51 protein-coding genes and 2 pseudogenes (1 of these 53 running past the window's edge) are annotated in these 57,671 nt (G+C 60.3%); 29 read left to right on the top strand and 24 right to left on the bottom strand.

Annotation, left to right across the window (positions count from 1 at the left end; genetic code table 11):
* The 4 genes from FJ964_RS23190 to cphA form a co-directional block, all read right to left on the bottom strand.
* Window positions 1-292 carry the beginning of a GMC family oxidoreductase gene (locus FJ964_RS23190; RefSeq protein WP_140552554.1) on the bottom strand. 1,343 nt of this gene lie to the left of the window's left edge, so only the first 292 of its 1,635 coding nucleotides appear in the window; it begins with the start codon at window positions 290-292; its stop codon lies beyond the left edge, outside the window.
* A 799-nt stretch (window positions 293-1,091) separates the two neighbouring features.
* The gene (locus FJ964_RS23185) at window positions 1,092-1,937 is read right to left on the bottom strand and encodes a cyanophycinase (protein WP_224660029.1); all 846 of its coding nucleotides are present in this window, start codon (window positions 1,935-1,937) and stop codon (window positions 1,092-1,094) included.
* Window positions 1,927-2,796, bottom strand: coding sequence for an isoaspartyl peptidase/L-asparaginase family protein (locus FJ964_RS23180; protein ID WP_140552553.1), 870 nt, complete (start codon window positions 2,794-2,796; stop codon window positions 1,927-1,929). Before FJ964_RS23180 ends, FJ964_RS23185 begins: the two co-directional genes overlap by 11 nt.
* Entirely contained in the window at window positions 2,796-5,570 is a 2,775-nt protein-coding gene (gene cphA, locus FJ964_RS23175) for a cyanophycin synthetase (protein WP_224713246.1), read from the bottom strand. The genes FJ964_RS23180 and cphA overlap by 1 nt, the downstream gene beginning before the upstream one ends.
* A gap of 315 nt (window positions 5,571-5,885) precedes the next feature.
* On the opposite strand from cphA, the gene FJ964_RS23170 reads away from it, so the two are divergent.
* The 6 genes from FJ964_RS23170 (at window position 5,886) to FJ964_RS23145 (ending at window position 11,328) form a co-directional block, all read left to right on the top strand.
* Entirely contained in the window at window positions 5,886-6,857 is a 972-nt protein-coding gene (locus FJ964_RS23170) for a manganese catalase family protein (RefSeq protein ID WP_140552552.1), read from the top strand.
* A gap of 273 nt (window positions 6,858-7,130) precedes the next feature.
* Window positions 7,131-7,598, top strand: coding sequence for a hypothetical protein (locus FJ964_RS31805; protein ID WP_263493255.1), 468 nt, complete (start codon window positions 7,131-7,133; stop codon window positions 7,596-7,598).
* A gap of 89 nt (window positions 7,599-7,687) precedes the next feature.
* Window positions 7,688-7,963 carry a hypothetical protein gene (locus tag FJ964_RS31800; protein ID WP_348642867.1) on the top strand — a complete coding sequence of 92 codons (276 nt, stop codon included), beginning with the start codon at window positions 7,688-7,690 and terminating at the stop codon, window positions 7,961-7,963.
* Window positions 7,857-8,231 carry a hypothetical protein gene (locus FJ964_RS31445; protein ID WP_246676213.1) on the top strand — a complete coding sequence of 125 codons (375 nt, stop codon included), beginning with the start codon at window positions 7,857-7,859 and terminating at the stop codon, window positions 8,229-8,231. Before FJ964_RS31800 ends, FJ964_RS31445 begins: the two co-directional genes overlap by 107 nt.
* 674 nt (window positions 8,232-8,905) lie before the next feature.
* Window positions 8,906-9,655 carry a Crp/Fnr family transcriptional regulator gene (locus FJ964_RS23155; RefSeq protein ID WP_140552550.1) on the top strand — a complete coding sequence of 250 codons (750 nt, stop codon included), beginning with the start codon at window positions 8,906-8,908 and terminating at the stop codon, window positions 9,653-9,655.
* Between the two features lie 1,217 nt (window positions 9,656-10,872).
* Window positions 10,873-11,328: a MucR family transcriptional regulator gene (locus FJ964_RS23145; protein ID WP_140552548.1), complete on the top strand. Its 456-nt coding sequence runs from the start codon at window positions 10,873-10,875 to the stop codon at window positions 11,326-11,328.
* 37 nt (window positions 11,329-11,365) lie between these two features.
* Here FJ964_RS23145 and FJ964_RS31075 read toward each other — a convergent pair whose 3' ends face one another.
* Both FJ964_RS31075 and FJ964_RS23135 read right to left on the bottom strand, forming a co-directional pair.
* Window positions 11,366-11,629, bottom strand: a complete 264-nt coding sequence (locus tag FJ964_RS31075) for a hypothetical protein (protein WP_181172589.1) — start codon at window positions 11,627-11,629, stop codon at window positions 11,366-11,368.
* Window positions 11,619-11,939, bottom strand: a complete 321-nt coding sequence (locus tag FJ964_RS23135) for a hypothetical protein (protein WP_140552547.1) — start codon at window positions 11,937-11,939, stop codon at window positions 11,619-11,621. Before FJ964_RS23135 ends, FJ964_RS31075 begins: the two co-directional genes overlap by 11 nt.
* A gap of 536 nt (window positions 11,940-12,475) precedes the next feature.
* On the opposite strand from FJ964_RS23135, the gene FJ964_RS23125 reads away from it, so the two are divergent.
* Genes FJ964_RS23125 through FJ964_RS23110 form a run of 4 tightly spaced genes read left to right on the top strand, consistent with a single transcriptional unit; the run spans window position 12,476 to window position 16,252 of the window.
* Complete coding sequence (locus FJ964_RS23125) at window positions 12,476-12,967, top strand: hypothetical protein (RefSeq protein ID WP_181172588.1); 492 nt, start codon at window positions 12,476-12,478, stop codon at window positions 12,965-12,967.
* The gene (locus tag FJ964_RS23120) at window positions 12,964-14,487 is read left to right on the top strand and encodes an FAD-dependent oxidoreductase (RefSeq protein ID WP_140552546.1); all 1,524 of its coding nucleotides are present in this window, start codon (window positions 12,964-12,966) and stop codon (window positions 14,485-14,487) included. Before FJ964_RS23125 ends, FJ964_RS23120 begins: the two co-directional genes overlap by 4 nt.
* Window positions 14,484-15,770, top strand: a complete 1,287-nt coding sequence (locus FJ964_RS23115) for an SDR family oxidoreductase (RefSeq protein ID WP_140552545.1) — start codon at window positions 14,484-14,486, stop codon at window positions 15,768-15,770. The genes FJ964_RS23120 and FJ964_RS23115 overlap by 4 nt, the downstream gene beginning before the upstream one ends.
* The gene (locus tag FJ964_RS23110; protein WP_140552544.1) at window positions 15,770-16,252 is read left to right on the top strand and encodes a DUF2269 domain-containing protein; all 483 of its coding nucleotides are present in this window, start codon (window positions 15,770-15,772) and stop codon (window positions 16,250-16,252) included. Before FJ964_RS23115 ends, FJ964_RS23110 begins: the two co-directional genes overlap by 1 nt.
* A 324-nt stretch (window positions 16,253-16,576) precedes the next feature.
* On the opposite strand, the pseudogene FJ964_RS31795 reads toward FJ964_RS23110, so the two are convergent.
* Both FJ964_RS31795 and FJ964_RS23100 read right to left on the bottom strand, forming a co-directional pair.
* Window positions 16,577-16,642: pseudogene (locus FJ964_RS31795) on the bottom strand (hypothetical protein); the annotation flags it as partial.
* A 97-nt stretch (window positions 16,643-16,739) separates the two neighbouring features.
* Window positions 16,740-16,958: a hypothetical protein gene (locus FJ964_RS23100; protein ID WP_140552543.1), complete on the bottom strand. Its 219-nt coding sequence runs from the start codon at window positions 16,956-16,958 to the stop codon at window positions 16,740-16,742.
* Window positions 16,959-17,118: 160 nt separating this feature from the next.
* Here FJ964_RS23100 and ligD point away from each other — a divergent pair, with 160 nt between their 5' ends.
* Window positions 17,119-18,897, top strand: coding sequence for a DNA ligase D (gene ligD / locus FJ964_RS23095; RefSeq protein WP_140552542.1), 1,779 nt, complete (start codon window positions 17,119-17,121; stop codon window positions 18,895-18,897).
* A gap of 680 nt (window positions 18,898-19,577) precedes the next feature.
* Here ligD and FJ964_RS23085 read toward each other — a convergent pair.
* The 3 genes from FJ964_RS23085 to FJ964_RS23070 form a co-directional block, all read right to left on the bottom strand.
* A complete protein-coding gene (locus FJ964_RS23085; RefSeq protein WP_224713245.1) occupies window positions 19,578-19,751 on the bottom strand; it encodes a hypothetical protein in 174 nt (57 codons plus the stop codon).
* 836 nt (window positions 19,752-20,587) lie between these two features.
* Complete coding sequence (gene groL, locus FJ964_RS23075; protein WP_140552539.1) at window positions 20,588-22,222, bottom strand: chaperonin GroEL; 1,635 nt, start codon at window positions 22,220-22,222, stop codon at window positions 20,588-20,590.
* A gap of 59 nt (window positions 22,223-22,281) precedes the next feature.
* Window positions 22,282-22,596 (bottom strand): co-chaperone GroES, encoded by a 315-nt coding sequence (locus FJ964_RS23070; RefSeq protein ID WP_140552538.1) that lies wholly within the window; start codon window positions 22,594-22,596, stop codon window positions 22,282-22,284.
* 491 nt (window positions 22,597-23,087) lie between these two features.
* Here FJ964_RS23070 and FJ964_RS23065 point away from each other — a divergent pair, with 491 nt between their 5' ends.
* From FJ964_RS23065 to FJ964_RS23050, 5 genes are read left to right on the top strand one after another with little or no spacing between them, the layout of a single operon-like run.
* Window positions 23,088-23,366 (top strand): hypothetical protein, encoded by a 279-nt coding sequence (locus tag FJ964_RS23065; RefSeq protein ID WP_140552537.1) that lies wholly within the window; start codon window positions 23,088-23,090, stop codon window positions 23,364-23,366.
* On the top strand, window positions 23,348-23,665 hold the full coding sequence (locus FJ964_RS23060; protein ID WP_140552536.1) for a hypothetical protein: 318 nt from the start codon (window positions 23,348-23,350) through the stop codon (window positions 23,663-23,665). Before FJ964_RS23065 ends, FJ964_RS23060 begins: the two co-directional genes overlap by 19 nt.
* Window positions 23,640-23,783 carry a hypothetical protein gene (locus FJ964_RS31070; RefSeq protein ID WP_181172587.1) on the top strand — a complete coding sequence of 48 codons (144 nt, stop codon included), beginning with the start codon at window positions 23,640-23,642 and terminating at the stop codon, window positions 23,781-23,783. Before FJ964_RS23060 ends, FJ964_RS31070 begins: the two co-directional genes overlap by 26 nt.
* A gap of 25 nt (window positions 23,784-23,808) precedes the next feature.
* Window positions 23,809-24,060, top strand: coding sequence for a hypothetical protein (locus FJ964_RS23055; protein WP_140552631.1), 252 nt, complete (start codon window positions 23,809-23,811; stop codon window positions 24,058-24,060).
* Window positions 24,047-24,367 (top strand): hypothetical protein, encoded by a 321-nt coding sequence (locus FJ964_RS23050; protein WP_140552535.1) that lies wholly within the window; start codon window positions 24,047-24,049, stop codon window positions 24,365-24,367. The genes FJ964_RS23055 and FJ964_RS23050 overlap by 14 nt, the downstream gene beginning before the upstream one ends.
* Before the next feature lie 430 nt (window positions 24,368-24,797).
* Here the strand turns inward: FJ964_RS23050 and FJ964_RS23045 are convergent, their stop codons facing one another.
* From FJ964_RS23045 to FJ964_RS23010, 8 genes are all read right to left on the bottom strand, one after another.
* Window positions 24,798-25,958, bottom strand: a complete 1,161-nt coding sequence (locus FJ964_RS23045) for a Gfo/Idh/MocA family oxidoreductase (RefSeq protein WP_140552534.1) — start codon at window positions 25,956-25,958, stop codon at window positions 24,798-24,800.
* Between the two features lie 67 nt (window positions 25,959-26,025).
* Window positions 26,026-27,102, bottom strand: a complete 1,077-nt coding sequence (locus tag FJ964_RS23040; RefSeq protein ID WP_140552533.1) for an ABC transporter ATP-binding protein — start codon at window positions 27,100-27,102, stop codon at window positions 26,026-26,028.
* A 6-nt stretch (window positions 27,103-27,108) separates the two neighbouring features.
* Complete coding sequence (locus tag FJ964_RS23035; protein ID WP_140552532.1) at window positions 27,109-27,963, bottom strand: carbohydrate ABC transporter permease; 855 nt, start codon at window positions 27,961-27,963, stop codon at window positions 27,109-27,111.
* Window positions 27,960-28,853, bottom strand: coding sequence for a sugar ABC transporter permease (locus tag FJ964_RS23030; protein ID WP_181172586.1), 894 nt, complete (start codon window positions 28,851-28,853; stop codon window positions 27,960-27,962). The genes FJ964_RS23035 and FJ964_RS23030 overlap by 4 nt, the downstream gene beginning before the upstream one ends.
* A 54-nt stretch (window positions 28,854-28,907) precedes the next feature.
* Window positions 28,908-30,428 carry an extracellular solute-binding protein gene (locus tag FJ964_RS23025; RefSeq protein ID WP_140552530.1) on the bottom strand — a complete coding sequence of 507 codons (1,521 nt, stop codon included), beginning with the start codon at window positions 30,426-30,428 and terminating at the stop codon, window positions 28,908-28,910.
* A gap of 30 nt (window positions 30,429-30,458) precedes the next feature.
* Complete coding sequence (locus FJ964_RS23020; protein WP_140552529.1) at window positions 30,459-31,583, bottom strand: Gfo/Idh/MocA family oxidoreductase; 1,125 nt, start codon at window positions 31,581-31,583, stop codon at window positions 30,459-30,461.
* 59 nt (window positions 31,584-31,642) lie between these two features.
* Window positions 31,643-32,338: an RraA family protein gene (locus tag FJ964_RS23015; RefSeq protein WP_140552528.1), complete on the bottom strand. Its 696-nt coding sequence runs from the start codon at window positions 32,336-32,338 to the stop codon at window positions 31,643-31,645.
* A gap of 59 nt (window positions 32,339-32,397) precedes the next feature.
* A complete protein-coding gene (locus FJ964_RS23010; protein WP_140552527.1) occupies window positions 32,398-33,588 on the bottom strand; it encodes a Xaa-Pro peptidase family protein in 1,191 nt (396 codons plus the stop codon).
* 416 nt (window positions 33,589-34,004) lie between these two features.
* Here FJ964_RS23010 and FJ964_RS23005 point away from each other — a divergent pair, with 416 nt between their 5' ends.
* Both FJ964_RS23005 and FJ964_RS23000 read left to right on the top strand, forming a co-directional pair.
* Window positions 34,005-34,730, top strand: a complete 726-nt coding sequence (locus FJ964_RS23005) for a GntR family transcriptional regulator (protein ID WP_181172585.1) — start codon at window positions 34,005-34,007, stop codon at window positions 34,728-34,730.
* A gap of 300 nt (window positions 34,731-35,030) precedes the next feature.
* Window positions 35,031-35,663 carry a tyrosine-type recombinase/integrase gene (locus FJ964_RS23000; RefSeq protein ID WP_140552525.1) on the top strand — a complete coding sequence of 211 codons (633 nt, stop codon included), beginning with the start codon at window positions 35,031-35,033 and terminating at the stop codon, window positions 35,661-35,663.
* 303 nt (window positions 35,664-35,966) lie between these two features.
* On the opposite strand, the gene FJ964_RS22995 is transcribed toward FJ964_RS23000, so the two are convergent.
* The gene (locus FJ964_RS22995) at window positions 35,967-36,632 is read right to left on the bottom strand and encodes a hypothetical protein (protein WP_140552524.1); all 666 of its coding nucleotides are present in this window, start codon (window positions 36,630-36,632) and stop codon (window positions 35,967-35,969) included.
* A 110-nt stretch (window positions 36,633-36,742) separates the two neighbouring features.
* On the opposite strand from FJ964_RS22995, the pseudogene FJ964_RS31435 reads away from it, so the two are divergent.
* Window positions 36,743-36,943: pseudogene (locus FJ964_RS31435) on the top strand (IS30 family transposase); the annotation flags it as partial.
* 347 nt (window positions 36,944-37,290) lie between these two features.
* Here the strand turns inward: FJ964_RS31435 and FJ964_RS31430 are convergent.
* The gene (locus tag FJ964_RS31430; RefSeq protein WP_140552523.1) at window positions 37,291-38,448 is read right to left on the bottom strand and encodes a hypothetical protein; all 1,158 of its coding nucleotides are present in this window, start codon (window positions 38,446-38,448) and stop codon (window positions 37,291-37,293) included.
* A gap of 231 nt (window positions 38,449-38,679) precedes the next feature.
* Here FJ964_RS31430 and FJ964_RS22980 point away from each other — a divergent pair, with 231 nt between their 5' ends.
* Together FJ964_RS22980 and FJ964_RS22975 are read left to right on the top strand one after the other, a co-directional pair.
* Window positions 38,680-39,276, top strand: coding sequence for an epoxyqueuosine reductase QueH (locus tag FJ964_RS22980; protein WP_140552522.1), 597 nt, complete (start codon window positions 38,680-38,682; stop codon window positions 39,274-39,276).
* Between the two features lie 194 nt (window positions 39,277-39,470).
* A complete protein-coding gene (locus tag FJ964_RS22975; RefSeq protein WP_140552521.1) occupies window positions 39,471-41,591 on the top strand; it encodes a hypothetical protein in 2,121 nt (706 codons plus the stop codon).
* Between the two features lie 636 nt (window positions 41,592-42,227).
* On the opposite strand, the gene FJ964_RS22965 is transcribed toward FJ964_RS22975, so the two are convergent.
* Both FJ964_RS22965 and FJ964_RS22960 read right to left on the bottom strand, forming a co-directional pair.
* On the bottom strand, window positions 42,228-42,473 hold the full coding sequence (locus FJ964_RS22965) for a hypothetical protein (protein WP_140552520.1): 246 nt from the start codon (window positions 42,471-42,473) through the stop codon (window positions 42,228-42,230).
* 82 nt (window positions 42,474-42,555) lie between these two features.
* The gene (locus FJ964_RS22960) at window positions 42,556-43,257 is read right to left on the bottom strand and encodes a Crp/Fnr family transcriptional regulator (protein WP_140552519.1); all 702 of its coding nucleotides are present in this window, start codon (window positions 43,255-43,257) and stop codon (window positions 42,556-42,558) included.
* A gap of 626 nt (window positions 43,258-43,883) precedes the next feature.
* Between FJ964_RS22960 and FJ964_RS31425 the strand changes: the two genes are divergently transcribed.
* The 7 genes from FJ964_RS31425 (at window position 43,884) to FJ964_RS22925 (ending at window position 52,965) form a co-directional block, all read left to right on the top strand.
* Complete coding sequence (locus tag FJ964_RS31425) at window positions 43,884-44,069, top strand: hypothetical protein (protein ID WP_224713244.1); 186 nt, start codon at window positions 43,884-43,886, stop codon at window positions 44,067-44,069.
* Window positions 44,070-44,465: 396 nt separating this feature from the next.
* Window positions 44,466-46,118 (top strand): ShlB/FhaC/HecB family hemolysin secretion/activation protein, encoded by a 1,653-nt coding sequence (locus tag FJ964_RS22950; protein ID WP_181172584.1) that lies wholly within the window; start codon window positions 44,466-44,468, stop codon window positions 46,116-46,118.
* 67 nt (window positions 46,119-46,185) lie between these two features.
* The gene (gene dacB, locus FJ964_RS22945) at window positions 46,186-47,787 is read left to right on the top strand and encodes a D-alanyl-D-alanine carboxypeptidase/D-alanyl-D-alanine-endopeptidase (protein WP_181172583.1); all 1,602 of its coding nucleotides are present in this window, start codon (window positions 46,186-46,188) and stop codon (window positions 47,785-47,787) included.
* A 160-nt stretch (window positions 47,788-47,947) separates the two neighbouring features.
* On the top strand, window positions 47,948-49,555 hold the full coding sequence (locus FJ964_RS22940) for a D-alanyl-D-alanine carboxypeptidase (RefSeq protein ID WP_140552516.1): 1,608 nt from the start codon (window positions 47,948-47,950) through the stop codon (window positions 49,553-49,555).
* Window positions 49,556-49,610: 55 nt separating this feature from the next.
* Window positions 49,611-51,182, top strand: a complete 1,572-nt coding sequence (locus FJ964_RS22935; RefSeq protein ID WP_318023192.1) for a serine hydrolase — start codon at window positions 49,611-49,613, stop codon at window positions 51,180-51,182.
* 143 nt (window positions 51,183-51,325) lie between these two features.
* Complete coding sequence (locus tag FJ964_RS22930) at window positions 51,326-52,267, top strand: hypothetical protein (protein WP_140552515.1); 942 nt, start codon at window positions 51,326-51,328, stop codon at window positions 52,265-52,267.
* Window positions 52,268-52,530: 263 nt separating this feature from the next.
* Window positions 52,531-52,965, top strand: a complete 435-nt coding sequence (locus FJ964_RS22925; protein WP_140552514.1) for a GNAT family N-acetyltransferase — start codon at window positions 52,531-52,533, stop codon at window positions 52,963-52,965.
* Window positions 52,966-53,044: 79 nt separating this feature from the next.
* On the opposite strand, the gene FJ964_RS22920 is transcribed toward FJ964_RS22925, so the two are convergent.
* On the bottom strand, window positions 53,045-53,998 hold the full coding sequence (locus FJ964_RS22920) for a hypothetical protein (RefSeq protein WP_224629773.1): 954 nt from the start codon (window positions 53,996-53,998) through the stop codon (window positions 53,045-53,047).
* A 356-nt stretch (window positions 53,999-54,354) separates the two neighbouring features.
* Here FJ964_RS22920 and FJ964_RS31065 point away from each other — a divergent pair.
* Window positions 54,355-57,671, top strand: a 3,317-nt coding sequence (locus tag FJ964_RS31065) for an autotransporter-associated beta strand repeat-containing protein (protein ID WP_181172582.1), incomplete at its 3' end; no start/stop codon positions are given.

Here is a 57,671-nt window from a genome sequence, read left to right as displayed (position 1 = left end):
GGAAGTCGATGCTATCGAACGGCACGCAGCGGCCACCCCATGCTCGGCTCGATCCTCCCAGCGCTCGTATCCGGAAATTCTGGAGCGACGCGTGGACGAGGGGATCCGCGACAATGCCGTGGTAGAGCTCCTGAGACCTCTTGGTCTGCCACCTGCCGCCCGCTTCCAGAACGCAGACGCGTAGCTTTGCATTTTCCAGAGCCGCGGCAATGGCCAGGCCGACAGTGCCACCTCCGACAATGCAGATATCGTAGGCAAGTCCGTCGCCCGCTGTGGTGAATTGAGCGATCAACCTTCACTCCGTCGCGAGCAAGGAATTTGTTTGATCGCCGAAGGCACGCTCCCACCCTTCGCGCCCGGCTTGGGCGAAGCAGTTAGCGCGCGAGGAGCAGTTGGCAACCACCCACTTGATCGCACTTGAAGCGCCGGCCCAAAAGAGGCGGCTTTGATGCCGAGGTTCTTGACGACTTCAAGGGTCCCGAACCGGAAGAGTTCTTGTTGCGGCATATCACCCTCACAGGGGCATGGTTATGGTGAACGCGTTCAGATGTGGTACTCCGGTCTGCCGCGAGATATCCCGCCCATGGTTCGCCGGCGGACACGCTGGTGCTCCCGCTGAAGCGTCGCCGTGGACGAAGACGCTGCCGGCGAATAGCCCGCCGCCGGTGCGGAGGATGACAGCCTTGACGCTGTTCGGCCGCCTGGACCCGAAACTATCCGCGCAATGAGCCTATTAGTTGCGGCAGAAGCACCTGCTGGAATGTTTCCGGGCACATGACGATGGCCTCTGTTAATGCCGCAACAGCCGTTTCGTTCACAGCCAGTGTCGCCACGGCCGCTACTTCGGTTCGAACGGCAGACGGCTCGGGAGTACTGCAAGCGCCGGCTCCTCTGGGCTGGCGGGTACGTGGTGGAGCCTCGATGACGGCGAAGCACAATGTTCCCGCGGTGCGCCTTGTCGGCTGCAATTGTGGAGTGGCGTTCAGCAACGCTCGCACAGCGCAATTTTGTTTGTGGGGGTATCGATCTGCGTCGGACTCCCTCTTGGGGGAAGCTCATTAGACGAATGGTAAGGAGCTCGGCGTCGGACTTCACCGGTTTTCGTCCCGCTGTTCCGGGCTCTCCCTTGGACGGCGTGTCTTGAGGTCGAACGCATCGCCCGAACTCAGCACGTGAATCTTGAGGTCATAGATTGAAAGAGCAGCATCAGGTTGACCTTCAGCAATGTTCGAGTGAGTAACGCCCGTCGCGTCAACCAGGTAGACAGCGCCGCTGCCGATGACCTTGAATGTATCGCCCTGCACGACGATTGCCGTATCTTCATCGATGCCTATGCCGAGGACCCGCGGATTCAGCGACACCGCTCCAATGAGCCTGCCAATCCGGCCCCGTTCTGCAAAATGCTGATCGATAATTACGTTCGGCAGGAGGCCCAACCCGGGAGCCATTCGGATATGGCCTATGCGAAAGGACGCCGCGTTTGGTCCTTTCACCATCATCGTGTCGCTCATCATGGATGCACCTGCGGAGGTGCCGGCGATAATGCCCCCGCCTTCGAAAATTTCATGCACCCGATCATCGATGGGCGTGTCACCGATCTGACTGGTAATCCGGAGTTGGTCGCCACCTGAAAAAAAAACGGCGCTCACGTTCTCCAGCGCCTTTATTTTCTCGTCGTGCGCTGCCTCAATGCGGTCGTTGACGTAAAGTTCGATAACATCGTCGATGCCGAGTTCCCCAAAGGAGCGCTGATATTTTTCCAAATAGCCTTCCGGCTCATGCGACGCGATGGTCGCAAGGACTAGGCGCCCGTCCGGGATAAGATTCGCGACCTCCTTCAGGATGACGCGATCGCCGTCGTGGTCCTCATGGCCACCGATTATTACCAGGGTTCCGGTTTTCGCTTTTGACAGGGACCTCTTCTTGTTAGTGCTCAATTTCTTTGTCCTCCTTGCGCAGGAAGACATGAGCATGCTTGTCGTCACTGGTCATGAACGCAACTGCGAACTCGCGGCTGTTGTGAGCCCAGCCAGATAGTCCGGCGGCAGTAAGCACTATGCCGCCCGCTTCGCCACCGATTGTTTCGAGCTCCTTGATTGAAGCCTTGAGAGCTTGCTCAGGTCCGTCGGCAAGTGCATGCATAACCCGCGCCGCGAGGGTTTTTCGCGCGATATGCTCGCCATCCCCGGAGAACGCCACTGCTCCCAAATGATTGTCGGCATAGTAGCCGCAGCCGGGCAGGGGAGAGTCGCCGACGCGGCCCGGATGACTGCCGTCCAGTCCACCGGTCGACGTGCCGACTGCCAAGTTACCGTGCTGATCGAAGGCTATGCAGCCGACCGTATCGTGCTTGTCAGTTCGCGATAGTTCGCGCTGCTCTGGGCTTACCAGATCCGCCGGATCGCAAAGCTCCATCTGTTTTCGCTCGGCAAAGCGCCTGGCGCCATCCGACGCCAGAAGGATCGGCTCTTCAAACAGCATAGCCTTCGCGACACTGATAGGATGCCGCACGCCGTTGATGACAGTAACAGCACCGACGTTGACATTCTTCCCCTCCATCAGTGAGGCGCACATCTCGATCTCGCCGTCTCCGTTCAAAGCGCTACCGTAACCTGCGTTGAACGTCGGATCCGATTCCAGGACGCGGACCGCTGCTTCGACCGCATCGACCGCCGTTCCGCCACTTGCCAGGATTGTGCGGCCTGCCTCCAGGGCGTTGATGCATCCCCTCCGATTTGCCTCTTCCTCTTCGGGGTTTATTTCCTTGGCGCCGCCGTGCACGATGAGCGACCACATCAGCTGGCCCTCAGATGGTGCACATCGTGCTTGTCACGACCTCTCCTGATAACCGCCGCGGGTTCGAAACCTGTAACTTGTCGCCAGACAGCTTCGACGTCATCGACGGTCAGCACAACCAGATCACGCTCCCGGGCAAGCTCAAGGCAAAAGCGAACAGCCTCCCTCTCGGGATACGAGACGTGCATTCGGGCGGGAGCGCAGCCGGCCTGCAAGGCACCTTCCCGCAGCAGCCCAGCTATCGAGCCTGGGGCTCGGCCGCGCAATTCGTTCTCGTCTTCCTTGAAGACGATGACGTCAAATACCTTCGATGCCACAGCTCCCATATTGCGAATGTCGCAATCCCGGCGGTCACCGGGTATGGCGACCAGCCCAATCGTGCGCTGATGGCCGCGCCGCATATGAGAGACCAGCTTTCCGAGCGCTGTCAGCCCCTCAGGATTGTGGGCGTAGTCGACTATGGTGCGAAAACCATTCCCGTCAAAGACGTTGAGGCGGCCAGGGGAATGCTGGAACGACGTGGTGAACTCAGCCAGTGCACCGCGGATCGTGGTTAGTGGGACGCCATGGCAGTACGCCATCGCAATGGCCGCCAAGCTGTTGGCGACGTTGAACTCAGCCGCGCCTTCGAATGTTGCAGGGATTTCATCGACGCACATAAGGAAGAGGGATTGACCATCTTCATGAATGAAGATGTCCCACCCATCCCCGCTGCGCTCGCGCGTCAACGCACGTCCGCCTTCAGCCACGTGGTCCCTCAACGTATCGGGCCACTCAGTCCTGTCCGCCAGCGAAAAATAGCAAACGCTGCCCCCTGCTTCGCGCGACATTGCTGACGTATGGACATCATCCGCGTTGAGGATGCTCCACCCGCCCCGGCGCACCGACTCCACGACAACTGACTTCACCTGCGCCAAATCTTCGATCGTATCGATGCCTTTGAGGCCAAGATGATCACCATGGACGTTGAGAACCGCGCCGACATCGCACTCATCGAAAGCCAGCCCTTCGCGGAGGATCCCGCCGCGGGCACACTCCAGCACCGCAATGTCAATGCCCGGCTCGCGCAGCACGATCCTGGCGCTCTTCGGACCCGAGCAGTCCCCCGTCATGATCCGTTCGCCGTTCAGATAGATGCCAGTGGTCGACGTAAGCCCCACATTCGAGCCATTCGCCTGCAGGACATGCGCGAGCATGCGAGCGGTAGTCGACTTACCGTTGGTTCCTGTTATCGCGAAAATTGGAATTCGCCCGTTCTTACCGCCAGGAAACAGAAGATCAAGCACCGGCCGCGCAACATTGCGAGCACGTCCCTGGGATGGTTCCAGATGCATGCGAAAGCCGGGGCCGGCATTGACTTCGATAATTCCGCCGCCGGTTTCGCTCACCCGTCGCGAGATGTCGCTGCAGACAAAATCAACGCCAGCGATATCAAGTCCGATGATCTGCGCCGCTCGCCTTGCGATCAATGCGTTTTCCGGATGGATCTCGTCTGTCCGGTCTATCGCCGTTCCGCCGGTGGAAAGATTGGCAGTAGGCCGCAAGAAGACCCTTTCGCCCCGAGCAGGAACGCTCGACAGCGCAAGCTGCGATTTCGAGAGAAAGTGCTCGACGCATTCATCAATTTCAATCCGGGTGAGCACCGAGGAGTGGCCTTCTCCTCTCCTGGGATCACGGTTCGTCTCTTCCACAAGCTCAGAAATAGAGTCCCGTCCGTTACCGATGACATGCGCCGGAATCCTTTCGGCGACCGCAACCACTCTTCCTTCGACAACCAGGATCCTGTGGTCCGAGCCGACAAAGTGCTGTTCAATGATCACGGTGCGACTATGTTCGCGCGCCTGTTCGAAACCCCAGCGAACCTCTTCCTCGGTCGCGAGCGCAATATTGACGCCCCGTCCATGATTGCCGTCCAGCGGTTTGGTAACCACGGGGTAGCCGAGCCGGACCGCACCAGCGACAGCTTCAGGCTCTGACCGGACCAGCTCCCCCTTTGGCACTGGCAGCCCGGCCTGGCGCAACAGCAACTTGGTGAGATCTTTGTCGGAGGCAATCTCGGTGGCGATCTCGGAAGTGAAATCGCTGCAACTCGCGCGGATCCGCTTCTGGTGCCTGCCCTGGCCAAGGAGCACGAGGCTGCTCTCATCGATCCGGATTGCGGGGATGCCTCGTCTCTCGGCCTCTCTTACAAGGGAGGCGGTGGTTGGCCCGAGGGCACGCTCATCGGCAAGGACCCTCAGCAGTTGCAGTCTGGCGGCGAGTTCAAAGGGTCCCTCCGCTTCGGCAACTTCGCGCAGATACTCGGCACCCTGCAGGTTAGCGGGCAACAGACTGTCCACCAGCTCAAGGGCAATGCGGCCGGCCAGCAGCGCGACGGCCTCGTCCTGATATGCGAACATCACGTTGTAGGTGCCCGGGCTGCCTTTGACCGACCGCGTCTTGCCACGCGTTACCTGATGACCAACGACGGTCTGTAGCTCCAGAGCAACGTGCTCCACAACGTGGCCGAGCCACGTGCCTTCTTCCATGCGTCGTAGGAAGCCCCCGGCGGCGCCATAGCTGCACCCATGAGCTGCGAGCCCAGGTAACAGGCGACCAAGATTTTCGGTAAATCCAGGCAGTTTGTCTGTCGGGAAGCCTTCCAGCGCTCCTAGATCAATCTGAATTTGCACCATCGGAGTCAAGCTGTAGAGGTGCGGCCCGCGGAATACACGGACGTCAAGCACGCGTATCGTGCGCTGCATAGCGTCCTGCGACAGTTCGTTAGCTAACATCGATGTCTCCAATCAACCAACCCCGCAACCAGCGTAGGATCGGTAAGTTCCGGCTTATTGGATGAATTTATTTTTGCAGAAGATCGAAACAAAAGTTCGAAATAACATTTGTTTATCTTGGGAGTTCCCAGGGAATCGGCATCAAAGTTCAGTGAGAGCCAGCAGGCTCTTGCGGGCCAGCCACGGCGGGAACGGCTAGACACACCCGAAGCAGCGTTTTTGAGCGATGCCGTTTCGAAAACGCCAAAATCAAAGCGAGGAGGAACATTCCTCCAACCAGAATGTTCAGGCAGATAAATCTCGGAGGATTCATTGATGTTCATGCACAACAAGCGACTGCAATATACGGTACGTGTCTCTGAACCGAACCCTCGCCTGGCGTGTATGATCATGGAGCAGTTCGGTGGCGCCGATGGCGAGCTTGCAGCAGCCATGCGCTATTTCACTCAGGGGCTGGGCGAAGACGACCTTGGCCGTAAAGACATGCTGCTGGACATCGCCACCGAAGAACTCAGCCACCTCGAAGTGGTCGGCTCGATCATCGCCATGCTCAATAAAGGTCTTAAGGCGCAACTTGCCGAAGGCCAGATGAAAGAAGCTGATCTTTATCTGATGATCGGGAGCAGCGGAACATCGGTCAAGGAGTCGATCCTGTTTGGCGGCGCGCCGGCACTGTGCGACTCGGCCGGGGTTCCTTGGACCGCCTCCTACGTAGATTCGCGCGGCGAGCCGACAGTCGATTTGCGATCGAATATAGCGGCCGAAGCGCGCGCCAAGATTGTCTACGAGCGGCTAATCAACGTTACCGACGATCCAGGTATCAAGGACGCGCTCGGCTTCCTCATGACACGCGAAGTCGCCCACCAGAAGTCGTTCGAAAAAGCGCTTTACGCCATCGAGAACAACTTCCCGTCGGGCAAGCTCCCTGGGGTCGAGAAATATGCCAGCATGTATGTGAACACCTCGCAAGGGGAGGGCGACGCTGACGGCCCGTGGAACTCTGGGGACGAATGGGACCGTATCGACAATCTCGAAGAGGTCATGCCAGCTGATGGCGGAGATGGAACTGCGACCGTCGAACTCAGGGCCAAGGACATGAAAGTTGTGGTCAAAATGGCCGAGCGGACACTCTCGGACCCGGCAGCCGATCCTATGACCGGCGCAGATCTTGGCGCGGGCCCCGGCGCCGGACGCACCAAGAATGGCGATATGGGTGGTGCGGCTAATATCCAAGAAGCACCCGCCATGGCAGAATCCGCGGCCAAGAAGCGCAGCAAGCGATCTTAGCCCAATGGGTAAATGGCACTTGCCGCAGAGCCACTGCTGCGATGAGCTGGCAAATACTCTGGTTGGCAAAAATGCGTGGGAGAGCTCGACCAGTTTCTGCGGACAGCTCGCCTTGAGTGGATGCGTCGGATTGAATCCGGACGCATGGCAGCTTTCAGCGCCGTAGCGGCCGAATGTGCGTAAAGTCCTCTCCCGAGAGCGCCGTTGCAGCCTACAGACCGGCAGGAACATTGCTTGTAATTCATAAATTAGAAATGTTGCAGGATACCCCCGATGCGGCACGAGGCATTCAATTTCTTGAAGATGATCGTCGCCACTCCATCTCCTAGCGGGTTCGAGCAACCCGTCGCGAAGCTGTACCGCGAATACGTCGAGCCATTCGCAGACAAGGTGACCACCGATGTGATGGGCAATGTCATTTCCGTGATTAATCCCGGCGCTTCTATGCGAATTATGTACGCTGGTCACATGGACGAGGTGGGCTTCATAGTCCACCATATCGACGAGAACGGCTTTTTATTCTTCAGCACTATCGGCGGGACCGACGTGGCCACCGAGATAGGGCAGCGGGTTCGGGTGCATGGAAAAGAACACGTGCTCGGAGTTGTCGGACGGAAGGCGATTCAAACCTTCCAGCTGTCTGATAGCACTCAAACACCTTCCTTGAAGGATTCGTGGGTCGACATCGGAGCGACCTCGCGCGAGGAAGCTGAACGGTTGTTCAGGTTGGCAACCCTGTAACCATAGAGTCCGCCTTCGCGGTCCTTCGCGGCAACTATGTTGTCGGCCGAGCCTTCGATAATAAGGTTGGCTTGCTGATCGGAGCCGAGGTGGTGCGTTCCCTGGCACAAAATGGCGGCCTCCACCCAGACGTGGGAATCTACGTCCTCGGCACAGTGCAGGAGGAGATCGGGTCGCGCGGCGCCCAGACCGCGGCGTTCAACATCGCTCCGCAAACAACGCTCGCGGTGGATATAGGTGTCGCCATGGATTATCCCCGTGCCAGACCGGAGGCAAGGCAGGCTCGATCTAGGCAAAGGCCCGGGAATTTCCCGAGGTGCCAATACGAATCCTGTTGTTCTCGGGATCTTAACGTCAGCCGCTAGAGATAGGCAGCTTCCGTTTCAGCAGCAGGCCACGGGTGGGAAGAGTCCCACTGATGCTCGTGTCGTGCAGGAAAGCCGAGGCGGTGTCGCGACAGGGGTCATCTCCGTGCCACTTCGCTATATGCACACGCCGTCGGAAGTGCTGTGTCTCGATGACATTCAAGCCACCATCGAATTGGTCTGCGAGTTTTGTCGCCGAATCCGGCCTGACACTGATTTCACGCCGCTAGCGACAGCGGAACAAGGCACCAAGCGGCTGGCAGTCTGACCCAAGAACCGAAGTTAACGATTCTCATAGATTCGACGCCCGAGCAATCCAGCCCCGTTCGAAACAGGCGCCCATAAAAACTCTGTAGATCCGCGTGTTGCGGCTGTTTCCGTGCGTCGTGATCAACTCGCGCCTGATACGTTTGCGGTCATGGTAACCAGCATTTCGACTTTGGCCGCGGCAGCCCCGGTCCTTGGCGTCGTTGGAGTGCGCCGCCAGGGCCGGGCCAGCGCCGGTCGCCACTGTACTTCGGGTAGGCTTCCTGTCTAGCAGACCCGATGGGTATTTCCCGACAAAAGACCCACTTCTGCCCCCCTTAATGCCCGTGTGCCAGGCTGAAAGGTTCAGGGCCGGGAGGCTCCAGGCGATCGAAGGTCGAAGCTCTGGAGCGGAGCGAACCTCCTCAGACTCCGCTCTGCAGACGAAGGCGCCGTGCACCGATGGCGATCTCCTGTTGGTCCGAGAGCCAAGCCAGGCCACCCTTCAAGTGCATCGCTGCACTGGTCGACCACCGAAGCCCTGGAATTGGCGAGTCCGTCAGCGGAGCAGTGCCACACTTATCACAGGTTAAGCCGGGGCCGGTATTTATGATATAACGTTGGGCATCATTCGCCGTTCCGCTGGCTGCGAGTGACTGAGAGACCATAGCGCTCCCGCCCAAACGGAGAGCCGACATGATCAATGAAAGCCCTTTAACTGCCAAGTTCCGTCGTGCCTTCACCCTCACGCCAGATGAGCGTCAAGCTCTCGACGCGATAAGAATAAGGATCGTTGCAATTGGCGCAAACCAGGACTTGGTTCGGGAAGGCGACCAGCCGTCCCGGTGCATAATGGTCCTGGCAGGCTTAGCCAGCACCTCGAAGATAATAGGAGACGGGAAGCGTCAGGTCACTGCCTATCATGTGCCTGGCGACATGCCCGATCTGTTGAGCCTGCACCTCGATCTGTTGGATAGCGACGTTCGAACGGTGAGCGCTTGCAGTGTTGGCTTCATAGATCATTCGGCTATCCGGCTCCTCTGCGAACGCTACCCTAGGCTGGCGGCAAATCTTTGGCGAACGACACTGGTTGATGCATCGATCTTTCGCGAATGGGTGGTCAATGTAGGGAAGCGCCAAGCGCTTGGCCGAGTGGCCCATCTTCTCTGTGAGATCATGCTGCGTATGGACGACGCCGGCCTCGCGTTCGATCAAAGCTGCGCTTTTGCTGTGACGCAAGCTGACCTTGGCGAGGCCACAGGGCTGTCAGCTGTCCACATCAACCGGACACTCAAGGCTCTTCGAGAAAAGCAGCTTAGTTCCCTCGTGAATGGCCAATTGACCATCCATGATTGGGAAGGACTGGCCATTCTTGCTGAGTTCCGTCACGATTACCTGCACTCAGCAAGGACCAAGCGAAGGGTGGAGCCCTTGTCGATGCACTGATTGCTGCAAGGGGGAATCTTCAGATTGCCGCGGTGAAGAGTTTTTCGGCGGCGCTTGGGGTCGATCTGCTTTGCTTGGCTCCTCGGCGCGCAGTGCACAAAATTTCCTTACGAATGACGTACCCGGCGCTTGCATGCATTCCGACGAGTCCGGTTGAAGGAAACATCGGTAACTGTCCTCAGTGCAAAACTGCCTGAGTCCGGATCGCAAGATCATTCCCAGCCGTAACATCCCATCTATGAATCTGGACCCTCGAACTCGGTGAGAGAGCACGTCGAGCTGCGCAGGTATTCAGTCAAACTTGCCGGGCCACTCGGGCGCCACTGGCATGAAGCAAGGCTGCGACCAAATTCTCGTCGGCTCACTTTTTGCCGGTGTCTAGGCGCACAAGCTCGTGCGCCTGGACTTTCCGATCGCACACCGGGCTGTCCCTTATGCTGACGTAAGGGTCCGGGAGAGTATGTCGAAATCCAACAGCGAAATACCCGGTCGGCTTCCTTTCATGGCCAAATCCGTCCTGTTGATCTGTGGCGCCCGGCCAGCCAAAACAGCCGTCGAGATCGCACTCTTCACGGCAAAACTCAAAGGTAAGTTTTGTTCTCGATCACCCGGCATATCGCAGGTGAGGTGTCTTCGGCACAACAATCAAACTTGATCAGGCGGCATCTCTCATTTCTGCGTCGTTGACGGGAAGCTCCTGGGACAACAGGTCACTCTGTCGAGCCCAATTCCGCTCAGCATCGAGCAGTTCATTCTCTCCAGTCAAGCCGTTCATAAACAGTCTGAGTACGTGTGCAGCTATGCGCTCTCCGTCCTGCGAAGCGACACGTATACCGCGCTCTTTGCAGAGCGTCCCACAAACGTGGGCAAGCACCATAATGTCGCTCGGCTCCAAAAACCGACCTGGATATAACATACCGTCCTCCCTGGAAAAGCTACCGTGAGCTTTTGACTACGCAAGGTCACCGGCAGCCACAATTAACTATGATAGTCGTGTACTCGACTCTGCAGAAAGTTCGAGCGGCGCCTCCAAACGCATCCGGGATAGCCACTACAGCCGAATACGGGGCTATTTAGGTAACGCGAGGTGCCCTCCGAGCTTAGAATTTAGACAAGGTTCTTCGCGTGAGAGACCCACCATGATCCGCGGGCCGTTGCACTTTGTGCACCTCCTTAATAAGAGACAGAGGCACATTCAGATGGGAAAGCCTTGGACCATGCAGATTGACGCTGAAGCTCAGCAGGTCCAGTTATTGCAGCTCACTGCTGACATAGTGGCGGCGTATGTTCAGAAGAACGCGATCCCGGCGGCCGTTCTCCCCGAATTGATCGCCAGTGTGAATTCTGCCTTGTCGCAATTGAGTCAGCCGGTGGAAGCGCCGCCGCCCGCGCTTGTTCCGGCAGTTAATCCAAAGAAGTCGGTTTTTGCCGATTACATCGTCAGCCTAGAGGACGGACGCAAGTTCAAGTCTATGAAGCGCCACCTTGGTTTGCTGGGAATAACACCCGACGAGTACAGAGCGAAATGGGGCCTCGCACGAGACCATCCGATGGTGGCGCCGAGCTACGCGGCTCAACGCTCGGAGCTCGCTAAGTCTTCCGGTCTTGGCCGCAAGGCAGTTGAGAAAACGCGAGCAAAGAAAGAGCCAACAAGGCAGAAGGCCAAGGCCTAGCGGCGGTCCGTATACACTCTTCTTGCGGCAACGGTGGTCATTCCATATCTGGCACGTCGCCGACGACAAAGAGGGTTGTGGGCTCCCCATATTCGCCACGCGAAGGATTGGCATCGCGCGACCACGCAATGACGCTAGCGTGTTTACCGGCCAGCCCCCTCGCGGTCCTGACGGCCCGGTCCTCGGTCTGCTGCTCGGCTGGCCCAAAGACGAGCTGAAGGTCGCCGCTCTCATCGCGGTCAAATGCTGTGACGACGATGAGTCTCGGGGCCTTCTGTTGCGGCAGCAAGCTATCTGACATGGAGGCTCTCCCTTCGCTGGGCCACCGGCTGGCGTGACGTGACCGGCTCGCTGGGAAGAAACTCAGACGTGCCTATGATCGGTATCATCGATGCCTCCCGCTCTGGCCGTGCTTGTTTAGCTCTCAGCTCAACGATTTCGTCATCTCGTCTGGCAATTCGGCTTTCCAGATTGGCGATGCGCTCTGCTAAGAAATAGCGCCCAACTGCAAATCCACCGCCTCCGAACAGCACGGCAAATGTGGCGAAGGCTGTCGGGTGGGCGATGACCAGCTCGGCGTTATCGCCAATGAAAGCGATAAAGTCGTGCATCGAGAGCCGCCTAAGTCATGCCAGCACAGGCGGCGTGGGATCGTAGCTGATCGCCACGAAGCCAGGGTATCTGTGGGCGAGAGCGAGGATTTGGGTCTCAAGCTCGCAGTTGTAGGCCATGAGCGCCTTCACGGTCTCAAGCGGGCTTTCGTAGCGAGCGACGGCGTGGCTGGAGTTCTTATCTGGGCTACAGTTGGGGCGAGGGATATTGGCCCTAGCAATGCGTCGGCATCGTAGCCCTTGTCGGCGAGCAGCATTGAGCCTGGGGATAAACCCTAAGGCAAGTCCGCTGCGGAGGCGATGTCGCTCGCCTGGCCTGAGCGGCCTGCCTTGGGCGTCGACAAGAGCGTGGATTTGGTTGTCAGTCCGGCTCGGAAACGTGTTGACGATCATTTCGTTGACCATCAGCCTTGAGACCCTGCTCGTCGCCTCGATGACGTGCAGCAACCTTGCAATGCGATCGAGATGCACCTCAAGGAACAATCAACCCGCAACCCCGTTGGGCACGATCGCGTCAGGAGAATGCTGTGCGACATATGATGTTGGGAGCTCTGGCCGGCCTTGCGGCGACGATGGCGATGACCAGCGCCATGAGGCGGTTTCATGGGGTGCTGAACGACACGAGTCGCTACCCATTGCCGCCCCGTGAAATTGTTGAGCGCCTGAACATCGGGGGCGATGAAAGGCAGGCGCGAACGAATACTCTGTTGGCCCACTTCGGCTTCGGCGCGATGAGCGGTGCAGCGTTCGCCCTTTTGCCACGCCGTCGCGGCAGCGGCACACTCTACGGCCTCGGTGTGTGGGCGGCCAGTTATCTGGGTTGGATTCCTGCAGCGCGAATTCTTGCCCCCGCATGGCGCCATCCTGCAGAGAGGAATCTGCTGATGATCGCCGTGCACATGGTGTGGGGTATCGTGCTCGCGAAATCGCTCAGCGACCTGGAGGCCGCGGAATCGGAGGCGTTCGGCAGGCCTGTGGACGCCAAACAGTCAGTCTTGGAAAGGCGAGAGAGAGGGTCTGACCGATGAAGTCGATCCCGTTTTGGCTAGATCGAGAGCCGGAGATTTCATTTGGTGCCTTGCAGGGCGATCACAACTTCGAAGTCGCGATCGTCGGCGCGGGTATCGTGGGACTGCAGGCTGCCTGTCTGCTGCGGGGCTCGGGTCTGAGGGTCGCGCTCCTCGAGGCACGTCAGATCGGCCAGCAGGCCACCGGCCGCTCCACCGCCAAGGTCACATCCCAGCATGGGCTCAAATTCGCTTCCCTCATTCGCAATTTCGGCCGCGAAGGCGCGAAGCTTTACGCGGACGCGAATGAAAAGGCGAAGGATGAGATCGCTGCGCTGTGCTCACTTATGGTGGATAAGGCCAAGCTGGAAGCCAAACCTGCCTTCATCTATGCTGAAGACGAACAACAGGCCGACACGTTACGCCGTGAGGCCGACGCCGCCGCATCGCTCGAATTGCCCGCCGAATTCCTGTCCGATCCGGAGCTGCCCGTTACGGCGACCGCGGCGCTCCGCTTTTCCGGCCAGTACCAGTTCGATCCGTATCTTTATCTTTGCGGGCTGGCCCGTCTGGTGAGCGAGAGCACCATCTCCGTTTTCGAAAACAGCCGCGTTCTTGAGATAGCAGGCGAGGGGCCTTATCAGTTGACTCTGGCTGGCGGCATCGTGACCGCCGGTAAGGTCGTCGTCGCCACGCAGATGCCTATAATCGGAGACGGACTCTTCTTCGGCAAGGCCTTCCCATTCGCGCATCCAGTCGCGGCAGCGCCAGTGCCGGAACAAGCAAGAGTGGACGGCATGTTCATCAGTGCCGGAAGGCCGTCTCATTCCTTTCGCACGACGAACCGTGACGGCAAGCGCTTTCTGGTGGCCGCAGGTGGCGAATTCAAAACCGGAGACCGCGAGGCTGCGGATTGCGCCGTCGCCGACATGCTGGCCTTCCTTGAGACCAACTTCGCTATCAGGCAACCGTCGCACCTTTGGATAAACGAAGATTTCCGATCAATGGACGGAATGGCCTTTGTCGGCTTGGCGAGTTCTTCCAAACCAGACCTTCTTGTTGCTACCGGTTTCGACGCATGGGGCATCACACAAGGTGCCGTTGCAGGAGAAATCCTCGCGTCGCAGCTTCTCGGCAAATCCCATCCTGCGGCGGAGATCTTCGACGCGACTCGTATCAAGCCGCTCGCAGGCGGCCCGACGTTCATATCCGAGAACGTCAAGACGGCTACACATTTGGTGGCCGAACGGCTCCTGGGTTCAAGAACTATGGATATCAGCAAGATCCCCCCAGGAGAAGGGGGTGTGACCGAGCACGACGGAGAGCAACTGGCTATCACGAAGGCGCAGGACGGTTCGGTAACCGCCCGCTCCGCGATTTGCACCCATCTCGGCTGCGTTGTTGGATGGAATCCGGTCGACCGGACGTGGGACTGCTCATGCCATGGATCCCGTTTCGATGAAGCTGGTGAGGTTCTTTCCGGCCCCGCGACGAGACCGCTCGAGCCGCGAGTGTCGCCGGATGCCGGGCACGCGAAATGAGAGTTCTCGTCACCGGCGCGTCGGGTCTGATCGGGGCCGCGCTTTGCGCGCGGCTGGCGGCCGGGGGACATGACGTCGTTCGTGTGCTCCATCGCCCCAGTGTTGCCCCGTTCACCGGGCCTACTCCCATCTTGCTCGACATGGCAAATGCGCTGCGGGCGCAGGACTGGATCCCTCATCTTGCCGGTGCCGATGCCGTTGTGAACTGCGCCGGCGTTCTGCAGGACAGCGTTCGCGAGAATACCCAGCACGTCCATACAGGCGGCGCCGCGGCACTCTTTGCCGCGTGTGAACAGGCAAATGTGAAAAAGGTCATCCACTTCTCGGCTATCGGCGTCGATCGCCAGCAGCCGTCCGCTTTCTCCGCCAGCAAGCTTGCTGGCGATGAGGCATTGATGGCGCGCGATCTCAACTGGGTGATCCTGCGCCCCTCGGTTGTGCTGGGGAGGCCGGCGTTCGGCGCAAGCGCGCTTTTTCGTGGCCTCGCTGCTTTGCCACTGTTGCCTGTGATGCCCGACACCGGTCGTCTTCAGGTCGTACAGCTCGACGACGTGATCTCCACCGTTCTCTTCTTTCTTAGGCCCGACAGCCCATCGCGCCTCGCGCTGGAGCTGGCTGGGCCTGAAGCCCTTTCCATGAACAAGGTCGTTGCCTGCTACCGCCACTGGTTCGGATGGAACAGCGCCCAGGAATTCATCCTGCCCAATTGGGCCGCAGCAATCCTATACCGGATTGGGGATGCGGCGGCTCAGCTCGGCTGGCGTCCGCCGATGCGCAGCAATGCCGCAAAGGAGATCGAGCGGGGCGCGGTCGGTGATCCCCAGCCATGGATAGCGGAGACCGGCATTCAACCGTCAACTCTTGCAACCGCACTCAGCCTTAACCCTGCCACGGTGCAGGAACGATGGTTCGCTGGTCTCTACGTTGTCAAGCCTGCCATCTTCGTTGTGCTACCCTTCTTCTGGATCATGACCGGCGTTATTTCCCTCACCACCGGCTGGCGCAGCGGAGTTGAGTTGCTCATCGACACCGCGGTCGGCGCGCTGGCCGGGCCGGCCGTCGTCGCCGGCGCGCTGGCCGACATGATCGTCGGTGCGCTGATCGCCTGGCGCCCGACCGGCCGGCTTGGTCTCTTCGGCGCAATCGTGCTGTCGCTTTTCTATGCGATCGCTGGGAGCATTCTGCGGCCGGAGCTCTGGAACGAGCCGCTCGGCCCGCTGATCAAAATCCTGCCGATCCTGGTGCTGCATTTTGTCGCTCTGGCGGTGCTGGAGGAACGCTGATGATCTATTTCGTGCTCAAATATCTGCATGTCATCGGTGCGGCTGTGCTGTTGGGAACTGGCGCTGGCATCGCCTTCTTCATGCTTCTGGCACACCGAACCGGAAATGCCGCCACCATCGCGGCTGTCGCCCGCATCGTCGTCCTCGCCGACTTTCTGTTCACGGCTACGGCCGTTGTTGCGCAACCTGTGACCGGAATCGCTCTCGCCCAGTACGCGGGCTATTCGCTTGCTGAAGGATGGATCGTTCTTTCGATCCTGCTCTACATTGCCACCGGCCTGTTCTGGCTGCCTGTGGTGTGGATGCAGATCAAGATGCGCAATCTCGCCATAATGGCCGCGGCGTCCAACCAACCCCCGCCTGAGCGTTACAATCAGTTGTTCAGGCTCTGGTTCGCCTTCGGCTTTCCAGCCTTTGCGGCTGTGCTCGCCATCTTCTGGCTGATGATTGCGCGCCCGCCGATCGAGTGGCTGGCCTTTTAGCCGTCGTGGCTCGCTAAACGCCGCCCTGCGGCGTCTGTTCCCGTCACTAGGAAAAACCAAACCGAGCCATCACGATCGAGGCATTACCTTGTGCCTCCGCGGCTCCCGCGAGGGCTTTGGCGGGGAAACATGCCGGTGTCACCGCGTGGTCGCGTGAAGCCAACCCGGCGCTTGGCGAATACGGCGAGCCAACGACGCTCTTTGTCGGGGGCGGCGTGCCGGACATGGAGTGAGCCAGAGGCTCAACCGCTGGCGAGCAGCTTGCCCCTCCTCCGCAGCAGCGGCAATGAACGCCTTGCGGACATCCTCAGGTGTCATATCGCCAGCCAAACAGGACATGCAGGCGCGCACCGCAAGGTCCCATTTGGGACCACGATTGTTCCACCCCATGAGTTCCCGAGCTGCACCCAGACGTTGTTGCAGCTATACGTGATGCCCGGCTTGCCGGTCCTTACAGAGACCGGAGGGTTGAACCAATGGAGGCTCATCAGGACTCTCTGAGGTCGAACAGGACGAACTGGCCGCGAAACCTGGCTTCCACGATGATCTCGACCAATTCACAGTCGGTCTCTTGTAGGAAGGGGTCGCCTTTGCGAACTGCGGCGATGGTGTCGCGGACTGACACGATGCTGCCAACCGGGATGGGATGGATAACCGCATCGATCCTCTCGGCAGCCGTAGGCTTGTAGACCGCTTGCAGTCTCATCGCCTCCTCCCGAGGCAGAAACCCAGCGGCCATCTCGTGGGTCACGCCGGGCATATATCAAGGCCTTTGGCGCGGCTGATTACGGAGATTCTTCCGGCCAGCTCTGTTGCGGAACCTATTCGGTGGCCACACTGTTTGTGTCGAGGCTTAGGAGTGTGCCATGAGTTCAGGAATCAAGGATGGCCAGCTCTCTTTCGTCGAGTTCCAATCGCCCACGCTGGTCGAGAACGCGCCCGAGGGCAGCGAATGGCTTCACGAGATTAAGTACGATGGCTACCGCACCGAGTTGATCATTGAGAGCGGGAAAGCCAGGGCCTTCACGCGCCGTGGGTACGACTGGTCACATCGATACCGCAGGATTGTTCAAGCAGCGGCGGGTTTGCCGGTAAAGGCAGCGATCATCGATGGCGAGGCTGTCGTTCTTGGCGACACCGGCCTGCCGGATTACCAAGCCTTGGAACGGGAGCTGGGCAATCCAAACTCGGCGAAGCTCATCTTCTATGCCTTCGACCTGCTGCACCTCAACGGGCGCGATCTTCGGCAGCAGCCGCTGGTGAAGCGAAAGGCAGCCCTTGAGAAGCTGCTGAAGGACACGGCCCCTACACTGACCTACGCCGAGCATCTGGAGGTGAGCGGGACGGATGTCTTTGAGCATGCCTGCCGGATGGGACTGGAGGGGATCGTTTCCAAACGCACCGATGCGACATATCGCTCAGGGGTCCAGACCAGTTGGCTCAAGGTAAAGTGCGTCAAGAGCGACACCTTTCCCATCGTTGCATTTGTCGAGAAACTCGGCGCTCACCCCCGCCGCATCGCATCGCTCTACATCGGACGCGGCGAAGGCGACCGACTGCTCTATGCCGGGAAGGCCCGCAGCGGCTACACCTTGAGCGCCGCGCAATTGGTTCGAGAGCGGCTTGACCCGCTGATCACCAGCAAGTCGCCTCTGTCAGAGCCCATTGTGAAGCCCAAGGCGACTTGGGTCATACCGGAGGTGCTGGCCGAGGTGCAATTCAGCGGCGTGACGGATCGCGGCGTGCTGCGCGAGGCGGTGTTCAAAGGTCTGCGAGAAGACCTCGTGCCGATCCCGGCCAAGCGTCCAGCCCCATCGAAGCGGCGTGGGCCAGTCCGGGAACATGGCGTTCCCAGCGAGAACATCCTGCAACTACTGCCCGATGCAGTTTCGCCCTCTAAGGACGAGCTTGCGCGCTATTGGGAGAGAGTTGCGGATCAAGCCTTGGTCCATCTCGGCCACAGACCTCTGAAGCTGGTCCGCCACGCACTCGGCGCAACCTTCTACCACAAGGGCACGCTGCCGAAGGTCCCCGCATCCGTACATCAGTTGCGCGTCCAGAAGCGCGAAGGAGGCGAAGGTGTGCGCGTATGGGTGGACGACCTTGCTGGCTTGCTGGGCCTGGTCGAGATGGACGCTGTAGAGCTGCATCCGTGGAATGCCACTGTTGACGACATCGAACATGCCGACCGCATCGTGCTGGACCTGGACCCCGGCGAGGGCGTCGAGTGGGACGAAGTCATTGAGACCACCCTGGCGCTTCGGGACCTCCTGGAGACGGAAGGCCTGGAGAGCTGGCCGAAGGTGACCGGCGGCAAGGGCATTCACTTGATGGCGCCGCTTGAGACGAAGATCACGCACGACAACGCCCGGCTCCTTGCCCGGTCGTTCGCAAATCGGCTCGCTGAAGCTCATCCAGACCGTTATCTGCTGACCTCCGCGCCATCGGCCCGAAGGGGTCGCATCTTTATTGATTACCTTCGCAACGGACGCGGCAACACCGCCGTCGGGGCCTTCTCCCCACGAGCGCGGCCCGGCTTCCCAATCGCCCGTCCGGTGACCTGGAGCCAAGTTGAGGGACGTATCCGCCCAGATGCATTCAATATCGACCGTCCTCTCAGGGCGGCTGTCAGAAAGGCAGCCTGAGCCGCAGGGTCGGTAGAAACGCGGGATCGGAATGGGCCAGGCAACTAGGGGCCGGGCTTTGCCTGCACCTCCCAAGATCGTCGATTTTTGGTTCTTCGTCCGTAGGTTAGTGCGATGTGCGGCAGCCCGACTGGCCCTTGCGGGTCTCGGGGCGGGAAAGGATGGCGTGGTCAGAGACTGGCGTCGCCAGCGCCGGCGTAGGATGGCGGCCGAGCGCAGGCTTGTCGGCTGGCGCCATCCTCCGCACGGCGGATACATTGGCCTCACCGCCCCAATGGAAGCGCCCGGTCGCGACAAGCCCGCGCCCAAATCGAAGCTTCCGCAGGCGGCCGGGCGGCGCATCCTTTCCAAGACCCAGGCGAGCTAGCCGGGAGGAGGAGAGGGCGCTGGTCGCCATCTGCAGTTATGCCGCCGTTGGGGCAGGGGATCGCCTGGCCAAGGCCCGATATTTTTTAGAAATCGAGGCGCGCGGTGAACTCGACCTCGCAGAGCATATGCAGGCTGTTCTCCGATCGACGACGTGGAAGGCATGAGACGAGCGACGCGAGGGGAGCAGATGCCGAATGTCTGGCATGCGCCTAAATGTCGGCCGTAGAAGATCAGTTTTGCGACTTCCTAAAAGCAGACGATCGGCTTGGGCTGCATGATGTCCGGGGTTGCCCAAAGGGGACGTAGGGGCATCAAATCAGGCGGTTGCTTTCCGCAATTTGACGCGCCCGCCGCACTGTGCCGTCGGTGTCGGCGAACTTTCGTTTTGTTGCTTCGTCGCTTCTGATCGTCAGCCGCTTCGACAGGACTTTTGCGGCTTCGACGATCGGCTTGACCGGTATGGCTGGATTCTCCGGGGTTTTCATGTACCTCATGCTTGTTGTCCTTTTTGGCAAAAACGAAAGAGAGCGCGGAGCGGCTGTCCGCCCCGGCACCTTGCACGGCGATCAAGTTACGGTCGCACGATCCAGGCCAGCAACGCCGGATCAAAATCGGAGTTGCCGGTATAGTCGCGGATCAAAAGCGCGGCGTATGCCTGCCACTGATCCTCGGGGGTCTGCTTTTCAATGACCGAAACGCGTCGCGCAGGATATTGCAGTCAAAAGTCGAAATCACGTCGGCCGATTGATCGTTGTCCATAGCGCGGCTCCCATCGAGGGGGCGGGAGTACGATGGACGCTCTCAAGCGCCGGCGCCCATTGTTCTGTGGCCGGCGACAACGGACTGTACGCCCCCGACAGGTGGATAGCGAATCATTCCGGCAGATTTATCCGTTGGTGCATCGGCACAAGTCACGCCGCGCTCTCCCCGCCTTGGTGTCTTGGCTGTTCAGCCGATCGGCCATCTTGTCGGCATCGCCGCATGATGCCGACCATGACCTATTGTTGGACTCGACGGGCTGGCCGGTGAAGACGTCGAAGACGGGCCAACTGTCCGGGTGGTTCATGCGAGGCATAGCGGTCTGCCATATCCCGCATGCTTTTTCGTTATTCGCCCGCTACCGACGATGTCGATCGGTTCAAGTCCGCAGAATGCCCAGCTTCAGAAACAGGCCGCCGTGAGGAGAGCCCGCGCATGCCCGCCACGTTCGTCATGCCGCCGGCCCTGGCGGGCGTCACCACACCGCGGCAGGCTTGACCCAAACCTGCCGCATGCCCGAGGCAGTGTCGGTTCACGCACGGGTTCTCCTGAACCCAGTATCTCAGTACCCCATCCCGCCCATGCCGCCGCCGCCGCCCGCAGGCGCGGCATCCTTGGCCGGAATGTCGGAGATCATCGCTTCGGCGGTGATCAAAAGCGCGGCGATCGAGCCGGCATCCTGTAGCGCGGTGCGCACCACTTTCGCCGGATCGACGATGCCCGCCCTGATCATGTCGACATACGCCTCGTTCTGGGCATCGAAACCCTGATTGTGGTCCTTGCTGTCGGCGAGCTTGCCGACGACGATGGAGCCCTCGACGCCGGAATTCTCGGCGATCTGGCGGAGGGGCGCTTCAAGCGCCCTGAGCACGATCGAGATGCCGGCGGTGACATCGGCGTTGGCGCCGTTCAGGCCGGCAAGCGCCGTCCTGGCGCGCAGCAGGGCCACGCCGCCGCCTGGCACGATGCCTTCCTCCACCGCCGCGCGCGTGGCGTTCAGCGCATCATCGATGCGGTCCTTCTTTTCCTTGACTTCCGACTCGGTGGCGCCGCCGACGCGGATGACCGCGACGCCGCCGGAGAGCTTGGCCAGCCGCTCCTGCAGCTTCTCCTTGTCATAGTCGGAGGTTGTCTCCTCGATCTGGTTCTTGATCTGGGCGACGCGCGCCTGGATGGTCGCCTTGGTGCCGGCGCCGTCGATGATCGTGGTGGTGTCCTTTTCGATCAGCACCCGCTTGGCGCGGCCGAGCATCTCGATGGTGACGTTCTCCAGCTTGATGCCGAGATCCTCGGAGATCATCTGGCCGGATGTGAGCACCGCGATATCTTCCAGCATCGCCTTGCGGCGGTCGCCGAAGCCCGGCGCCTTGACGGCCGCGACCTTGAGGCCGCCGCGCAGCTTGTTGACCACCAGCGTCGCCAGAGCCTCGCCTTCGACGTCCTCGGAGATGATCAGCAGCGGCCTGCCGCTCTGCACCACCGCTTCGAGGATCGGCAGCATCGCCTGCAGATTGCCGAGTTTCTTCTCGTGGATGAGAATATAGGGCTCTTCCAGCTCCGCGCGCATCTTGTCGGCATTGGTGACGAAATAGGGCGAGAGATAGCCGCGGTCGAACTGCATGCCCTCGACGACGTCGAGCTCGGTGTCAGCGGTCTTGGCTTCCTCGACGGTGATGACGCCGTCATTGCCGACCTTCTCCATCGCCTTGGCGATCATCTCACCGACGCTGGCATCGCCATTGGCGGCGATTGTGCCGACCTGCGCGATCTCGGCCGACGACTTGACCTTCTTGGCCTTCGCCTTGATTTCCACGACGACGGCCGCGACGGCCTGGTCGATGCCGCGCTTGAGGTCCATCGGGTTCATGCCGGCGGCCACCAGCTTGGCGCCTTCGCGCAGGATCGAGGCGGCCAGCACCGTAGCCGTGGTGGTGCCGTCGCCGGCGAGGTCATTGGTCTTCGAGGCCACTTCGCGCACCATCTGCGCGCCCATGTTCTCGAACTTGTCGGCAAGCTCGATTTCCTTGGCGACAGTGACGCCGTCCTTGGTGATGCGCGGCGCGCCATAGGCCTTGTCGATGATGACGTTGCGGCCCTTGGGCCCGAGCGTGACCTTCACCGCATTGGTGAGGATCTCGACGCCGCGCAGCATGCGGTCGCGCGCATCGGTGGAGAATTTGATTTCCTTGGCAGACATGATTTTATCCAGTTCGCATTTGGGGTGAGCAGTCACCGCGCAGAGGCGCGGTGCTTCAGTCAGGCGGCCTTCTTGGCTTCGGCGCTCTCTTCGATGACGCCCATAATGTCGGCTTCCTTCATGATCAGGAGGTCCTCGCCGTCGATCTTGACCTCCGTGCCCGACCATTTGCCGAACAGGATCAAGTCGCCGGCCTTGACGTCGAGCGGAACAAGCGCGCCGTTTTCGTCGCGGGCGCCGGGACCAACCGCGATCACTTCGCCTTCCTGCGGCTTTTCCTTGGCATTGTCGGGAATGATGATGCCGCCCTTGGATTTGATATCGCCTTCGGCGCGCCGGATGACGACGCGGTCGTAGAGTGGCCGAAATTTCATGAGAACTTCTTTCTGGGGCCGGCATAGGCGGCCGCAGCATTTATATAGGCGGTTTGGCACTCGATAGATAGGAGTGCCAGAACTATTTCTCGCCAACGGCCAAGAAATCCAATGATATAATTCGAGACGCGCAGAAATTCGTTCGGATGGGAGGAAAACTTTCTGTGAGCTTGAATTTCGCGGATGCGGATTTGTTATTTCAAAGGAGAAATAAAAGGCGTCGCGACCCTTGTTTGGAACTCAATTGAGGCGCATATATAAAACTCGTTGATTTGGTTGAGTTGGCTTTGTTTCAGAGCCCCGCCATTCACCACCGAATTCTCGAAAACGAGTGCATGCGCCGGTCCGGCGCACATTTCGTTCCGTTCGGACCCTGGAATGAAACCGACGCTGACCACGGATGTACCGGCAGCGTCGGGCATCGTCCCGGCGGTTCGAGTGGGAATGATACGGAAAGGCGCAGCCGCCCGTTTCCGCGGAAAGCCGCAATCATGACCAGCCGCACCACAAATACAGTCGTTCGCTTCAAGTCGGCGTTTTCGCTGCCCGGCTTTGATCAACCGCAACCGCCCGGAGAGTATCGGGTCGACCATGACGAGGAGGCCCTCGAAGGGACTTCCCAGATCGCATGGCGCCGCGTGGCCACCTTCATTCACCTGCCGGCGATCACCGCGAGCGGTGCCACGCAGCAGATGGTGCCGATCGAACCGGCATTGCTTCAAGCCTCGCTGGAGCTGGACGAGAGACAATCATGCGAACCACAACCCTGATGCAACGCAACGCACGCCCGGTCCGCCGCGAAGCCGTAACGCATCTCTTCGCCGTCGGACAGGCTGTCCGGCTGAAGAGCGGCATCGGCACGTTTCCAAAGGCCGCGGAAATCTACCGCGTCACGGCAACGCTCCCGCCGAGCGGAAATTCGCCGCAGTACCGCATCCGCAGCGACGTCGAACTTCATGAACGGGTGGCGACGCAGGACAGTCTCGAACCGGTCGACACTTCGCCCGGTGACAGCATAGCGCTCATCGAAAGGATCTTCGAACATGTCAAAGGGACAGAAACGCTCTAGCCGGGAGATCAGGAAGCCGAAGCAGGAGAAAGTCCCGCCCAACCCTGAAAGCGTATTCGGCGCCCAGACCAGACTTGCCGCCGATATCAATGCCCGGCGCGGCAAGGGCAAGAACTGACGTCGCGACACGGGCACGGATGACGATGAAGATCGTGATCGAATTCTATCGCACCCGAACCTCGGACGATGCGCATGCCGTGATCGGGCGCGAGACGGCGCAAGCGGCCAACCTCAACCATGCGATCGAGATCGCCAGGCTTTTGGCCAAAACCCTGAACATGCCGCAGCGGCCGGACGCCATGACGATCGCCGACGCGAAGGGCGCAACGATCTATTCCGGCGTTCTGGCGACGGAAGCGATCAATGAGGCCGGCCAACGCCATGAGCGCCCGTAGCAACGAAACCGATCGGCAGCGCAACGCCGCCGGGCTTGCCGTCTGGGAAAATGAGGGTGGGACATCGGGACGCGACTTCGCGGACCGTCAATATGGCCGCCGCGTCGAGGCGGATCGGTCCTGGACCGTCTATCATGTCTTCAGCGGAATTCCGGCGCTGGTCGACGGTGGTGCCATGACCGGCCTCAGCCGGTCGGATGCGACGCGCAGCATGTTGTCCCTTAATCAGCGCAATGCCGAGCGCCCGACGGCGCGGGTTGCGGCGCCGCCGATTGTCCCACATGAGGCAGCGGCGGGCCAACCATGACGCTCTCCTTCCCCAACCCCAGCCGCAGATTCGATGAAGCGCGCGATTTTCGGTAGGTTGGCACCGTATCACGAACTTTCTGGTAAGACCGGAATGTCGCCTCCTGGAGCAAACGGCCAACGCGGTGCCGCAGTCGAGTAAAGGCTAGCAGAGTCGTTGCGGCCAAGATGGAGGTCGCCAGCGGAATGGCGCCTTTCTGGCTTTCAGAACCGGACCGTCTGTTTCCGGCCCCAAGGCTGCCGGACCGCAATGCGCCCAATTGCAGCCATTTATGGGTTTTCGGCGCTCCCGATAAACAGACGTTACCAGTGCGGCCCCCTTGGTACGCAGCGAGAGGTGGCCAACGGTGCGCTAGATCGTGTCTCCAATGGCAGAGCGCACAGCACTCGCTCGATGCGTCCGACCAGTGTCTTTCCCATATTGAAAATTGCTACACCGTTGTCCATCGCCGTGTGGCTGACGACGAAAAGCATGCGTCGACGATTTGCATGATCTCGTAGCCATCACTAAAGGTGGGCCAAGCCGATTTGCCCGTGGAAACCGAACGAATGACTTCCGAGACCTCGATGGCCTTGTATTCATTGTACCCGAGGCCGAAATTGGCGACCGGCAGGAGGGATGCGAAGTTCCGGTTTTCCGGACCGACGTCGATCAGCCGGTAACCCTGGCGGTTCGGCGCATCCTCCATCGAGAAGAAGCGCAGGCGGTTGACCTCGTCATAGTTGAACTCGATGCCGCCCTTCGTGCCATAGATCTCGTATTTCTGCAGGAAGCGCCGGCCGGAGGCGACGCGGCTGACATCGATGACGCCGCGGCCGCCATTGGCGAATTTGCACATCAGGTTGACCATGTCCGAATTGGTCACCGAGCGCTTGACGCCGCCTTCCTGCGCCTTGGTCTGGACACCATAGCCGAAGCCTTCGCTGTAGGTGCGCTCGGGGGTGACGGTGGCGACATCGGCGATCAGCTCGTCGACCGGGCCGATGAGGCGGTGGATGAAGGAAAACAGGTGCGAGGCGACATCACCGACGACGCCGGTCGGCGCCAGATTGCCGTCGCAGCGCCACATGAAGGGCGTGCGTGGATCGGCCAGCACGTCGACATGCATGGAGGCGCGGAAGAAGACGATCTCGCCGATCTCGCCATTGTCGATGAGTTCCTTGGTCAGGTCGTGCGCCGGGTTCTTCGGGAAATTATGGCCGACGCGGGTCACCAGTCCCTTCTCGCGGGCGAGGTCCGCCAGTTCGCGCGCCTCCTCGGCGGTCGCCGTGAAGGGCTTCTCGCAATAGACATTCTTGCCCGCCAGCAGGGCCGCCTTCGACGCCTCGAAATGCAGATGGTCCGGCAGGCAGATGTCGACCAGATTGACCTCGGGATCGCTCAGCACGTCATGCCAGTTGGTCGAGGTCTTGACGTCGCCATAGGCACCCTTGATCTGTTCCAGCCTTTCGGCTGCGTCGTCCACCAGCCAGGCGATCCTGGCAATGGAACCGAGTTCGGGAAACATCAGCGGTGCATTGCGATAGCCCATGGAATGGCACTTTCCCATCCATCCGCAGGCGCCCAGAATGGCTACGTTGACTGGCTTCATGACACTGTACTCCGGTGCGGATTGCGCCCGCCGGCACGGCCGGGCGGTCGAACGGTGATGGACGCCGTCAGGCGTCGATTCGTGCTTCGGTGGTCGCGTCGAAAAAATGCAGCTCCTTGCGTTCGGCGCTGACCGACACGGTCTGGCCGACCTTCAGCCTGACGCGCCCGGGCACCTTCGCCTTCAGCACGTCGCCGCCCAGGTCGAGCAGCACGACGGCCTCGTTGCCGGTGGATTCGATCAATGTCACCGTCGCCGGATTGCCCGCCTCGCCCTCGGCGCGGACGACCAGATGCTCCGGCCGCACGCCGAAGATCACCGAGGCGCCGGGCTTCAGCGGCGCGCCGGGGTCGATCGGCCATTTGAACTGACGCGAGCGGATGCCCGGACCGCCATCGCCGCCCTCGACGGTCCCGGTCAGGATGTTCATCGCCGGGCTGCCGATGAAGGTCGCGACGAAGACGCTGCCGGGACGCTCGTAAAGGTTCTCGGCGGTGTCGACCTGCATGAGCCGGCCGTCCTTCAGCACGGCGATGCGCGAGCCCATGGTCAGCGCCTCGACCTGGTCGTGGGTGACATAGACGGTGGTCGAGCGGATGCGCTGGTGGAGCTTGATGATCTCGCTGCGCATGCTCACGCGAAGCTGGGCGTCGAGGTTGGAGAGCGGCTCGTCCATGAGGAAGACGCCGGCTTCGCGCACGATTGCGCGGCCGAGCGCGACACGCTGGCGCTGGCCGCCCGACAGGTTGCGCGGCCGGCGGTCGAGCAGATGGCCGATCTCCAGCATGGCGGACACGTTCTTGACGCGCTTGGCGGTTTCGGCGGCCGCCACGCCCCGGTTGCGCAGGCCGAAGCCGATGTTTTCCTCGACCGACATGTGCGGGTAGAGCGCGTAAGACTGGAACACCATGGCGATGTCGCGGTCGCGGGGTTCGGCGAAGGTGACGTTGCGCTCGCCGATATGGATGTCGCCTTTGGTGACCTCCTCCAGCCCCGCCAGCATGCGCAGCGTCGTCGACTTGCCGCAGCCCGACGGGCCGACCAGGACCAGGAACTCGCCTTCCTCGACCGACAGGTTGAGATCGCGCACCACCTCGACGCTGGCGTAGCTTTTCCAGACGTGATCAAAAAGGACGCGTGACATCTGTCTTCAACCTTTCACAGCGCCGGCCGACAGGCCGCGCACCAACCATTTTTGTGCGTACAATCCGAGCGCGACCATGGGGATGATCCCGATCAGCCCCAGCGCCGACATGATCCACCAATAGGCGCCCAGTTCATTCGCCTGGCCCGAAATCAGCACAGGCAGCGTCTGCGAACGGCGGAAGGTGAGGATCAGGGCGAACAGGAACTCGTTCCAGGCGAAGATGATCGAGACGAAGAACGCCGTCACCAAGCCGGGGAACGCGATCGGCAGGGAAATCTTGAAGAACACGCCGAGCCGGGTGCAGCCATCGACCAGGCCGCTTTCCTCGACCTCGACCGGCACGGCGCGGAAGGCGTCACGGGTGATCCAGATCGCCAGCGGCAGGTTGAACAGCGCGTAGGCGACGCCGAGCGACCAAGCCCGGTCGAGAACGCCGGCATAGCGGTACATCAGCAGGAAAGGGAACACGACCGCCACTGGCGGCATCATGCGCTGCGAGATGAAGAAGAACGCCATGTTGTCGTTCTTCCAGCCGAACTTGCTGTAGTCGAAGCGGGCGAGACCGTAGCCGGCCAGAGCGCCGGCAAAGGTGGCGACGAACGCGCCGACGAGGGAGGCGACGGCCGAGTTGGCCAGCGCGTTGAACAGCTGCGAGCGATACTGGCCGAACACCGTCTGGAAGGCCGAGAGCGTCGGCTCGAAATCAACCCAGGGAATGAAGGTCGGCAACGGAAAGACGTCGGCCCGCTCCTTGAACGCTGTGATCGTCATCCAGTAGAGCGGGAAGACGACGATGATGAACCAGACGACCTGCAGCGCAATGCGCCAGACCGGAATCCTGCGTCTCATCCTGCTCATGTCAGACGCTCCACGAGACGGCGGGTCGCGGCCAGGATGACGGTCGCGACGATGGTGGCGACGATGGCCAGCGAAAAGGCGAGCGTGGCGGCGTAACCGAGGTCGAAGTTCACGACGCCGACCCGATAGGCATAGAGGGTCAGCGATTCGGTGGCGATGCCGGGCCCGCCATTGGTCAGCACCACGATGACATCGGCGATCTTCAGCATCTCGATCGAGCGGATCAGGATGGCGGTGACCGACCATGGCAGGAGCATGGGAAAGGTGACGCGCCAGAACGCCTGGATGTCCGATGTCGTGTCGAGGCGGGCGGCGTCCTCGACTTCATTGGAGAGCGCCGAAAGCCCGGCGAGCAGCACCAGCATGAAGAAGGGCACCCATTGCCAGGTGTCGACGATGAGGACGGTGACGAAAGCGCCGATGCTGTTGGTGAGCCAGGGCACCGGCGGCAGGCCCGCCGCCATCAGCCCGGCGTTCACGGGGCCGACGGCCTCGTTGAACATGACGCGGCCGACGACGAAGGCGACGACGACCGGGCTCAGCATCATCGGGATCAGGAATATGATCCTGAGCCAGTTCTGCTGGCGCCGGGCGCGGTCGAGCGAACGCGCCAGGCCGAGGCCGATGAAAAACTGGATGGGAATGCCGACAACGAAATAGAGCAGGGTGGTGAACAGCACGTAGTGAAAATGCGTGTCGGAAAACAGACGCGCCCAGTGGCTCAGGCCCGCCCAGCGCACCGGCGCCATGCGGTTGCCGAAGTCCCAGTTGAGGAACGACAGCGCCAGCGAGGACAGAAGTGGGACGATGGTCAGCACGACGACCAGCAGCAACGCGGGCGCAACGAACAGCACCGGAATAAGGCTGCGTTTCTTTCCCTGACGCTCCACGTGCATTCCTCCCGGGGAATGGGGCGCCGCGGCAGGCCGCGACGCCCCTGATTATCAGCCTGCCAGCGCGGCCTTGTACAGTTTGGACTGGTTGTCGCGGCCCAGCCTGTCCGTGGTCTGGTTCCAGGCGTCGCTCGCATTCTTCATTGCCTGTTCGGCGCTGATCTCGCCGGCCATGAAGCGCGATGCCTCGACGTCGAGCGAGTTGTAATACTCGCCGCTGCCGGGAATCGAGAGGTCGAGCACCGCGTTGGGATGGCCGACGGCCTTGCCGATCGCTTCCAGATACTGCTTGGCGTCGGCCGGGTCCATGCCGGCATCGATCAGCGGCTGCGGGTCCTGAATGGTCTTGGCGCGCGACGGCTGGATGCCGCTGTCGGGGAAGGCGACGAGCTTGGTCGAGGCTTCCGGGTTGCAGAAGAAGGCCGCGAGATCCCAGGCGGCTTCCTTGTTCTCGGCGGTGACGGGCACGCCGAACAGCCAGGCGGTGACGCCAAGGTAAGGCGCATGGTTGGAGCCGCCTTCCGGCTTGATCCAGTCCTTGGCGGTGCGGTCATAGACCTTGCTGGCGCCGGGCGTCAGCGCGGTTCCGGTCTTGCCCTTGACCTTCGATCCTTCCGAGTAGGACAGCGTGCCGATGTCGCCCCAGTCGGTGATCATCGCCGACTGACCGCTGACGAATGTCGGGCGGGACTCGGAGAAGCCGTACTGCGCCAGTCCGGGCGGGCCGGCGTCGAGGTCCTTCTTCCAGTCCTCCAGAGCCTGGATCCAGCCCGGCTCGGCGATGCGGGGCGACATGTCGTCGGGATTGAAGAAGACGTAGGGGTCGCCGGCCTTCTTGGAATAGCTGACGCCGCGGCCGACGAGGAAGTACACGCCGCCGGTGCCGCGTCCCATCGGTTCGACGAAGCCATAGCTCTTGCCGGTGCCGGACCAGTCGAAGGACGAGAAGAACTTGGCGACGTCGTAGAACTGCTCCCAGGTGTCCGGGGGCGCCAGGTCGTAGCCGTGCTGGTCGGAGAACTTCTTCTTGTAGTCGGCGTTTTCGAAGAGATCGCGGCGGTAGAAGAGGTTGTGGGCGTTGCCGTCATAGGCAAGGCCGTAGGTCTTGCCGTCGAAGCTCATCGCCTTGCGGAAGATCGGGTAGATGTCGTCGGCCTGGACGAGCTTCAGCACATCCTCGGGGACTTCCTCCATCAGTCCGCCGCCCATGAAGTCTCCGCCCCAGGTGGTCTGATAGTTGATCAGGTCGGACGTATAGGCTCCCGAACTTAGTTCGGTGCGCAGTTTTTCGAACATCTGGCCGAACGGATAGGTGACCAGTTCGATGGTCGCGCCGGTGGCCTTTTCCCAGATCGGGCCGAATATCTGGATCGGTCCGCTGATCACCGGCCCGGACTGGCTTTCGACGATGACCTTGGCACCTTCGAACTTCTTGTTCGAGATGACCGGCAACGTCACATTGGCGCTCTGTGCCAACGCGCCGCGCGAGCCGGCCACCGCAAAGGCGGCCATGGCCACCATCCCCTGCATGATCTGACGGCGTGTCAGATCGTCAAGCTTTCTCACAGTCACGTCTTCCTCCCTTGTTGCGTGGTCGATGGTCTAAAGTGAACGGAATTTGATCGGTTCGCGCCGGGCGCTCTGCCAGGAGCGGATCATCGAGTCGGCGATCTCGACGGCGCGGTAGCCGTCCTCGAAGGTGGCCGCCAGCGGCGACACCTGACGGTTGCCGAGAACCGCCTCGACGAAATGGTTCATCTGCTGGACGAAGCATTCGACCCAGCCGATCGGGTGGCTGCCCTGGACGCCGGCCTCCCACCAGAAGTCGGAGAAGGGGTGCTCTTCCTTGATGACCTGGACGGCGCGGAAGCCGGAGGCCAGCCCGTCGGCGATCTCGATCTCGTTGAGCCGCGCGACGTCGTAGCGGAGCGAGCCCTTGGTGCCGTCGACCTGGATGGCCGAGGTATGGCCATGGCCGGCAGCCACGCGGGACGCCTGGATGACGCCGATCGGACCGCTCTCGAACTGCAGGATCGAGACGAACGCGTCGTCGACTTCGACCTTCTTGCCGGCCACCTGCGGCACCACAGTGCGGCCGATGGCGGCGACTTCGCTGATTTCGCCGACGAGGAAGCGGGCGAGATCGATGTGGTGGGCGCCGAGATCGCCGAACGTGCCGGTGCCGGCGATCTTCTTGTCCAGCCGCCAGCTGAAATCGAGGCCCGGCTGCAGGTAGTTCGACATCAGATATTCGGAGCGGAAATGGGTGACTTCACCGATGGCGCCGGACTGGATCAGTTCGCGGGCATAGCGCAGCGCCGGCACGAAGCGGTAGACGAAGGCTGCCTGATGCACGGCCTTGGCGTCGGCGGCCGCCTTCCACATTTCGAAGGCTTCGGCGGCGTCCATGGCGAGCGGCTTTTCGCAGAACACCGCCTTGCCGGCTTTCAGCGCCGCAATCGAGGGCTCGGCGTGCAGGACATTGGGTCCGGCATTGACGAAGATGTCGATGTTGGCATCGAGCACGGCGCGCCAGTCGTCCACGCCCTTTTCCCAGCCGAAACGCTTGACCAGCGTGTCGCGCGCCTTCTGGTCGCGGTCGGCGACGATGCGGAGGTTGAGGTTCGCCTTCGGCGCTTCCTTGATCAGCTGCTGCAGCCGCAGCGCATAGGAATGGAAGGTGCCGATGAAACCGGCTCCCAGAATGCCAACGTTGAGTTCCTTCATGTGACCTCCCTTTGTGCTTGCATGAGCGCTGCGGGGCGACGGTGTCGAGCCTGCAGCGGTCAGTGTATGTCTTTCGAACGGGCCATCGCGGCCCGCAACGTTGCGATGGTGAAGGATTTGTCCCGGCAGGCGTCGAGGATCAGCTTCTCGCGGCGCGTCACCAGGGCCACCGCCTCGGCCGCGTCGTCGACCAGTTCGGCCGGGACCACTACAGCGCCCTGGTAGTCGGCGTGGACGATGTCTCCGTCGCTCACCAGCATGCCGTTGACCTCCACCGGCTCGCCGAAGCCGGCGATGTGGACATGGGCGTGGCTCGGTCCGACATGACCGCCCAGGATCTGGAAGCCTTCGGCAAGCGCGGTCACGTCGCGGAACGACCCGTTGGTCACGCAGCCGACGGATCCGAGCGTCTGGTGGACGAGACTGTTGACCTCGCCCCAGAACGCGCCAGTGCCGGGGCTGGGGTCGCGGTCCTCGATCACGACCATGGTCGGCAGGTCGGCGGCGGCGACGTATTCATACCAGCTGATGCGATCCTGCACCGGAGCCTTTGCCGGCGCTTCAGCGCGGATCGTGCCGACCCGCGCGATGCCGACGACCGGGGGCAGGCCGGGTCGCGCCGCGATCAGCGGGCGCCGCGTGAAGCCATTGTCGCGGCAGGACGGCCGCAGAACCTCCAGCGCGTTGCACAGCGTTGCGGTGTCGAACCGCGCGAGGCCGTCAAGAGCGCTTCTCCTGATGCGCGATGTGTTCATAAACCTGCCTCGTCAATCACGGCCTCGAATGCCAAAAGAAACTGCTGTCCTGAAGATGCCTAAGCGACGACGTTCCAGCCCCGGCCCTGGTCGCCGAAGGCCTCGTACCCATGCGGCATCACAGCGATCGTGTCCTCGAGCTTGATGAAGCCGCGCCGTGGGTGGAGTAGGGTCGTCTCGATGGAAATGACCATGCCCGTCTCCAGCGGCAGCAGAGCATCCGTCGCCTCATAGGGAACCGGCCCGGTGCTGGTAAGGCGCGGCGCCTCATGCGTGATCAGGCCCATGCCGTGGGCGCAGAAGCGCAGGTGCTTGCTGTTGGGCGAGTTCTTCAGGTCGCTGTCGACGGCGTCGTAGATCGCCTTGCCGATCGTGCCGGGCGCCACCACGGACCGGGCCTTCTGCTGGATGGCTTCGATCTCGCCGAGCAGGTCGACAAGTTCGGCATCGGGCTCGCCAAGGACGGCCATCCGCGCCACATCGCCGATATAGCCGCCGAAATTGCCGCCCGAATCCAGCGATAGCGGTTCGCCCCGGCGCCAGGACTGCGGCGACGGCGACCGGTTCAGCGACGACCCCATGGCGATCAGGCAATATTCGAAATTGAGCCCACGCGAGACCTCGGCCTCCTTGATGAGCTGGGTGATGTCGTTCTTGCTCGAGCCCTCGCGCAGATGCGGCAGCACCGACAGCATGGCGTCGACGACCTTGTCGGAGGCGACCCGGAGATCGTCGAGCTCGGCGTCGCTCTTGCGGGCGCGCAGCCGCTCGAGGACAAGCAGGGCATCGACGATCGCGGCGCCGGGCAACTGGCTCTGGATGGCGGTGAAGCCGGAGCCGGGCATGAAGGAGGCCTCGACGCCTATGCGAGCTGCCGGCCGTCCTGCCTTCCTGATATGAGCCGCCGCAAGCGCGATGGCATCGCCCACTCCCCATGCCTTGAGCCTCAGTTCGGCTGGCCAGAAGGGGCTGATCTCGTTGACGTAGTTCTCCATCTCGTTGCCGACATAGGCCGTCATCTCGGGATGACCCTTGAAGTAGGCGACGATCGGCAGATACCGGTCGGTTCCGATGGCGTCCATATAGTCGAAGAAAAAGAAGCGGTGCCCGCCCAGCAGGTATTGCACGGCATGCTTCGACGTTGCCAGGAGCACGTCGATCCCGGCTTCGTCCATCAGCCGATCCAGGAGATTAGTGTCGAAGGGGGCGGCGGCCCCGTGCGGGACGTCAGCCTTTGCGTTCGTTGTCATGCAGTCCACCGCTCCTCTCGAGAGACCAACGCGGCGATCTATTGCACATGTGTCGCCTGTCGACAAGGTTGAGCCGAAAGTTTTGTTCTTATCCACGGACAGCGGCCATTTTAGCGGTCTCGCACACCCGTTCGACATGCAAAGATCGTCATAAATACCTGCTATAAAATGACTTTATCTCGAAACGCTACTCGGTTGCATTCCGGCAAAACACACTCGGTCGGCTGTCGACAGATTTCGATGTATCTGCTAATTTTGATCGCTGGCGCAGGCAAGGACGGTCGAATTCGCCGGGCTGGCAGGGACCGGTTTCCCGCCAGGCGAGAAAAGGGTCGGACCGGATATCAAAGTGCGCTAGAGGTCTAGCGGGCAGGGCTCGCGACAGGACGCCGCGCAGCGACTTCGGGTTGATGAGAATGAAAACAGGCAACGGTCCGCGACTGATGAACGAGAACTCGATCCAGCGCATCGAGCGTCCCGAACTGATATCGGAACAGACCTACGAGAACATCCGGCACCTGATCATCAACTGCCAGCTCCAGCCCGGTCTTCCCTTTGTCGAGGCGGACATTGCGCGCCGGCTGGGCATCAGCCGTTCGCCGCTGCGCGAGGCGGTCAGGCGGCTGGAAGAGGAGGGCTTCATCGAGACCGTGGACGGTCGTCGCCGGGTGGCGCCGATCACCGCCGGCAAGGTGCTGCAGCTCTATGAACTGCGGTGCGTGCTCGAAAAACATGCTGCGGACAAATCGGAGGGGCTGATTTCGCGCATGGAGCTCGAACGGGTGACGTCCAGGTTCGACTACATCGCGGCCCAGCTCGACGAAAACAATGTGCAGCCGTTCAACGACGCCGATTTCGAATTCCACCAGCTGTTCATTGGCCGCTGCGGCAATCCCCTGATGATCGCGCAACTGTCCAGACTCGAAATGCAGTTGCGACGAGTCATGAATTTCTTTGGAAGGCGCGTCGGCCACACCAAACTGGCTTTCCAGGAGCATCTGGAAATCGTCGAGACGATACGTTCTCCGCGACCAGGCGCGCTTGGCAAGGCTGTGGAGCATCATATTCTAGCGGTAGGTCGGCGTGTCTCAGAGTTCGTCCGCGAGAAGCAGGACGGCGGAATTGGCGGCGACAGCGAGTGATTCAACATCAGTCTCATCACATCGGATGACTATGATCTGGTAGCAGATCACTGCGGGAAATAACGAAGTCGCGCCGCCGGCGACACCGCTGACTAGAACACCTGCGTACGACCCGGCTCCGCGACGCGGCGGCTGTAACTGGTCAGGATTCCGTCACTGCGTGACGCAAGGCGATCCGCACCACTTCGTCCGTTTTCTGGCCTTGTGATCCCGAAAACCGACAGTCCGTTTGCTGCCCCCGAGCGGTAGCGCCGGCGATGCCGTTTCTCTATCGGCCAATCAAGGCCAAGGAGAACTCACATGGGCCATTCTCATTACGATGATGCTAGCCGTGAGCGCGCCGCTTGGAACGCAGGAAAGAAGGTGGGAACCAAGCGCCCACTCACGCAGAAACAGATTTGGGCCGTTCGCTTCTTCCTCGATCGGGAGAGACGCATTCGTGACCGTGCCTTGTTCAATCTGGCAATCGACAGCAAGCTTCGCGGTTGCGATCTGGTCAAGATCAGGATCCGCGATCTGGTCGCCGGACCGGAAATCAGATCCCGCGCGATCGTCGTTCAGCAGAAGACAGGCAGGCCAGTCCAGTTCGAGATAACCGGCGACGTAAGAGCCAGTCTTCTGGCCTGGCTCGAAAGGCGTGGGGGCACGGTCGACGACAATGCATTCCCGAGCCGGATCGATCATACCCGCCACATGAGCACTAGACAGTACGCCCGCCTGGTCGACGAATGGGTGATCGCGATTGGGCTGCGTCCGGAGGAATACGGCACTCACTCGCTTCGTCGCACGAAGGCATCGATAATCTACAAGGCGACAGGAAATCTCCGGGCCTTCCAAATCCTGCTTGGCCATTCCAAGATCGAGAACACCGTTCGATACCTTGGTGTCGATGTCGAAGACGCGCTGCTCTTAGCAGAGCGAACGGAAATTTGACATCTGGGCGGTTACCCGATGCACCACGGATGACCGCTTCAGCCTCCGGGATACATTGCCATACGGGCTGTCCTGGGGTGGGAAGGGGACAGGCAGCTTTTATTTGAGGACGATCGAGAGCTGCTGTTGGCCAGTTGGCAACGCATCGAGCATCTTAGTCGCTTCAACAGAACCCTTTCCAATTCGAGTTCACCGCCTTACCGGGTTGGCAGGGCCGCCTTGTATTCGACCATCCAATTACGAAACTCGGATGGGCTTTCGCGAGATTTTAAGGAAATGACAACAACGACGCTGGAGCAATCATCATTGCGACTCCAGCATGCGCACATCGGTGTTGTAAGTAATCTTCTGCGTCGTCTCGTCGTAAGACGATGTGTTGTTCGCGTTTTCCAAGAACTGCAACGCCGAGATTGACCCAGGAATGCGCCCATCGATCGAATACTTTATATCGACCGAAAGAGGCTGTGGGTCGCCGTCAAAAAATGTAGCTTGGGTCGTGGCGCGTTGCTGGATCGTCTCAGGACCGGTCTGCCGAAATTCGGACAGCACATCGGGTATCGGTAGCGACTCTCCGGAGCATGAGGGGAGAGTGCCAGAGAATTCCATCGTGACCACTGCCACGTTTGGCTCCGTCCACGCCACCGTCTGCAGGCACTGCATAGAATGAGACGGCAGAGTGAAGGTCACGAGGCGCTGAAGCGTTTGCATTGGGGCCATCGAGTTGAGATTTTTCGCTGCCCCCGCTTCGACCGCCATATGAGCGCACACGATCGTTAGCCCTTGGTGCATTACACTTAGCTCCGGGCCAATAGCACGGTCTATGCCGTGATAGACATTCGTGACATGCCCTGTGCTTCTATCGGCTGAACCCGTAACTGTTCCATTGGTGGCAACTCCATTGATGCTTCCACCGAGCTTGCCAGTAACGTTTATGAGGTTACTAATATGAACTCGTTCTCTACTGCTCATAACTTGTATTCCTCCGTTTTGGTGTTCTCTACCTTATTCTTATGTATTGGCCCTAACCCTACCCGTGCATTTATTCGAACGCTACCAGTTATCTGACCCGGCGTCGATGTTCGAATTGGCAAAAACGCACGGTGGAAAACACCAACCGCCGCGCTCGCAAATGGCTTCCGCGAGACATCGATCCGTTGTCGATAGAGCATCGAGACCTGCACCAGGTGTGCGCCCATCTCAACTCGACGCCCCGCAAATGCCTCGGCTTCAGAACACCGGCCGAAGTCTTCCGTCAGAAGATACTGTTGGCCAATCGGTGAACGCGCTAACCTGACGCGCTGCTTGTCGCACTTCAGCTGGAACTCACAGGTCGATATCGGTCCCCTACCCAATTCGTTTTTAGGGTGGGAAGCGGAATGGCAGGTTTCTCGCGACTACGCTGGAAAGCTGCCCTCATCTAGTTAACGAGCTTCGGCGTCAACGCGCCAAACGAGGGTCGAAAAATCGAGCCTTGTCGCCTCCTAAAGCAAACGCGCCTGCGAACTTGCTCAGACTCTTGGTTGTGACGTCCGCTCGCTTCAGTTCGGAGACGTGCGCAATGCCCCCGGATACACTTCGCGACGGCAAGCCTCAGAATTACAATTCCGAGATTGTCTGTCGGGTTACCTCATCCTCTGGAAAATCCGTTTGTCGTGAGCAAGTGTCGAACGAAAAAAGGAGAGGCCTCAAATACCTGCCTTGATACCAGCGCACCGTCAGGATGCGCCTGGATATGCTCGCCGCTTTCCACATCAAAATAGTTGAGAGCGACTTCCGCTGGCCAAGCAAAATTTGAGCGAAAAGGAATCTCCGCATACGGGTTAAAATACACCTGAAGTCCGTCCAAATGGATCTCACGATGAAGCGACGAATGCTGGATAGACATGTCGGCGCCGACAATCTGGCTACCGCTTTCCCATCGAAGTGTCTTTAGGTAGTTCAGCGTATCGAGTCGGAAATGATGTGTTCCGAGCTGCCAGAGTTTCGACCCGGACTCGACCTTGTCCTTGTCGATCACTCTGTAGCGCGTTGCCCGGACGAGCCTTTCAATCTTACTTTCAACAACGGCTTTTCCAAAGGTCCCGACCGTCGAGAAGAATACGGCGCTGATCTCTTTGAAAGAATCGTTCTTGAAAATTCCCATTTCGACCGATGCGCCCGAAGGCTTCGATAGAGAGGTTACTTTACCCTGCCGTCCGCGGTCCGGGCCTTCGAGCACCGGCGGTGCCAGCCCAAACAGGACCATGTTGATGAGCTCGTTGTTTTGGGTAAGCGATAGATCGCTATCAAAGGGCGCAATGGCAATGACAAATGGTCGATCGCGCACGTGGCTCAGAGAAGAGTATGGGTGCTTCTTCCCATTGCATCCGCGATAGATGTTCAACTTGTCTCTGATCTTTCCAACGATCTTCAGCGCGCCGCGCTTTTTGAAATCTTGCTCACTGAAGGTATTCTTTTGTTCGGCGGTCAGCGCTTGATCGGAAACTACGGCTTCAATGTTGAACTCGTATTCTCCGGGACCTTTGACAAAGAAATCGGGGGCAGATTTTGAATAGTCGACACTGCACCCTAGATCGACCAAAGCCCTGTTGAGGTATAGCTCCCACATGGAGGAATTGAACGTGGATTGAAATTCCTTGATGAATTTCTGGCGCTCGCCCGTTCGATCCAGCAGGCCACTCGCCCAATTCTGAATAACAGGCAAAACATCAGCATAGTTTGGGTCAGAGCGAATGAGACGAAAGTGACAGTGAAGTTTTGCGTCCGGAAACCGGGAATCAAACAAAGTCCATTCATGAGTCCTTTTTTGTGCCAGTCACTGGTGACATGAACTACCTGCCGGCAAAGGCGCTATGAGGCACCCGATGCATTCCGGATGACCGCTTCGGATTGCGGTATACGTGGCTGCTTTGTCTGTCCTGGGGTGGGTAACTGACAGTCCGCTTTTAGACAGCACTCATGCATTCCCGTCACCTGCAGCCCTTCGCCGCTCACATCCACCTTTATCGAAAACTGGATGTTCGTCCGCGACCCTGGGGGCCAAGAAGGCCTGCATCGATTGATCTCAAATAAGCTGGGTTTAAAGCTACTCAATTCTGCACATGGGCCTTCTTATCCAAGTGAGAGTTACGAATTTTTCAGCACATCATTATTGTTCCGATATAAAAACCACAAATGGCTAGTGGCCACTATCGAGGACATTATGAATCCGAAGCGGCGCACCGCTCTCATCGATCGTCTGGCAAATGGCATCGGCTATATATCTACGGACTTTGAGAAGTTCGGCGGGTTCTTCGTCCAGGCCATTATCGAACTCCCGTTAGATCACCGTGGCGTGAACCTGCTCGGTTATCCGGTAGCGGGCGTCGTCGATACCACGAGCGCCGATGGCAAGGTTGTGGTCGAGTATTCAGATCGTAAAGACTATTTCGGCGGTGACATGGACAAGGCTCGTGGCGACTTGGCCCATGCCCTAGCCGGCGCTCCCAACGCAGAGAAAGTTTTTCTTCTCTCTGGGCAGAGAATCAAACCACAGGCCACGCAGGAATTCGTACGCGAGGCTCTCGCGCTGCCTGAGATGCAGGGGGGTCACTGCACCTATGGGGTGCGGTAGAAATTGCAACGCAGCTCGTCGACCATCTCATTGTCAGCGACGCGGTCGTCCGGAAGTTGGCCCCCTATTTGCCGGAGCTTGAACGCATTCGGCAGGAAGAGGCCGCTAGCCGGGCGGTGCCCGAGCCGGAGGACACTTGGCTGCAAAGGCCTGATGTTGATAGCGAGATCGTAGATCGACTGAGCCGAAGCTCGGTGGTCGCGCTCAGTGGCGTGGGCGGGCTTGGCAAGACGGCCATGGCGCGGGCGTTCGCCGATGTTCATCAGAGTGACTATCATGTGCGCATTTGGCTGGATGGAGACGAAGTACGCCGTGTGGAGGATTTGCAGGCGCTACCCCTTCTTCGTGCTGGGGAGAGCCGCAATATTGTCGGCCTAATGCAGACCCTCCCATGTCTGCTCGTCATTGATGACGCGCCTGCCGATATGGATCTGCGCAGGCTTGAGAAGATTTGTGGTGCCGGCTCTCACATAATCCTGACTCAACGATCGACGTCGTCAACATCCTACAGCTTGCCGATGTTGGATCGTCCTCAATCTCAGGCCTTGCTGGCACAGGCTGGTGCGCCATGCCCAGACGAGGTCTTTGATACGATTTGGGCGACAATCCATGGCCACCCGCTCAGCCTTTCGCTGATACTTGCCGCGGTGAACCAAGGAGCCTCTTGGCAGGACATTGTCCAAGACTGCAAGGCCATTGGTGAAATGGCGACCGGCGGACGTCGCCTTACCGATATCATGCTAGAGCGCTTGCGTCCGTCGCTCGTTCGAGAGCTTTCCGTGTTTGCGTGGTCGAGATTGTCAGTCTGCGATGAGGACTTCCTCAGTTTTGCAATCAAACCGCTAGGCATTCGAAAACTGAAAGCCAACAGCCTAACCGCGCCTGACCGGGACAGAGCCATCAGGTTGCATGATGTTGTTCACGCAGCGCTCGATGAGAGCTGGTGCACGTCCGAGCGGAGTGCCGAGCTTGATCGGCTCTTGGAGGACTATATTATTGAGGCATCAGGAGGGGAAGGTCTCGATCTATGGCGCAATGCGCGAATTCTACTGCCAAAGCTCGAGGCACTGGTTGGGCAAGGTGACGCCCCGCCCTCATTTCTTTTTGCACTGCTGACCACCTGGGATGCCCTAGAGACCAAGCCGGACCTCGTGGGCGAGCCACTGGATGCGGTCAAGGGAATGGCTAGGCGGAAGCCTAAGCCCCTCGAAGTTAATGCGGTGATTGAGGCGATCGAACAACTCTTCCTTTACGACAAGGAGCGGCACGATCCGGCGGCACAAGACCGTCTAAGGGCTCGTCTTGTCGCCTTCGACGAGATGTTGTTGTTGCCAGAGCTCACCATAAAGGAAACTGCGGAGCTCCTTCACCACAAAGGGAAAGCTTTGAAGCGTCTGAATGAGAGGCAGGCGGCGGCAGAGCTTTTCGAGCAAGTCCTAGCGGGTCCATTTCCCCTGCACGAGGTGCGACTGCAGCTTGTGGATATCTATCGCGCCAATCAGGAGAAGGAAGCGCGGGCAACCCAACTCGTCAACGAGATGCTAGGACCTGGTGCCGAGACAGACGGGCTGACCTATTCGGTTTTGCTCGGAGTTATTGAGCGTCTGCCATCTGGATCCGGCGAATGGCGATCTAGTCTGATTGATCGCCACGCCGCCTCGATCGAGAACACCATCGTCTCGGCTGCAAATGCCGGAGCGAAACATGCATTCGATGCGTTCGCATCTCTTGGTCGATACATTTCGATAGAGCGGCCGGGTATGTTCCAGTCAATCTTCGACGGTTTGCCGGACGTCGAGCTTGATAGCATACAATCAGACAGAGAACGTGCGGCACGAGCTGAAATCTATAGCGAGGCAGCACGACTTTCTCCTGGTGTTGCCAGCAAACTCCGGGGAAAGGCCCTGGCGCACTATCGAGCGATAGTAAAGCCGATGACATTTCATCACCAGCGCCACGCGGAGCTCCTAATTGACATGGAGCGACCTGACGAAGCAGAGGTCATTCTTCGTGAGCTTACCCCCTTGGACAACGAATGGCTGGAACGCCTGATGGCCCGATCGCGCCTGGCCCAAGGTGATGCGGTAGAAGCCAAGGATTGGATTGAACGAGCCCTCCGCAAACTGAGGGCCGAGCGCTTCCGAAGCGAATTTCTTGAGCTGCGCTTTGATATCCGTCGAGCACTCCTTGACGATGATGCCATCGACGACCTTGAAGCAGCATTGGAGGCAAGCCAAAAGCACGCGGAGCGTTCTCGATTGGAGCTTAAGCTGCAAATTGAACGGAAGATCGGGGCGTCAAAAGGACCGTCGTGACCGGTAGCTTGCTTGAGATCCGATGGCCGCTTTTGGCGAGAGGGCCATTGGTAGATGAATGGCCGCCATGGGGTCGGATGGAGAATGGCCGCTTACAGCCGGATTTCTCCATGACCAGACTGTCCGGAACCGGCCCCAAAGGTGCCTGTCGGCTACGCGCTTCAAGCCAGACGTTTGGGTAGCCGTTGGCTTCACTACACAGCAGACCTAGCCCGGCAATTGGGAAGCAGCGGCTTGTAGATGCAGGCAGCCGCCTATGACCTATTCCGCATGCCGGTGGTTCCTAGCCGATCGCCGCGCCTCCGCAATACCTGTGAACCGGGAATGTGGGACCGAAGTTCGGTTCGGAAAGTTCGCCAGGCTAGGGCGCCGGTAGAGAGCTGCTGTCGTTAAATAATAGCGATCAGGTAACCTCCGCGTCGAACTCCACAGCAAAACCTGCGTCGATCGCGCTTCGCGCTATGTAATCGCCACGTTCCCAATCCGTCAATTCGCACAGCGGGATCCGTTTTCTGACGGCGTGGATGACCTCGCTATCGAAACGCTAGGACTTTCGACATGATCAAGCAGGTGACGGACAATCGTTTGGCGAACGTCCGGTGAAGTAAGTCGAGACGAGGTCTGCCATTGCACGGCCTACGAATGAAGCCGTTTTTCAGAGCGATCGGCAGTTATTGCGTCGAAAGCTACAGGAATGCTGTGGAGGATGCATGCCGCAGCCAATATCTCTTCCAATTCGCGGTCAGTGGCCTTACACGCCGGAAGCAGTGTTCGAATGGCACGTATTGCCTGTGCGATGGAAAGGAAGCGGGCCTGCCCTCTGGAACGGACATAGGCTTCGGCCGCCCTTTCAACTGTGACGGTGTGAAAACTGTTGGTCATGTGAGTTCCTCCTGAACCCAAACCAACACGATTTTTGGCAGCAATTCGGTATCCCCGTAAGGGTGTGTCCGATTCCGGACATTCAGCCGGACGCACTGCCGAAGTGACGTTGCTCTTCGTCGCCATAGGCGCCGTGCGTCAGCTTTATCATTCCGGGCCGGTCTACAATGGTGATCTCACCGCGTTCGGCGTGGATCAGCCCCCGATATTCAAGCATTTGCAGGGCTATGGTGACGCCAGGGCGCCGGGCGCCAAGCATGGTGGCCAGAAACTCGTGCGTCAGGTAGATTCTGTTGCCCTCCATACGATCATCGACCATAAGCAACCACCGGGCCAGCCGCTCCTCGATTTTGGAATGACCGTTGACCAGTGCCGTACGGGACGACTGGACAAGGAACGCGTGCGCATAGCGAAGCAACGACTCGCGAAGGGGCTGGCTTTCTTCAATCGCAGGGCGAAGGCTTTCAACCGGGAGCAGCCAACCATTGCCGGCGACCTGGATGTAGGTTTCGTTGGGGGAACTGTCCTGACCGAGAATAACCGCCACCCCTGTCATGCCGTCATGGCCGATGATGCCGACTTCGCTTTGCCGCCCTCCGGTCATGGTGGCGACCACCGAAGCGATACCCGCCTCTGGAAAATACACATGCTCAATTGGCTGATACGAACTCTCGAGCCGGGCTTTGAGGCCCAGTTCGACGTGATGCATTGACGGCTGCAGCAGCGCGAAATCCTCAGGCGAGAGGGCTTTCAATACATGATTGCGAAGAAGGGATTGGGGCACGGCGCGCTCCCTGACGGGCAAGAGCACGTACCTCTCACTGTCTGCTGCATCCGAAACACTGGCGGCCGATATATCGTAGAGTAGACCTGAAGGGCGCGATTAGCAAATTGGATGTAGCCCAGTTGGAAAGCCCTTTTTGCGATTCAGGCTTAACTCCTTAGTGCTACCGCAAACGCATTGGCTTGTGCGGGTACACCATCCTCTATGCGGGCGGAGCGATCCCAACGCTTAACGCCGAGTTGGGGGTCGCCTGCTGAACGTTTAGAATCTGGGGAACAGCCCCCTAGCCTGGCGGTCGTGACATTTGGTACCTCGACCAAGACCTTCATCCCGCGGTCTGGCCGCTCACGTTCGGCGGATCCCTGAAGCTGACGCCTCACGGTAGCTTCCGCAATAGCCCAGCGCCTTGCTTGAGGATTGCCAGGCTCAGTCGCTAGATATGCTGATCGACTTCTCCAGGAGCGCCTCTCTGCGCACGCTGACGCACTTGCCGCTTGGGACGAGATGCGGCTCGCACGCGCAAGGATTGAACGCGCAAGAACCGAAGGCGAGCGGATCCATCTCGGATTGGCCTCGGCTCTTCAAAGCGTTGGAATTCAGCCGGAGCTGGTGAGACCCTGGAGGCAATGGTGGTCGCCGCCGACCGCTTTCTCGATAGGCAGGCGAAGGTCGACGCGGAACGCGCGGAAACGCTGAAGAGTGTCGCGGCGAAGGAAGAGGAGCTGGCCGCCAGGCGGCTCGCTGTTGAAATTGCCGAGCGCCGAGAGGGCGCATGGCATGCCGAGGTCAGGGAAACGCTCAGGGGCACCTAGCTCGAAGAAGGGGTCGCCGGAATGCGGCTGGGGAGCGTGCTCGATCAGTTGTCGGAACTGTCAAAGGCCCTGCAGGATCGTGAGGCCATCCTCTTGTCTTTCATAGCGCTCCCACCATTCTGGTCGCTCTTTTTTCCTCTTCGCCTCTGCCGCATCCTTGTCGTCCATAAGGCGCTGCAGTTCTCATCAATCTCCCGCGCCATCACTTCTCCCTTGTTCTTGTTGCCTAGCTGCGGAACTGCTCCGAATTTCCAGGATCATTTTTCCTGGAAAAGGCAAAGAATTCTATGCACGCGTCGCCATTTATCTGAGACAACTTCCTTTTATCTGAGACAATTCCTCTCGGTTTAGGATGTCTGCGGATTGAGAACTTCGTGGGCAGTTTTGGAGCAAAGAGTGGTTCACCACGACCGGCTTTGTCTGGCCACCAGACTGGTGCTGATCGCGTCCAGCTTTCTAGCGGTGCTGGTCTCTCGCGGGGAGGCGCAGGACGCGGACCGCGCCATCAGAGATCAGACAACTGTCATTGAGCGGTTCGAGCCGCCGCCTCGGCGGCCTCCGAGTATCACCGTTACCCACGCCGCGCCGGTCGCCGGTCTACCCCCCGAGCAGCTCAAAAGCATCCGCTTTCGGCTCCGCAAAATCGATCTCGAAGGAGCGGTGACGCTCGATCCGGCGATCTTCTCTACGCTTTGGGAGAAACTGATTGGTCGAGAGATTTCACTCCTCGATATGAAGGAGGTCATCGACGGAATAGAACGCATCTACCGTGAACACGATTACTATGCGGCGGCTCTGGTCCCGCAGCAGGATTTCAGCAGCGGCCGGATACGCATCGTCGTCTACGAATCCTATCTCCGCGACGTTGTCGTGGATTCGGATCAGCCCGGTCTCGAGGAACGGCTGAAGCCCTATATTGCCCGCATGGTGGCGGAGCGACCAGTCCGCGTCTCTCACCTTGAGCGTTACGCCCTGCTCGTCGCCGATATCCCCGGCTTCACGGTGGAGGCCAAGCTTTCCAAGGTCGAGGACGATCCGGCTGCGGGAAGGCTTGTGTTGAAGGTCGACTTCAAGAGGAGCGGGCTCGATGCCCGCCTCGACAATCTGGGCACGCCATCAACCGGGCCGTTGCAGCTTTCCGGTATCGCGCGCGTGAACGATGCTCTCGGATTGTTCGAGGGCACCGAGGCGCTCGCGGTGACCAATCCCGCCGACCCGGACGAACTCGTGTTTCTCCGGTTCGGGCAGGCCTTTCCGCTCGGGCCGTCCGGGTTCATTGCCGGGTATGAATTCGGCCAAGTCTGGTCGAATCCGCTGGACGACAACGACATTCACGTCGGGAGCACGTTTGGAAAGGCCTTTTTGAACTATGCGGTTGTGCGCACGATCGACCACAACCTCTTCGCCAAATTCGCGATCAACACCAAGGATGTCGCAGTTGACGTCAACGGCGATCCGGCGGCGCGGAATAGTAATCGGTGGCTGACGGCGGCAGCCACGTTTGACACGACCATAGGCGGTGTCGCCGTGGTCGCTGAGGCCGGGCTGGGCCAGGGTTGGAGCGGTCTCGGCTCAAACACCGAGAACGCCGATTTCAGTTACGTGTTCGGTGAGGGCACGCTCTCGCGCGACATTAGGGATACCCTCTCGGCGCAGCTGCAGTTCACCGGCCAGTACGGCTTCACCGAGCTCCCTTCGGCGGTCCGCTTCGACTTGGGAGGCGACCCCTATAGCCGAGCCTTCGACAGCTCCTCGATCACCGGCGACGATGGCGTCGCGGCCGCCTTCGAGCTTCGGAAAGGGATCGACGCCGTCATACCGTGGCTGGCCAATCCCAGCCTGTTCGGGTTCGTCGACTATGGAGCGGTCTGGAACCCGCCGGGCAGGGAATATGAGTTCGCTTCGCTCGGTTCCGTCGGTATCGGCATCCGCGCCGGGATTGGAAACCACCTCAACCTCCTGGCCTACGTCGCTACACCGTATAAAGATGAAGCCGAGCTCGGCGTCGAGGGCGCCCTGTTCCGCGTTGCTGCCGGGGTGCGGTTCTAACCATGCGGCCTCTACGCTCAGCTCTCGCCCGGCGCGTGGATCTCACGCTCATGAAAAGGAATTGCCCATGATCACGATCCGTTCGATGTCCATGACCACTCTCGTGGCGCTAGTAAACCTTGGTGTCTCATGTGGCATGGGGGCGCGCGCCGATACCCTTCCCCGGGTCGAAGGCGACACGCCGGCAAGCGTTTCCGATGTCATAGCAAAGATTCAATCGAAAGCCGCGTACGCACACACAAGCTGGGGCATGCGCGTGGTCGATCGCGACACAGGGACCGTGCTTGTAGACCAGGCGGCCGACCGGTCGCTCACTCCCGGGTCGATCATGAAGGTCTACAGCACGGCCACTGCGCTCGATCTGTTTGGGGCGGACTACCGGTTCCATACCCCGGTCTACAAGACTGGGTCGGTGTCGGAAAGCAGGCTCGACGGCAATCTGATCCTGGTCGCTTCTGGAGATTTCAGCTTCGGCCTGCGAGAGCAGCCTGACGGCACTCTCGGCTACAACAATTTTCCAGAGATCGACCACAATTATGCCGACACCGGTTTTGCTGGAGGCGCCTTGGTGAAGGGGAGCGATCCGCTGGCGGCTTTGGACAGCTTGGCTAAGGCCGTTCGAGAATCCGGCATTGCCGAGGTCGGAGGCGACGTCGTCATCGATGCGCGGCTTTTCGAAACCCATCGCAACCCCACGGACGGGATCATTTCTCCGATCTGGCTGAACGAAAACGTCATCGACATCATGACGACGGCGGCCAGCGCGGGGCAGCCGGCCAAGATCGATTGGCGACCCAAGACCGCGTCCGTCAAAGTGGTGGGCGCCGTGATGACCGTCGCAGAGAATCCGAAGCCCATCACGATCGAGTCGCCTGCCCCTGGAGAGATACGGGTCAGCGGCGAAATCGCCGCCGGAGTCGCGCCCACCTTGAACATCTGGCATGTGCCCGACCCGGCCGCCTTCGCTCGAACAGCGTTCATGGAGGCGTTGCAGCGCGCCGGAGTGAAGGTCGACGCGAACGCGCTTGGGCCAAATCCAGTTGACGAACTGCCGGACGCGGCGGCCTATTCCCCCGGCAACAAAGTGGCCGAGCACGTCTCGCCTCCGCTTTCAGAGTTCGTCAAGGTCGTTCTCAAGGTCAGCTACAACCGTGGCGCCCATTTGATGCTGTGCCTTGCAGCCGTGAAAGGCGGAAGCCGGGACTGCGAGGCCGGAATCGGCAAGGAGCTTGAACTTCTGGATCGCCTGGGCGTGTCGCGGCAAAGCACTTACGTCTTCGACGGCGCTGGCTCAGATGACCACGCCAAGACAGCGCCCGCGGACCAGACAACGGTGCTCACGCGGATCGTCAAGGAGCCGTGGGGATCGGCCATCCGGGACGGAATGGCCATCCTGGGCGTGGATGGAACACAAGCTACAAACGGCCTTGGAACCCCGGCGGTCGGGCATATTCACATCAAGGATGGTACACGGGTCACCTCGGCGCCGGGAGATTATCAAGGCATCATCATCGCCAAGACCCAAGTCGGCTATATCGAGGCGAAAAGCGGCCGCGAGCTTGCTTTTGCGATCTTCCTCAACAGCGCTCCTTTTGGCTCGGTCGAGGATTTCATCGCCGCCGATCACGATATTGCTGCGATCGCCGCCGCGATTCAGCAGGCCTACTAGGCCGCGACGCTTGCGAGGCAGGCATGGCAACGCACTACAGCACTCCCAGCTCTGCTATCTTCAGGGGCAGTGCCTTGATGCGCGTTCTCTTCGGATTGGCATTCTCATTGGTACGTCGGTACGTCGCGGCAGTCGAGCCGCAGCCGCATTGGAGGAAGAGATGGAACGAACGCTGTTCAAGGGCACGCGAAGCGGCTTGATGGTTGCCATGGGCGTCGTGGCGTCACTTTGGGGTGCCGGAACCGGTGCGGCCGCAGCCGAACTTCCGCCCGCTATCCGCGCGATTATGGACGCGCCCCGCTATTCCGGGGCGGTCTGGGGCCTCCGGGCAGTCGATCTCCCCTCGGGAGCCACGACGACGGCTTACGGCTCGGACTCGCTTTTCTTCACGGGTTCGGTACGAAAGCTGTTCTCGGTCGGTCTCGCGCTGAACGCGCTCGGTGTCGATCATCGCTTCGAGACGAAGGCCTATCGCCTCGGCGAGGTGGGGGCAGACGGCACGCTCCAAGGAAATCTTGTCTTGCTCGCAAGCGGGGATCTGACCCTTGGCGGACGGACCACGGCTGGCGGCAAGATCGCTTTCACCAATTTCGACCACACCGAGGCCAACTCGCTCGGCAGCGCGATCCTTACGGAAACCGATCCGCTGTCCGGGCTGAATTCCATTGCGAGGCAGGTCGCCCAATCCGGGATCAAGGCCGTTACGGGCGATGTCATCATCGACGATCGCCTTTTCGATCATTTCCGCGTGCCAAACGGGAATGTTCTGATCACACCGATCATCGTGAACGACAATCTTATCGACGTGACCATCCTGCCAGCTGAAGCCGGGCAACCGGCCGAGGTGGACTGGCGACCTAAGACAGCGGCTTTCACCATCAGTTCACAGGTGAAAACCGTGGCCGCCAGCAAACCGATGGAAATTTCCCTCGAGATATCGCCCGCCGACCCTAAGGTCGGGATCGTCAAGGGCCAGATCCCTATTGGCTACAGGCCGAGCCTGCCCGGCGTGGCGACGTTGGTCCAAACGTTTCCGATCGTCGAGCCGTCTTCCTTTGCCCGCACGGCGTTAATCGAGGCGCTGGGCAGGGCGGGAGTCTCGGTTACGGCATCGGCGACAGGCCCGAACCCAGTCGCGAAGCTTCCCTCGAACAGCTCGTACTTACAATCTGCGGAAGTCGCTCGCCTCGTCTCCCCGCCATATGCGGAATACGCGAAGCTGATCCTCAAGGTCAGCCACAATCTCGGGGCCAATCTGAGCCTTGCCCTATTTGGCCTCACACAGGGAGCTAGAACCGTCGAGACGGCCCTCGCAGCCGAGCGGAATACGCTGATAGGTGAGTATGGACTTTCTCCCGACGGCTTCGATTTTCCGACAAATGGCAGCGGCAGCCCCGATAGCCGCGCCACCCCTGGTGCCGTCACGGGCCTGCTTGCAGCAATGCGCAAGACGAAAGCGTCGGAAGCTTATTTCGATGCCCTTCCTGCTCTCGGGGTCGATGGTTCGCTAGCCACCGTCGGCATCGATCCGCCAAACCCCGTCATTGCGCCGGCCGTGGGACACGTGTTTGCGAAGACCGGGACAACAATCGCGGACGGCACGCTCAAAGCGCAGGTCTTTGCGGGATACATCAGATCGAAGGCAGGAAAACTGCTCGCCTATGTTGTCTACGTAAACAATGTCACGCCAATCGGCAGCATCGCAGACGTCATCAAGGTGTTCGCAGACGAGGGAGCGATATCTGCGATTTTGTACGAACTCAACTGATGGCCCCGAGATTTCCCATTGGGTGCCGTGGGGCACGTTCCAACCGCCGGAGCAGATGATGATGAATTCGAAATTGGCCTTTTGGGCGGGAGCCGCGATCGTTGCCTGCCTCCTGCCGAAACTGGCCTTCGCCGAGCCCGTTACGACTGCCCCCGTGACGACTGACCATGTCACCGAGGTTCTCCCAAAGCTCGATGCCATTATCCGTGATGGCATGTCGCGAACCGGGGTGCCTGGCTTGGCGATCGCCATCGTTCACGACGATACGGTCGTGTTTCTCCGCGGCTACGGCGTTCGCGAGGTGGGCAAGCCTGAGCCCGTGGACCCGGACACCGTGTTTCAGCTCGCCTCGATGTCGAAGCCGATTGCGTCCACGGTGGTCGCCACTCTCGTCGGCGAAGGTCTCGTGGCTTGGGACGATCCGATCGTAAAGCACGACCCCGGATTTGAACTGAAGGATCCCTGGGTCACGCGCGAGGTCACGCTTCGTGACATGTTCTCTCACCGAAGCGGTCTCCCCGGACATATCGGCGATCTCCTCGAGGACCTGGGATACAGCCGCGAAGAAATCCTGTTCCGGCTACGCCACGTCAACCCGGCCGGTCCCTTCCGGGCAAGCTACGCCTACACCAATTTCGGATTGACGGAAGCGGCGCTCGCCGCAGCCAAGGCTGCCGGGAAGCCTTGGGAAATACTGTCGGAAGAGCGGCTGTATCGACCCGCGGGCATGACCCGGACGAGCTCGCGACATTCCGATTTCCTCGCCGCCGAAAATCGCGCCGTGAATTCCGTCCGCATTGACGGCAAATGGCTTCCCGGCCCGCCACGCGATCCTGACGCCCAGTCTCCGGCTGGCGGTGTCAGCTCCACGGCACGCGACCTCGCGCAGTGGCTGAGGCTCCAGCTTGGCGGCGGCAAGCTCGATGGCAAGGAGATTGTCACCTCGGCTGCTCTTGCCGAGACCCACCAACCAGTGATCGCGCGGGGATCCGCGCCGGTTCCGTCCGGCGCTTTTCCCCCGTCTTACGGACTCGGCTGGAACGTCGATCTCGACCCGCAGGGTCGCATCCATCTCAGCCACTCGGGAGCGTTCAATCTTGGTGTCGGCACGAATGTGCATCTCGTTCCGGCAGAACGGCTCGGCATAGTCGTGGTGACGAACGGCCATCCTGTCGGTCTCGCAGAGGCCGCGAGCAAGAGCTTTCTCGATCTCGTATTTGCCGGCAAGGTTGAACGAGACTGGATCGACGCCTACGGCCAGTTCATGGCGGATGCCATGAAGCCCGACTATGGCGGCGCCATCGATGCCACACGGGCTCGTTCGCAGCCTTCGCCGGCCCTGCCTGCAGCGAGCTATGTCGGCACTTACGGCAACGACTTTTATGGCGGACTGACGGTCACAGAGAAGAGCGGTAGCCTGGTCATGAGCCTCGGGCCCCGCACGGAATCCTTTCAACTTCAGCACATCAGCCGCGATACGTTCACATACCAACCGATAGGCGAAAACGCCTTTGGACCAAGCGCCGTTACGTTCACTGTCGAGGCCGACCGGACGACAGCCGTCACGATCGAGAATTTGAACCTCCATGGCCAGGGCACTTTTCTTCGAGACCTACGCAAGCCGTGATCCAGAGAGCGGGAGTTTTGACTATACACATCATCCGGCACCCGAGAATCTTCCCGCCCGCGGATGTTGCCGCGCCAAGAAGATCTAGGTGTTGCCCCATGGTATTAGGTTGCGTCTAACGCCTCAGCAACTCGGTAAATGATATGGATTTCACGACGTTCTCAGGCTACGGATACCTCCTCATCGGCGGCCTCATCCTCGTTGGCGCCGGACTCCTGACCATTTCGCTTATCGTCAATCTTGGAGTGGCGCACAGTGTGCGGCAGGACGCACGCCATCGTGAAAAGCTGTTGGAATACTATCGCAACACCTTTTCGCAGCTGGGGGTGATCCTGATCGGAATTGGAGTATCCCTGTTCATCTTCTTTTTTCAGCAGAATTACCAGGACCAGCGCAAACGCGAAACCGAACTCCAGCAGGTCCTTGCCAAACTGGCGGCACGCATTGCTCGCGGCGCTGCCGTCGTCGAATCCCTTGGTGAATTCGATACGCTGCTCGATGAAGGCGGGCCCTACATCGATCCGAAACTCGGTGGAAAGAACAACGCCATCGGCGCGCACGGAGCGGAGCTCGCCAAGCAGGTCGCCGAGCTTCTTTTGGTCGAGCGCGACGTCGACGTTCAGGCGTTCGAGATCCTGAACTTATCGCGCGACTTCGAATCGTCGTTCGTCGTCAACGAACTCGATCCGACGCTGTGGTTCAATATCGTCAGCGATGAGAGCGAGATCAAATATGCCACCACTCAGCTCCCGCTGGACTACACGGATTTGCACGATGCGATCGGCGGTGAGCCACTTGATGCCGCGATCGCTAATCCTGAAAAGGAGCGGAAGATCAAACAGGAGGTGCTGGATATCTTTTATGATGCCGACCTGTTGCGCCTGCGCAGCAGGAGACTTCTCGGCCGTGCGTGCTGGCTTTTCAGCAACGGGCGCGGCTTCGTCAAACTTAGACCGGTCGATGAGATTGAAGCGGACGCCAGGTCGCACCAGGAGTGGATCGATCGGTCGAAGCATTTCCTGACGCAATTGACGTCGGGAAGCGGGGATTGCTTCAAATTGCTTCGCTACAGCCCAACGCCTTGAATCGAGACTGATCTCGCTACCCTCGTGTGGCTAATCTCAGCTCGCCGCCGCGTGCCGGGATTACTCCGTCGCGAATCTCGATGCCTGCTCCCTTGCTCTTGTTGCCTCGCCCGCGAACCGGTCCGGTTTCCAGGACCGTTTTTCCTGGAAAAGGCAAAGAATTCTATATCTCCGTCGCAGTGTTTCTGAGACAAATTCCTCGGCTTTTTGAATGTATGCGGCTCGATAATTCATCGATGCAACTATCCTGGGTAGGCTGATCTATGCGACCGATCGTTATTGTATCCGAAAAACCCGAAGATGCCGACTATAAAACGATTTTGAGGGCCTTGGTCAGCTACAATGATGCGGCGGGCGAACCCTCTGGCTATGAGGCGGTTGCCATCCTCCTTCGTGATCATGACCGCGATGAGACCATCGGCGGCCTGTGGGGGAAGGTGTCTTACGATTGGTTGTTCGTCGAACTGTTGTTTGTTCCGGAACCCCTCAGACGACAGAAGCTCGGGACCCGGCTCATGAATGCCGCTGGACAGCTCGCTCGGGAGCGGAAGTGTGTGGGGGTCTGGCTGGAAACCTATGGATTCCAGGCGCCAGCTTTCTATCAGACCTTGGGTTACGAGGTGTTCGGGCAACTTCCAGATCACGCTCGGGGCTCAGGTCGGTTCTTCTTGCGCAAGATGCTAACAGCGTCGGTTTAGTGACAAATACATCTCGGCTATGGTAGGCGCGATGTGGCCCGGCACGCGGAGCATCGTATTCTAATCGCCCGCAGAGCAGCTAAGCCTCTCCGAAACGTTGCTGCGCCATTGCGCTAGCAAGCCAGATCGGATCGAACAGGTCGACCAACGCCCTGTGGCAATGCGATTGAATTTGATCGAGTCCCGCTTCGTGGCCGCCCGTCAGAAACGCGCCGATGCCTTCGTCGACCGCGGCTGGATCTGGAATCCGCAGACCCAGCGAGGCCAAGTCGCCGGCAACCGACGTTTCGGACGGCAGGTACGCAACCGCGGAGCGCAGTCGCATGCTCGGCGCTGGAAGTCGGATCATCACAATTCGGGTCACCGATGGCTGCGCGTCGGGGCCGATGATCGTGGCACCGCACATCAGGCCCGCAAGGACGCTAGCCGGTGGTGTCGGCAAGGAAAGGCAGAAGAACATGCGGCCATCGCCGCCGGGTTCGACCAGGTCGAGGTGCATGGCCCGCCCCGCCATCGCGAGCGGACCTTCAAGTTGAAACCGGCTCGTCGGCAGCCGCTCCGAATAGTGCGCGAGAACGCCCTGCGGGCCATTCGATTGGATTGACAGTTCTGCCCGGATGAGCTGGGCGCGAAAATAGGGCGACCAGGCATGGGAGTAGCAGGCGTAGGTGCCGGCGAGCGACCGGCTTGAATCCTGTCGCCGCCCGGCGACCGACCGGCGCGACGGTTCGCTTCGCCGCTCCAGCACGTCGCGCTCGCAATTGTGTCGAGTACAAATAGCCTGGATGAAGTCGTCGAGCTCGCAGTCGGCGATCCAGGCTCCGGGACGCCCGACATCCACAACCTTCGCCCAGTCCTCGTAAAGCCGAAGCTCGCGCGGGTGGGCACGACCCTGCATCCATTTGTGCGCGCGCTCGACATCGAACGACGTCGCCGGGTTGACACGACGGAACGCCGCCGCGAGGTCCTTGCGTGTCACGGCGCCGAGGAGTGCCATCGTCACCCGCAATTTCTGACCAATATCCTGCGTCACGCGTTCTCCTTTGTTGTTGTCCCACCCACCCGCAGAAGCGCCCTGAATTTCCAGGGTCAGTTTTCCTGGAAAAGGCAAAGAATTCTATAACACCGCTCCCGTTTATCTGAGAGGATCTCTTTTCGATTTAGAGCGTCTGCGGTGAAACCTTCGTCACCCGGCAGGCGGCAGAAATGCTGTTGATTTGCTGCCTCAATCGGCAGTCATGGGTGCATTCTAATTTTAAGATTTCCTATTTCGGGAAAGTTCGAGGGGCCAGGCAGGTGGGTAGAAAAGTCGATGTCATCAGGCGGTCGCGCCTTACGGCCGGCCGGCTCAGGCAAATTTGGCCGCCGACGCGGATCTCGTGCCTGGCATTGGCCATTTTCCTCCTTGCAGGTCTGCTGTCGACAGCACTTCCGGCAAACGCCAGGAACTTCGATGTCGGCAGCGAGGCACAGCTCCAGGCCGCGCTCAATCCGAGTGGTGGCGCGCAGAACGGCGACACCATCACCTTCACCGCGAACGTCGCCTTGAGCGCCAACCTGCCACAGGTGCAGCGCGACGTGACCATCAACGGCGCCAATCATACGCTCTCCGGCAACAAGCAGCATCGCGGCTTGTTCGTCCAGTCGGGCAAGGTCGCAATCAATGATCTCGTCATCGAAAATGCCAAGGCACAGGGCGGCAACGGCGGCAACGGCGTGAGCCCCAACACGGGTGATGCCGGCGGCGGCGGCGGCGGCGCCGGACTTGGAGGGGCCCTGTTCGTCGCCAGCGGCGCCCGCGTGACAGTGAGCAACCTCACCTTGCTGCACAACCTGGCGCAGGGTGGCGACGGCGGTGCCGGCGTTTCGGCTGACAGCAACTTTGCAGGCGCCGGCGGCGGCGGCGGCGGTATGTTCGGAAGCGGCGACATATACGACGGAACCAGGGCCAAAGGCGGCCCCGGCGGTGGCGGCAGTGGAGGTGGACCGGGACCCGAGAACGGCGGACCTGGTGTCTTTGGCGGCGGCGGTGGCGGTATCGGCCCCGACGGGAACCCCAATAACGGTGGTCAGGGGGGATTCGGCGGCGGCAGCGGCGGTGGTCATGAACAAGGTGGCGGTGGCGGCGGCGGCCTGGGCGGCGCGATTTTCGTTCAGCATGGCGGCGAGCTCACTGTGGCCGACCATCTCGACATTTTTAGAAACAGCGTCGCAGGCGGCAACGGCGGAGGAGGAAGGGCCACCGCCGGCCAAGGCATCGGATCGGGCATTCTCTTTCACGGCAACGGGTCATTCACCGTGGCCCCTGGCGCCGGGCAGACCCAGTTGATAAGCGACACCATTGCAGATCAGACCGGGGGCGCCGGCAGCGGCGGCAATTGGGCTATCGTCAAGAACGGGGCCGGCACGACCATTCTCGACGGTGCGACTTCGCTCTCCGGCGGCGGCTCCGTCAATGAAGGCGTCCTGGAGATCAACGCTCTGCGCCTGGCGGGCAATATCACAAACAAGGCCTCACTCGTCTTCGCCCAAACAATCAACGGGACCTATACCGGCAACATTTCCGGCGGCGGCAGCTTCACCAAGACCGGCACTGGCGATCTCACGCTCTCAGGCACCAACACCTACGCTGGCGGCACGACCGTCAAGGGCGGAGCGCTGTTGTTCACCAGCGACGCCAGCCTGGGTGCCGCGGGCATCGGCATCAACCTGAACAACGGCACGATCGGAAGCGTGGCCACGGTCCATCCGGGGCCGACAAGCAATCGCCCCGTCACGATCACGGACAAGGGCGGCTTCTCCGTTGCATCGGCTCCACTCACCTGGAGCGGCGTGATCAGCGGAAGCGGCCAGTTGACCAAGTCCGGCGACGGCGACCTGATCCTTTCAGGGGCCAACACCTACGGCGGCGGGACGACCGTGACCGGCGGCGTCCTGCGCTTCACGAATGACGTCAACCTGGGCGCGGTGGGTACGGCGATCACGTTGAATGGCGGCGCGGTCGGAACCACAAAGGACACCCCTGCGGTCACCTCGATCGACCGCAAGATCATGCTCGCCGGTAACGGCGGCATCGACGTGGCGCTGCATCCCTTCATCTGGAGCGGCAGCATCAGCGGCGGCGGTCGCCTCATCAAGAGCGGCGACGGCGAGTTCGAGCTCACGGGCACCAACACCTATTCCGGCGGCACGCTGGTGCAGCGCGGAACGCTACGGGTCACTTCCGACGACAAGCTCGGCGCCACGGGTACAGGCATCACGCTGGAAAACAACGGCGGCCTGCGCGCATCCGAGACCTTCACCAGCACGCGCAACGTCTTACTGGAGGGCGCCGGTGGCGTATTCCTGGTCGACCCCGGCAAGACCCTGACCCTGAATGGGATAGTCGGCGGTTCGGGCAATCTCACCAAGGTCGGCGACGGCACGCTTATTATCACCGGTGCCAACAGCTACGCCGGCAACATCTTCAACAACGGCGGCGCGGTGCAGGGCAACACAACGAGCCTGCGCGGCAACATCGTCTTCGACCCCAACGCGAACAATCCGATCGCCAGGTCGATCACCTTCGACCAGGCGACCAACGGCACTTTCGCGGGCAACATCACCGGCCTCGGCAGCCTGACCAAGACCGGCGCCGGCGCGCTGACCTTGGGCGGCAACAACACTTATACCGACGGCACGACGGTGTCGGCCGGCATCCTGCAGGGCGCAGCCAACACCCTGCAGGGCCGTATCCTGAACGATGCCGCCGTCATCTTCGACCAGGGCGTCAACGGCACCTATGCCGGCGCAATGACCGGCACCGGCACGCTCACCAAGAACGGCACCGGTAAGCTCACCCTTACCGGCACCAGCACTGTCGGCGGCGGCACGACCATCAATACCGGCGGCTTAGCCGTCAACGTTCACCTGACCAGCAATGTAACGCTCAACAAGGGCGGTATCCTGAGTGGCGTCGGCAACATCACCGGCAATATTACAAACAACGGCGGCACGATCGAACCGGGCAACTCCATCGGCAACATCACGATCGACGGCAATCTCACCTGGAACAGCGGCACCTTCGAGGTTGAAATCAGCCCCAGTGCCAGCGACCGCATCACCATCGTTGGCGCCGGCCACAAGGCGACGGTACATGCCGGCACCCTCGACGTTGTCCCGTTGCCCGGCATTTACGTGCCTAACACGACGTACACGATCGCCTCGGCGCCGGCCGGCGGCATTGCCACATTTAACGATGTGACCGCCGATTTCGCGTTCCTGCGCCCCGTGCTCAGCTTCGATCCCACCAACCTCTATCTCTCCCTGATCCTGGCGCCAGATGCCTTCCGCTCGGCCGGCCAGACGTCGAACCAGCGGGCGATCGGCGGTGTGCTCGATGCCACTGCAGCCGGCGGTAATTTCGGTGGCATCGTCGGGGCGCTGTCGGGCCTGCCAATAGCGCAGGGGTCACTGGCCCTGCAGGCACTCTCCGGCGAGATCGCGGCGGGTGCCATCATTGCCGGCATCGACAGCGCCGATCGGTTCCTGGGCGTGCTCGACGGGCAGGGCGAGGGCGGGCTCCAGCCTGTCGGCACGGAGGGCGCGGCGAGCGCCGCCGCGGCTTATGCCGAGGACGACAAGGCGGCAGGCGAGGGCAGCTTCGCCGCGCTCGACATGTCGGCAAGCCATGCCGCCGATCCCGTCCAGGCGGTGCTTGCCCGCCG

The sequence above is a fragment of the Mesorhizobium sp. B2-3-2 genome (assembly GCF_006442295.1).
Taxonomy (GTDB): domain Bacteria; phylum Pseudomonadota; class Alphaproteobacteria; order Rhizobiales; family Rhizobiaceae; genus Mesorhizobium.
This window is presented reverse-complemented; position numbering and strand designations above follow the sequence as displayed.

Coding starts and splice junctions, on each gene's coding strand:
- FJ964_RS23180 (WP_140552553.1), bottom strand. CDS start 2,796: ATGTGGTCGCTCATCGTGCACGGCGGCGCCAAGGAAATAAACCCCGAA.
- cphA (WP_224713246.1), bottom strand. CDS start 5,570: ATGTTAGCTAACGAACTGTCGCAGGACGCTATGCAGCGCACGATACGC.
- FJ964_RS23170 (WP_140552552.1), top strand. CDS start 5,886: ATGTTCATGCACAACAAGCGACTGCAATATACGGTACGTGTCTCTGAA.
- FJ964_RS31805 (WP_263493255.1), top strand. CDS start 7,131: ATGCGGCACGAGGCATTCAATTTCTTGAAGATGATCGTCGCCACTCCA.
- FJ964_RS23155 (WP_140552550.1), top strand. CDS start 8,906: ATGATCAATGAAAGCCCTTTAACTGCCAAGTTCCGTCGTGCCTTCACC.
- FJ964_RS23145 (WP_140552548.1), top strand. CDS start 10,873: ATGCAGATTGACGCTGAAGCTCAGCAGGTCCAGTTATTGCAGCTCACT.
- FJ964_RS31075 (WP_181172589.1), bottom strand. CDS start 11,629: ATGTCAGATAGCTTGCTGCCGCAACAGAAGGCCCCGAGACTCATCGTC.
- FJ964_RS23135 (WP_140552547.1), bottom strand. CDS start 11,939: ATGCACGACTTTATCGCTTTCATTGGCGATAACGCCGAGCTGGTCATC.
- FJ964_RS23125 (WP_181172588.1), top strand. CDS start 12,476: ATGATGTTGGGAGCTCTGGCCGGCCTTGCGGCGACGATGGCGATGACC.
- FJ964_RS23120 (WP_140552546.1), top strand. CDS start 12,964: ATGAAGTCGATCCCGTTTTGGCTAGATCGAGAGCCGGAGATTTCATTT.
- FJ964_RS23115 (WP_140552545.1), top strand. CDS start 14,484: ATGAGAGTTCTCGTCACCGGCGCGTCGGGTCTGATCGGGGCCGCGCTT.
- FJ964_RS23110 (WP_140552544.1), top strand. CDS start 15,770: ATGATCTATTTCGTGCTCAAATATCTGCATGTCATCGGTGCGGCTGTG.
- FJ964_RS23100 (WP_140552543.1), bottom strand. CDS start 16,958: ATGAGACTGCAAGCGGTCTACAAGCCTACGGCTGCCGAGAGGATCGAT.
- ligD (WP_140552542.1), top strand. CDS start 17,119: ATGAGTTCAGGAATCAAGGATGGCCAGCTCTCTTTCGTCGAGTTCCAA.
- FJ964_RS23085 (WP_224713245.1), bottom strand. CDS start 19,751: ATGAAAACCCCGGAGAATCCAGCCATACCGGTCAAGCCGATCGTCGAA.
- groL (WP_140552539.1), bottom strand. CDS start 22,222: ATGTCTGCCAAGGAAATCAAATTCTCCACCGATGCGCGCGACCGCATG.
- FJ964_RS23070 (WP_140552538.1), bottom strand. CDS start 22,596: ATGAAATTTCGGCCACTCTACGACCGCGTCGTCATCCGGCGCGCCGAA.
- FJ964_RS23065 (WP_140552537.1), top strand. CDS start 23,088: ATGACCAGCCGCACCACAAATACAGTCGTTCGCTTCAAGTCGGCGTTT.
- FJ964_RS23060 (WP_140552536.1), top strand. CDS start 23,348: ATGCGAACCACAACCCTGATGCAACGCAACGCACGCCCGGTCCGCCGC.
- FJ964_RS31070 (WP_181172587.1), top strand. CDS start 23,640: ATGTCAAAGGGACAGAAACGCTCTAGCCGGGAGATCAGGAAGCCGAAG.
- FJ964_RS23055 (WP_140552631.1), top strand. CDS start 23,809: ATGAAGATCGTGATCGAATTCTATCGCACCCGAACCTCGGACGATGCG.
- FJ964_RS23050 (WP_140552535.1), top strand. CDS start 24,047: ATGAGCGCCCGTAGCAACGAAACCGATCGGCAGCGCAACGCCGCCGGG.
- FJ964_RS23045 (WP_140552534.1), bottom strand. CDS start 25,958: ATGAAGCCAGTCAACGTAGCCATTCTGGGCGCCTGCGGATGGATGGGA.
- FJ964_RS23040 (WP_140552533.1), bottom strand. CDS start 27,102: ATGTCACGCGTCCTTTTTGATCACGTCTGGAAAAGCTACGCCAGCGTC.
- FJ964_RS23035 (WP_140552532.1), bottom strand. CDS start 27,963: ATGAGCAGGATGAGACGCAGGATTCCGGTCTGGCGCATTGCGCTGCAG.
- FJ964_RS23020 (WP_140552529.1), bottom strand. CDS start 31,583: ATGAAGGAACTCAACGTTGGCATTCTGGGAGCCGGTTTCATCGGCACC.
- FJ964_RS23015 (WP_140552528.1), bottom strand. CDS start 32,338: ATGAACACATCGCGCATCAGGAGAAGCGCTCTTGACGGCCTCGCGCGG.
- FJ964_RS23010 (WP_140552527.1), bottom strand. CDS start 33,588: ATGACAACGAACGCAAAGGCTGACGTCCCGCACGGGGCCGCCGCCCCC.
- FJ964_RS23005 (WP_181172585.1), top strand. CDS start 34,005: ATGAAAACAGGCAACGGTCCGCGACTGATGAACGAGAACTCGATCCAG.
- FJ964_RS23000 (WP_140552525.1), top strand. CDS start 35,031: ATGGGCCATTCTCATTACGATGATGCTAGCCGTGAGCGCGCCGCTTGG.
- FJ964_RS22995 (WP_140552524.1), bottom strand. CDS start 36,632: ATGAGCAGTAGAGAACGAGTTCATATTAGTAACCTCATAAACGTTACT.
- FJ964_RS22980 (WP_140552522.1), top strand. CDS start 38,680: ATGTTCGTCCGCGACCCTGGGGGCCAAGAAGGCCTGCATCGATTGATC.
- FJ964_RS22965 (WP_140552520.1), bottom strand. CDS start 42,473: ATGACCAACAGTTTTCACACCGTCACAGTTGAAAGGGCGGCCGAAGCC.
- FJ964_RS31425 (WP_224713244.1), top strand. CDS start 43,884: ATGGTGGTCGCCGCCGACCGCTTTCTCGATAGGCAGGCGAAGGTCGAC.
- dacB (WP_181172583.1), top strand. CDS start 46,186: ATGATCACGATCCGTTCGATGTCCATGACCACTCTCGTGGCGCTAGTA.
- FJ964_RS22940 (WP_140552516.1), top strand. CDS start 47,948: ATGGAACGAACGCTGTTCAAGGGCACGCGAAGCGGCTTGATGGTTGCC.
- FJ964_RS22935 (WP_318023192.1), top strand. CDS start 49,611: ATGATGATGAATTCGAAATTGGCCTTTTGGGCGGGAGCCGCGATCGTT.
- FJ964_RS22930 (WP_140552515.1), top strand. CDS start 51,326: ATGGATTTCACGACGTTCTCAGGCTACGGATACCTCCTCATCGGCGGC.
- FJ964_RS22925 (WP_140552514.1), top strand. CDS start 52,531: ATGCGACCGATCGTTATTGTATCCGAAAAACCCGAAGATGCCGACTAT.